This window comes from Pantoea sp. RCC30.1, assembly GCF_058148845.1.
Genome location: NZ_JBXUHX010000010.1, coordinates 135624 through 178543, shown reverse-complemented (window position 1 = coordinate 178543; position 42920 = coordinate 135624). Strand labels below are relative to the sequence as shown.

Sequence of the window (42920 nt, the reverse complement as noted above, 5' to 3'; positions counted from 1 at the left end):
TGGAGAGCTGGTATCGCGACAGCCAGACCGCACCCGATAATGTGATGGAGATTCAGTCCTATCACGCGATGCTGGCCTGCGTAGCGGGCGGCGCAGGCGTCGCGATGATCCCGGCATCGGTACTGAAGCAGATGGCGGATCGGTCGCGGGTGCAGGCGCATACCTTACCCGCAGCTTATCGCGACACCGCCACCTGGCTGATGTGGCGACGCGACGCCTTTACCCCGAATGTTGAAGCGCTGAAATACCTGATTATTGAACAGTTTGACGATCGTCCGCTCAATGATGAGCTGATCCACCCATTGCAGGCGGCGGAATAAGCGTTCCACGCTATGTTTAAATCACGACAAACTGGCGCTATTACGCGTCACAATCTGACTGGAAGAGGGATTGCATGAACATGATCAAAACCCGTGCCGCTGTTGCCTGGGCTGCTGGCGAACCACTGAAAATCGAAGAAGTGGATTTGATGCCACCGCAGAAAGGCGAAGTGCTGGTGCGTATTGTCGCAACCGGTGTCTGCCATACCGACGCCTATACTCTCTCCGGCACCGACCCGGAAGGCGTTTTCCCGGCGATTCTCGGCCATGAAGGCGGCGGCATCGTGGAAGCCGTGGGTGAAGGCGTGACCAGCGTGGAAGTGGGTGACCATGTCATTCCGCTATACACCCCGGAGTGTGGCAAATGTAAGTATTGTCTGTCGGGCAAAACTAACCTCTGCCAGGCCATTCGCGCCACCCAGGGTAAAGGCCTGATGCCGGATGGCACCACCCGCTTCTTCAAAGATGGCAAACCGATTTTCCATTACATGGGCACCTCGACCTTCTCTGAGTACACCGTCATCCCGGAGATCTCACTGGCGAAAATCAGTAAAGAAGCACCGCTGGAAGAGGTTTGTCTGCTGGGCTGTGGCGTCACTACCGGCATGGGCGCGGTAATGAACACCGCCAAAGTGAAAGAAGGCGACACCGTGGCGATCTTCGGTCTCGGCGGCATCGGTCTTTCTGCGGTTATTGGCGCGAAAATGGCGAAAGCAGGTCGCATCATCGCGATCGACCTCAACACCAGCAAATTCGATCTGGCTCGCAAACTGGGTGCCACCGATCTGATTAACCCGAAAGATTACGATAAGCCGATTCAGGATGTGATTGTCGAGCTGACCGACGGTGGCGTGGACTTCTCGTTTGAGTGTATCGGCAACGTCAACGTAATGCGTTCCGCACTGGAGTGCTGCCACAAAGGCTGGGGCGAGTCTGTGATTATCGGTGTTGCCGGTGCCGGTGAAGAGATCTCTACCCGTCCGTTCCAGCTGGTGACCGGTCGCGTCTGGCGCGGTTCCGCGTTTGGCGGTGTGAAAGGCCGTTCACAGCTGCCAGGCATTGTGCAGGATTACCTCGACGGTAAATTCGCTCTGAACGACTTCATCACCCACACCATGCCGCTGGAAGAGATCAACGACGCCTTTGATTTGATGCACGAAGGAAAATCGATTCGCTCGGTAGTGCACTTTAACAAGTAATCAGGAGGCGTTATGGCATCCACTCTGGAGCTACTGGAAGAACACCGTATTTTTGGCGGCTGGCAGCAGCGCTGGCGTCATCAGTCAGCAGTGCTGAACTGCCCGATGACCTTCAGCATCTATCTGCCGACCCCGCACGGTGATGCACCGCCGCCGGTGGTCTGGTTTCTGGCCGGGCTGACCTGCAACGATGAGAACTTCACTACCAAAGCGGGCGCACAGCGCGTTGCGGCGGAACTGGGTCTGGTGCTGATTATGCCGGACACCAGTCCACGCGGTGACGGCGTGGCGAACGATGAGGGATACGATCTGGGCCAGGGCGCGGGATTTTATCTCAATGCCACCCAGCAGCCCTGGGCCAGCCATTTCCGCATGTTCGATTATCTGAGCAGCGAGTTGCCGGCACTGATTGCGGATAACTTCAAGGTCAGTGAACGTCAGTCAATTATGGGTCACTCCATGGGCGGACATGGCGCGCTGATGCTGGCGCTGCGTCTGGGTAATCGCTTTGCCTCGGCTTCTGCCTTTGCGCCGATTGTGAACCCGATGCAGGTGCCATGGGGCCAGAAAGCGTTTCAGGCCTATCTGGGCGACGATCGTGCGGCGTGGCGGGAATATGACAGCTGCCAGCTGATGGCGGAAGTGTCGCATCGGCTGCCGATGCTGATCGATCAGGGAGACAGCGATCAGTTCCTGGCCGATCAGCTGCAACCGGAGCGGCTGGAAGAGATCGCTAAAGAGGTGGGCTTCCCGCTGACGCTGCGTATTCAGCCGGGTTATGACCATAGCTACTTCTTTATTGCCAGTTTTGTGGAAGACCACCTGCGCTTCCATGCGCAGCATCTGCTGGCATAAATAATCAGGGCCGCGATTGCGGCCCTGAACTTTTCTGCATGCTGAACTGCCGCAAACGCTGGCTCTAAGCCAGGCCTTGCCCGATTCTCAGACCAGTGCCGGACCGGTCAGACCGTCGATCATCACCTGCGGAATGCCGCGCGAGCAGTGTTCGATACGTCCATCCACGCCATACACTTTTGCCAGCGTAGCCGGCGTAATCACCTTATCCGGCTGCCCTTCCGCCACCAGTGCGCCCTGCTTCAGCATCAGCGCATGCTGCGCATGACGCAGCGCGATGTTGATGTCATGCACCACCACCACCGTCACGATGTTGCGCTGGGCTGTTTCGCGGCGTACCAGATCCATGACGTGGAACTGGTAGTTAAGATCCAGCGCGCTCAGCGGTTCATCCAGCAGCAGCAGCTTAGGACGACGGATCAGGGACTGCGCCAGCCCGACCAGCTGTTTCTGTCCACCAGAGAGCTGATCAAGGTAGCGCATCGCCAGATGGGCAATGCCAAGCTGCTCCAGCAGATGCATGATTTCCGCTTCGCTGCTGGCGCTGTGCAGTCCACCAGAGGCACGCTGCGCCACAATGATCGACTCCAGCACATGCAGATGCACGCCCGCAGGCAGTGACTGCGGCAGATAGACCACGTTCTTCGCACGACGGGCAAACGGCTGAGTCATGAGATCCTCACCGTTGAGCCACATCTCACCCTGACCTTTATTCAGCCCGGCCAGCGCACGCAGTAGCGTCGACTTACCACAGCCATTCGGTCCCAGCAGCACGGTGATCTCGCCGCACGGCAGCGGCGCGATATTGAGATTATCAATGACTTTGTTTTTTGGGTAACCGGCACTGAAGCCGCGTAACGTCAGCCCCTGTTCCATCATACCGTCCCCCGATGACGCAGAATAATACTCAGGAAGAACGGCACGCCAATCAGTGAGGTGACGATGCCGACCGGGATGATCACGCCGGGGATCAGATTTTTCGAGGCGACCGACGCCAGCGACAGCACCAGCGCGCCGACCAGCGCACTGGCTGGCAGGTAAAAGCGGTGATCTTCGCCAAACATCATACGTGCAATGTGGGGAGCGACCAGGCCGATGAAGCCGATGGGTCCGACAAACGCCACGGCCAGTGCCGAGAGAATACTGATGCGCAGCAGGGTGGTAAGCCGCAGACGCCGCACGTCAATGCCAAAGCTCACCGCACGGTCTTCACCCAGACGCAGCGCCGTCAGCTTCCAGCTGCTCAACATTGAAAACGGCACCAGGATGGCCAGCACCACGGTCAGCACGCCCAGCTTCTCCCAGGAGGCGCGGGCCAGGCTGCCCATGGTCCAGAACACCAGGCCCTGTAGCGTGTCTTCGCTGGCGATGAACTGCATCATTGAAACCAGCGCGTTAAAGGTGAAGACCAGCGCAATACCAAACAGCACCACGCCCGCTGAGGAGACCTGAGTCCAGCGGGTCACAGCATCCAGCATCAGCGCGGCAAACAGCGCAAAGACAAAGGCGTTGGCAGAGATTAACCACTGATCCGGAATGCCGGGAATACCGACACCGAGGATGATCGCCAGCGCGGCACCAAACGCCGCCGCCGATGAGACACCGAGTGTAAACGGGCTGGCCAGCGGGTTATTCAGGATGGTCTGCATCTCTGCACCTGCAAGGCCCAGCGACAACCCCACCACCAGCGCCATCAGCGCATAAGGCAGACGAATGTCCCAGACAATAACGCGGGTGCCGGCATCAACGCTGTCGGGGTTAAGCAGCGTATTCCACAGCGTTTCAAGTGAGAGTCCGGCCGGACCCAGCGTGAAGTCGAGGATCAGCGAGGCAACAATTGCCACCAGTAATACGCCAATCCAGATCAGGCGGCGGCGCAGCACCTGATGGTAGTTTTGCATGGTGTGGTGAAGCGTCTCTTCCCCCGCCAGCAGCGAAGTTTCGGTAGTCATGTTTGAACCCTGTGTGGCTATCACGTCAGAAAACGCAGCCACAATAGTGCAGGTGATAATAATTATCAATTCGAGAACATAAGCGAGACGTGAAAAAACATGAAAAAATGGTGTTACAGGCGGGAGAATAACTCAGGGAGCCTGCGCCTTTCGCAAAGACGCAAAACCCGCCATCCCTGGCGGGCACCGCGCGATGGTGTCTGCGCACAGAGTTAATCTTTGTGAACCGGGAACTCCATTTCGCTGTACTTAACGAAACGGCTGCCGCGCGTCAGCTTGTAGCCGAACCAGATAATCAGGAACAGCGGAAGACCGATGTAGGTTGCTGCTACGCTGTACCAGTCAATACTGTCGTTGAGGAATGCCTGATAGTTCTGACCCAGCGTAATGATCAGGCAAAGCACAAAGGCGAAAATCGGCCCCAGCGGGAAGAAGCCGGAACGGTAAGGCAAATCGTTCAGGTCATGTCCCTGGGCGACATAGCCGCGACGGAAGCGATAGTGACTGATGGCAATACCCAGCCAGGCGATAAAACCGGTCATGCCTGAGGTATTCAGCAGCCACAGATAAACTTCCTGATTACCAAACTTAGAGGTCAGGAAGCACAGCCCGGCCACGACGGTCGTCGCCCATAAGGCATTGCGCGGAACGCCGCCTTTAGAGAGCTTCGCGAAAATGCGCGGCGCTTTGCCTTCGCTCGCCAGGTTGTAAAGCATACGCGTTGAGGCGTACATACCGGAGTTACCCGCTGACAGCACCGCCGTCAGGATCACCGCATTCATCACCGCTGCCGCAGAGAGCAGACCGGCATTCTGGAACACCAGGGTGAACGGGCTGACGCTGATATCGTCAATGTCGTTATGCAGCAACTGCGGATCGGTGTAAGGCAGGATCAGACTGATAATCAGGATGGCGAACACATAGAACAGCAGGATACGCCAGAAAATCTGCCGCACCGCGCGCGGGATATTTTTCGCCGGATCTTCAGATTCGCCCGCCGCGATACCGATCAGTTCGGTGCCCTGGAAGGAGAATCCCACAATCATTGCCACGCCAATCATCGCGGCAAAGCCACCCGCAAACGGCGCATCGCCCACCTGCCAGTTCTGCCAGCCCGCATGCTCCGCACCGCGCATAATGCCGGTAATCATCAGTACGCCAACAATGATAAAGATAATCACGGTGGCCACTTTAATCAGCGAGAACCAGTATTCCGCCTCGCCAAAGCCTTTCACCGAGATGTAATTAAGCAGGAATATCAGACCCAGGAACAGCGCGCTCCAGATCCAGCCAGGCGTGTCGGGGAACCAGTAGGTCATCACCAGCTGGGACGCCACCAGGTCAACCGCGATGGTCACTGCCCAGTTGTACCAGTAGTTCCAGCCGAGCGCGAAGCCAAAGCCCTCTTCGACATATTTTGCGCCGTAGGTGGCGAAAGAACCCGATACGGGCATGAAGGCGGCCAGCTCACCGAGACTGGTCATCAGGAAGTAGACCATCAGGCCGATCAGAATGTAGGAGAGAAGTGCCCCGCCGGGGCCAGCCTGAGCGATGGTTGCGCCAGAGGCGACAAACAGGCCGGTACCGATGGAACCGCCGATGGCGATCATCGTCAGATGACGGGCTTTTAACGCACGTCGTAATGCAGGTTGTTGTGTTGTTTTTGAGTCATTATGCATGTGTTAACGCTACGCTGGGTAAAAATGAGGCGCGATTGTAGCAGCCAGACCGACTCTGTATAGCGATGCCATGCTGTTATAAGTTAAGTTCATGATCGCGCCGGAATTATTAGCAGTCACTCACGGCAATAGGACAAAAAGCGCGTCAGTGCTTTTGAAATATGCTTCTGCCGGTGATGAATGCGATAGAGAGTTCGGGTCAGACGCGGCAGCGGAATCGCCAGTTCTGTCAGCGTGCCCGCCTCCAGCAGATCGGCAATCACCCGGCGCGAAAGACAGCTGATGCCCATGCCGTGCCGCACCGCATGCTTGATCGCTTCGGAGTTGCCCAGTTCCATGCCCAGCTGAAAACTCGGCAGATGTGAAAGCAGCAGATAATCGACGATTTCACGGGTACCGGAGCCGCGTTCACGCAGGATCCAAGGCGCTTCCGCCAGGGTTTTCAGCGTCACTGGCTGTTGCAGAATTGCGGCATCAGGCGCAGCAAACACCACCAGCTCATCTTCCAGCCAGGGTTCGCTGACCAGTTCGGTCATGTGGCACGGCCCTTCAATCAGACCGACATCCACGCGGAAATCGGAAACTGCCTGAATCACATCCTGACTGTTGCCAACGCTCAGCTCCAGCGGCAGACCGGGAAAATCGCGACGATAGGCGGCCATCATCCCCGGCAGCAGGTAGTTACCAATGGTGCTGCTGGCGAAGATGCGGATCGCGCCGTTATCCTCTTTGAACAACTGCTCAATTTCACCTGCCTGCTCCAGCAGCCCGACCGCACGCGGATAGAGAAGCCGCCCATGCTCATTCAGCACCAGCCGTTTGCCGACCCGATCAAACAACTGTACGCCAAGCTGGCTCTCCAGATCGGCCAGCGCCGCGCTGACCGCCGACTGCGACAGCGCCAGCAGTTGTGAGGCCTGGGTAGTGGAACCGCTCTTAAGCACTTCGGTGAACACTTCGATTTGCCGCAGCGTTATGTGCATCGTCGCCTCTTAACGTAGTGAATGCCTGACAAGATAAATGATTAACGCCAGCCAGATCAGCCCAAACACCACCAGCCAGCCTGCCATTTTTTTGCCGCGGGAATGCTGAGCCTGCGCCCGCTCGCTGCTGCTAATGCGCACCTCTCGCGGCAGTAATCGTAACAGCACCATGACGCCCGTCGGAATGATCACCGCGTCATCCAGCAGACCGACAAAGGGGATGACATCCGGGATGAGGTCGACAGGACTGACACCGTAGGCGACCAGCCCCATCATCGCCAGCTTGTTCCACCAGGGCGTGCGCGGATCGCGAAAAGCGAACCACAGCACAAACACATCTCTTTTGATCAGCGTCGCCCAGCGGCGCAGACGCGAAACTATCATGATCACTGCCTTATCGTTTATTCTGGTCAATTATAAATATATTATCAATTTCACTTTTAAGCCAGTCGCCATCATGATCAGGACTCAACCACGAGGAGTGACCATCATGACCGAACTGAGCATCGCTAAAACGCATCATCCTGTTACGCTCTGGTTCCCCGGTCTGCTGCTGACTGCCTTGATTGCCGCGGCTGCCAGCTGGCTGGCGCAGCAACCGGCGATTGCAGCAGCAGGGCTGGGTTCACTGACCCTGGCGATTATGCTGGGCATTCTGGTCGGCAACAGCGTCTATACACCACTGGCATCGCGCTGCGACAGCGGCGTAGTGCTGGCTAAACAGAAGCTGCTACGACTGGGGATCATCCTGTTTGGCTTTCGCATCACCTTACAACAGATCGCCGACGTCGGTTTTAGCGGCATCCTGATTGATGCGCTGACGCTGAGCAGCACCTTCCTGGTGACCTGCCTGCTGGGCATCCGGCTGCTGAAGCTGGATCGCGATACCGTCTGGCTGATTGGTGCAGGCAGCAGTATCTGCGGGGCTGCGGCCGTACTGGCGACCGAGCCGGTGGTGAAAGCCGCGCCGTCGAAAGTCGCGGTGGCTATCGCGACCGTGGTGTTGTTCGGTACGCTGGCGATCTTTATCTATCCGCTGCTGTGGCCGCTGGCGCATCACCTGTTTCCGGGCCTGAGTGCCGCGCAGTTTGGAGTTTTCACCGGTTCTACCATCCATGAAGTCGCACAGGTAGTGGCCGCCGGACACAGCATCAGCCCGGAAGCCGAGAACAGCGCCGTGATTGCCAAAATGCTGCGGGTGATGATGCTGGCCCCGTTCCTGCTCTGTCTGAGTGCGGTGTTACGCGGTAATCGCAAAACGAGCAAAACGCGTCAGCCGGTGACGTTTCCCTGGTTTGCCCTGATGTTTATTGCGGTTGCGCTGTTTAACTCGCTGCAGCTGCTGCCTGCCACGGTGGTTGCCACGCTGAACGAGCTGGCGGGTCTGCTACTGGCGATGGCGATGGCGGCACTGGGATTAACCACCCGTTTCGGGGCATTGCGTGAGGCGGGCGTTAAACCGCTGCTGCTGGGCGCGCTGGTATTTGGCTGGTTAATCGCGGGCGGCGGCACTATCAATCTGCTGGTGCAACATTTCATGGGCTAGCGGCATCGGGTATCATGCCGTTTCATCCGTGCATAGCCCCAGGAGAAAGGCATGAAATATATTGGTGCACACGTGAGTGCGGCAGGTGGCGTGGATCAGGCCGTGATCCGCGCCCATGAAATAGAAGCCACCGCCTTCGCCCTCTTTACGAAAAATCAGCGTCAGTGGAAGGCGGCACCGCTCTCCACTGAGGTGATTGATGCTTTTCGCGCCGCCTGCGAGACGTACAAATACAGTCCGCAGCAAATCCTGCCGCACGACAGTTTTTTGATTAACCTCGGTCATCCGGTTGAAGAGGCGCTGGAGAAATCCCGCGCTGCCTTTATTGATGAACTGAAACGTTGTGACCAGCTCGGCCTGACGCTACTGAACTTCCATCCCGGCAGCCATCTGCATCAGATTGAAGAAGAGGCCTGTCTCAGGCGGATTGCAGAGTCGATCAATATCGCCCTCGACCAGAGTCAGAACGTCACCGCCGTGATTGAGAATACTGCCGGTCAGGGCAGTAACCTGGGTTTCCGCTTCGAGCATCTCGCCACCATTATTGAGCATGTCGAAGATAAGTCGCGCGTCGGCGTCTGCATCGATACCTGTCATGCGTTTGCTGGCGGTTATGATCTGCGCACCGCAGCGGATTGCGAAGCGACCTTTGCCGAGTTTGAGCGCATTGTAGGTTTTAACTATCTGCGCGGCATGCACCTTAACGATGCCAAAAGCGCCTTCGACAGCCATGTTGACCGCCATCACAGCCTGGGTGAAGGGAATATCGGCAAAACGGCGTTTAGCTGGCTGATGAAAGATCCGCGGTTTGATGGCATCCCGTTGATTCTGGAAACCATTAATCCTGATATCTGGAAAGATGAGATTGCCTGGCTGAAAGCCGAACAGCAGGGATAGCAAAAGGGAGCCAACTGGCTCCCTTTTATTTTTACTTCAGCAGATTATGCATTTCTGCAAATCAGGCTTTCGCCAGCTGCTCTTCCGGACGTTTCAGTACGGCATAGCTCAGACCTGCAATCGCAGTGCCGATGATAATCGCCATCAGATAGCCGATAACCGGAGTAATCGCGCCAGGGATCAGCAGTACAAACAGTCCACCGTGCGGTGCCATCAGTTTCGCGCCAATCGCCATGGAGATCGCGCCAGTCGTTGCACCGCCTACGATACAGCAAGGCAGAACGCGCATCGGGTCACGGGCCGCGAAGGGAATCGCACCTTCTGAGATAAAGCAGAGACCCAGAACCAGTGCCGCTTTACCGCCTTCCTGCTGACCTTTGTTGAATTTACGACGGGCAACCAGTGTAGCCAGACCCATCGCCAGCGGTGGCACCATACCGGCTGCCATGATGGCGGCCATCGGTGCATACGTCTGCGAACTCAGTAAGCCAACGCCAAATGCGTAAGCGACTTTGTTCACCGGCCCCCCCATATCGGTACACATCATACCGCCCAGAATCGCGCCCAGCAGGACCGCATTCGCCGTGCCCATGTTGGCCAGCCAGTGCGTCAGGCCACTCATGATGCCCGCAACCGGTTTGCCCACCACGTAGATCATCAGCAGGCCGGTGATCAGGCTCGCGAACAGCGGGATAATCAGTATCGGTTTCAGCGCTTCCATACTCTGCGGCAGTTTAACTTTGCCGCTGATCAGCTTCGCCGCATAACCGGCAATGAAGCCCGCGATGATACCCCCCAGGAAGCCTGCGTTGATGCTGGTGGCGATCATACCGCCAATCAGACCTGGCGTCAGACCCGGACGGTCAGCGATGGAGAAGGCGATAAAGCCCGCCAGCACCGGCACCATCAGGGCAAAGGCGCTGCCACCACCGATTTGCATCAGTGCAGCGGCCAGTGTGCCCTGCTCTTTAAAGGCTGTGATACCAAAAGCGAACGACAGAGCGATGCTCAGACCACCCGCAACCACCATCGGCAGCATGTAAGAAACACCGGTCAGCAGGTGACGATAAGCTCCTGCTCCGCCTTTCTTCTCTTCTTCACTCTCATTACTCTGTCCGCCAGCCGCCGCTTTGTATGGCTTCGCTTCTGCGACTGCTTTATCCAGTTCCTGCGCGGTTTTCTTCAGCGCCAGACCGGTTGAGGTGCGGTACATCGGCTTACCGGCAAATTTCGCCAGATCGACTTCGATATCTGCTGCGACGATCACCAGATCGGCGGCAGCGACTTCTTCCGGGGTGATCGCGTTACCGGCACCCACTGAACCGCGGGTTTCAACTTTCACCCACCAGCCGCGACGGGTCGCTTCAGCCTGAATAGCTTCGGCAGCCATAAAGGTATGCGCCACGCCGGTCGGACAGGCGGTGATGGCAACCACACGTTTCTGCGCGCCAGCCTGAGCCGGTGCCGCAGCAGGTGCGCCTGCAAGTGTTGCCACTGCAGCAGGAGCCTGCCAGGTTTTGGCTTCAGCTTTGGCGCGGTTCAGGAAGGTTTCTGGCTCGCGGACTGCCAGCTGGATATCACCCAGCCAGACCGCTTTGCCGTTCAGCGCCGCATCGTCCGGCACGTTTTTGCCCAGCACAATCGCCAGTTCAGCGTCGGCAGGATTATCAGTCAGAGTCAGGCCCGCAGCAGCTGCGGCAGCAGCCAGACGTTGTTGCGCCATGTATGCGGAAGCCAGTCCCAGTGTAGGGTCTTTAATCAGCAGCGTTTTCATTATCGCTCTCCTGCTGTCAGTTAACGGGTTGTAAGTCGACGCGCGCCATCATTGCGGCCAACTGAGTACGATCGGAAACGCCAACGTTGCTCTGGCTGACGGCCATCGCCGCCACGGCAGTCGCAAGACGCAGCGTGTGTTCGCTGGATTCGCGCATCAGCAGGCCATAAATCAGGCCGCCAACCATAGAATCACCTGCACCCACAGTGCTGACGACTTCACACACCGGCGGTTTAGCAATCCATTCGCCTGAAGCGTTGACCCACAGCGCGCCTTCAGCGCCCAGCGAAATCACCACATGGGCGATCCCCTGCTCGCGCAGTTCGTGCGCAGCGCCAATCACATCCTGCAGAGTAGGCAGTTTGCGACCGGCCCAGATTTCCAGCTCACGGCGGTTAGGTTTAACCAGCCACGGTGCGGCTTTCAGTCCTGCCACCAACGCCTCGCGGCTGCTGTCAAAGATGATGCATGGGCAGTGGGTACGCAGTTCGGTCATCCAGCGGGTAAAGGCATCGTGATCGACGCCTTCTGGCAGGCTGCCGCTGACGCAGACCATATCGAACTGGCCCAGCCACGTCAGAGAATCGGTCGTAAAACGATCCCAGTCCTGCGCGGTTACCTGAAAACCGGAGAAGTTCAGATCGGTGACATCGCCGGTCTGTTCAGTGAGTTTAACGTTGATACGGGTACGGCCAGGCACTACCTGGAAACGGTTGGCAATGCCCAGCTCGCTGAACAGCTGCTGGAAACCGTCCTGATTCTCTTTACCCAGGAAGCCACCCACAGTGACATCGATACCCAGATCCTTCAGCACCTTAGCAACGTTAATGCCCTTGCCCGCCGCGTGCAGCCCGGTGGTTTTCACCAGGTTGACTTCGCCGCGTTCAATTTCAGGAGTATATCCCACCAGGTCATACGCCGGATTCAGCGTGATGGTGGCGACGCGTCTGCTCATGATGCCCCCTCACCCAGACCGCTGGTGATCGCTTCTTCAATGGCGTTCAGCGCCTGCTGTGCATCGTCGCCGCTGGCGGTAAAGCGCAGGCGATGGCCTTTCTTCACGCCCAGCGCAACGACTTTCATCAGGCTGCGGCCATTGGCAGGTTTGCCGCTGCCGTCGAGATTGGTCACGGTGATGTCGCTGTTGAATTGCTTGATCACGCTGACCAGCGCGGTGCCCGGACGGGCATGCAGGCCATGTTCGTTGCGAATAGTGTATTCAGCGGTCAGCACGTCAGCCTGCTCATCAACTTCACTGGTCAGCAGTGCGTAGACGCCTGCCGCATCGGCTTTCAGCAGACGATCCGCTTTGCCCTGCTGCAGTAATGCGCTGAGGTAACCCAGCACTTCAAGCGGACGTTCATCGGTCGCTGAAACGCTGATTAACAGCGCCGCTGATTCGCCCTGATGGTCGAATGCATGTTCAGCGCGGCTGATGGCTACGCCGCTGCGCAGGTTGCCGAGGCTGCTGTCGCTGAGCCAGATGCCCTGCCCCAGATTCAGCGGAGCCGTTGAGACCACGTCTGCGACGTAGCTGGAATCCACCACGCCTGCAGACTGCAGCCGACCGGCGTTCATCGCCTGCAGGGTGATCAGATCGCTGGCTGCGACGTTGAGCGTAATTAATGAGGTATCGAAGCTGAACTCGGCGGCTTGTTTCTCGCCCATCAGCAACGCACGAAGGTCTTCAGCAGAGGCGGTTTTAAGCTGTTCGGCAATGGTGTCATCGCTCAGAACATGCGTCAGCTGACGCAGCAACGCCAGATGTTCATCCGACTTAGCGGCAATCCCGATAGCGACGTAGGCGGTCTGATCGTCACCCCAGGCAATGCCCTGCGGAAACTGAAACACCTGAACACCGGTTTTCAGCACCATATCGCGGGTATCGGTGGTGCCATGAGGGATTGCGATGCCGTTGCCGAGGAAGGTTGAGGTCTGCTGTTCGCGTGCCAGCATGCCGTTGACATAGCCTTCCGTCACGTTGCCCGCAGCGGTTAACGCGGCAGCAACCTGACGAATGGCCTCTTCTTTGTTCTGGGCGCTGGCTCCGGTATGGATGGCCTGCAATTCGAGCTGGAACATAATTCTCCTCGCTTGCTGAGATTGAATCGTTTCAGCCAGTGGGGATTTTTTTACGCCATGCTGTTGAAAACAGGTGGCGCAGTCACCGCTGAAACGTTTCAGGGATTGTGGTACAGCCACTTTGCGGAGGCAAGAAAATGCGCAAACGGCGTAACAGATTTTTGACGTTACGCACATTTCGGGGTGTTTAAAGGGAATAAAAAGTGAACAGGCTGACGCGGTTGCTGTAAACCAGAGATGAGTGGACCAGAAACTTCAGCAGCGTCAGCGCCTCAGGGCGCGGTATCCGCTTCAAGCTGCAATAGATATGTCATCGCCTCATGGCGCGAATCGCCACACATGCTATGTGCTGGTTGCAGGCCTGCACAGACGGCAGGACGTAGCGGTGAGCCAAACAATTTGCATCGCAATGTGTCATCAAGCTGGACGCAGGGCGTGTTGGCGGGTTTACCGTCAGGCATGCCAGGAATGGGTGAAGAAATAGAGGGCGCCGTGCAACAGGCACCACATTGGCTTCGGCATTGCATGCTGTGCTCCGGCAGAGAAAGTCGCGGCGACAATAGCAGTCCACCGCACTGATTACCATGAAAGCCGCGGCCTGACACAAAATTTCGTATCCGCCATATTGCCAGTTTTCACCGGCGCGAGTAACGTTGCGCGCACTTCACTCTCAAGATAGCGAGAACAGCAATGCCAAAAGCCAATGAAATCAAAAAAGGGATGGCCGTCACACACAACGGTAAACTGCTGCTGGTTAAAGACATTGATGTCCAGAGCCCCAGCGCACGCGGTGCCGCCACCCTGTATAAAATGCGCTTTACCGATGTGCGCACCGGTTTAAAAGTCGAAGAACGTTTTAAAGGCGACGAGATTATTGATGCGATTTCGCTCAGTCGTCGCAGCGTCACCTTCTCTTATATAGATGGTGACGAATATATCTTCATGGATGATGAGGATTACACCCCCTACTCCTTTAAACAGGAGCAGATTGAAGAAGAGCTGCTGTTTATCCCTGAAGGCGGCATCCCAGGCATTCACGTGCTGACGATGGAAGGTCAGGTGCTGGCGCTGGAACTGCCACAAACCGTGGATATGGAGATCGTAGATACCTCACCAGGCATTAAAGGTGCTTCCGCCAGCGCGCGCACCAAACCAGCCGGAATGAGCACAGGCCTCTCTATCCAGGTTCCGGAATACCTCAGCAACGGCGACCGCATCCGCATCCATATTGCAGAACGCCGTTACATGGGCCGGGCAGACTAACCCCTGACCTGCTGCTCATCGTGATAGTGTTATAATATTACATTACACGCTATCGCCAGGCAGGAGTCGATACCATGACACGTGTTAATCTGATTACCGGTTTTCTGGGCAGCGGCAAAACCACGCTGCTCTGCCATCTGCTGGCAGCCCGGCCCGCCGGGGAAAAGTGGGCAGTGCTGGTTAATGAATTTGGCGAGATCGGGATCGACGGCGCCCTGCTGGCCGATCGCGGTGCCACACTCAAAGAGATCCCCGGCGGCTGCCTCTGCTGCGTGAATGGCCTGCCAATGCAGGTCGGGCTGAATATGCTGCTGAAGAGCAAACCCGATCGGCTGCTGATCGAGCCCACCGGCCTGGGCCATCCTCGTCAGGTGTTAGATATGTTAAGTGCGCCGGTTTATCAGGCGTGGCTGCAACTGAAGGCCACCCTGACGCTGCTGGATGCTCGCCAGCTCGCTGACCCCCGTATCGTTGCCAATGAAAACTTCCGCGATCAGCTGGCTGCCGCCGATATTATTATCGCTAATAAGCGCGACTGCTGGGATGAAGAAGATCGTCAGCGCCTGGCTGGCTGGCAGCAGCAGATGCAGCCTCCCCGTCCGTTAATAGAAACAGAATTTGGTCAGATCCCGCTTTCAGTGCTGGATACGCATTTTCAGCCCCGTGAACTTCCCGTGCCACATCACCATCATCCAGCCAATCCCACCAGCGGTCTGGCAGCGTTAAGACTGGATGGCGAGGCGCGCTGGCGTCGGGCGCTGAACCATGGCCAGGACTATAGCGCCTGCGGCTGGTTGTTTGATGCTGATACGCTTTTTGATAGTAACGCGTTGCTGGAATGGGTCCGGCAGGCACAGGTAGATCGCATCAAAGGCGTAATGCGCACAGCAGAAGGCACAATGCGTATTAACTGCCAGGCAAAAGATCTGCAAAGTGAGACGCTCACCTCGCCGCCACCCGATAGCCGCATTGAACTCATCCATTCCCAGCAGACTGACTGGAATCGGCTACAATCGGCGTTGTTGAAGTGCCGTTTACGCTAAGACAGGTATTCTCGGCGGTTATTTTTTTAAATGAGTTTTTGATTATGCGCGCAACCCGCCTCATTACTATCCTGCTGCTTAATGCATTGGGCGTAGTGCTATTTCTTTCGTGGTATCTGCCGCCTGAACATGGTTTCTGGTTTGGCATCGATAAAACTGTTTTCTTTGGCTTCAATAATCAGATGGTGGCCCATCCGCTGTTCGCGCTGATCGTCGCTATCACCAATTTCCGTGGTTTTGATGCGGTGTCACTGCTGGCGATGGGCCTGCTTTATTTGTCGATATGGCGGCGCGAAACGCCACAGGCGCAGCGCCGGATGCTGGGTATCGGCATCACCATGTTGCTTACCGCTGTCGTGCTCAATCAGCTGGGTCATTTGCTGCCGGTGAAACACTCCAGTCCGACCCTGTTCTTCGAGAACGTGCATCGCGTCAGTGAACTGACCGGTATCCCCGCGAAAGATGCCTCGAAAGATAGCTTCCCTGGCGACCACGGTATGATGCTGATTATTTTCGCCTGCTTTATGTGGCGTTATTTTGGCTTCAGCCGTTTTTTAATTGCCGCCGCTATTGTGATTGTATTTTCACTGCCGCGCGTCATGGCGGGTGCGCACTGGTTTACCGATATTGCCGTCGGTTCGCTGTCGGTAATATTAGTTGGGCTGAGCTGGTGGCTATTAACGCCAGCCAGTGATGTGCTGGTTAACTGGTTTTATCGCAAATTACCGGGTAAATATAAGCCCGTGATGTAAATGTTAAGCGCGGTCGGTTAAATCGCCCTGGTCTTAACCCCCCGCGCTTATAAAAAACAGCTCACCACTATTAGCCTGCTAATTAAAAACACGAAAAGAAAAGGTTATGACTCTGCTGGCAGGCTAAATAGTCACCAACTTCCTCTGTCAATAAAGAAAAATCTAAAAACAGGGTCTATGCCCTGAATTAGCGCCCCTTTCACCGCCTGTTCTCTTCATCATTTGACCACAATTGTAGCTAAAGTAGTCAGTGTGTTACGGTTTGATTCTCATCAAAAAAACCTATATGAAATTGATTAAAAGCACTCGCCACGGCGTCTGTAATCAGTTAACCTCAGTCGCAGTGAGGCTACAGCGGCAGAAAATTCGGATTTTTTACCGTTAAAGTGTGTCCATTAACACATTTTAGTAATTAAGGATTTGTCTTAGTCTGTTGCGCTTATTAATCTTCCTGTTTTGTCATCTGGCTGGCGACAATTTTGTCGTAAGGAAATCGAAGGAAAACCCGAATAATGGTCAAGTCTCAACCAATACTGAGATATATCTTGCGGATCGTGCCCGCCCTGGCGCTGGCAACACTCCTCTCAGCTTGTAGCAGTACCCATAGCAGTCAAAACGCGAATAACGAGAATCATGAAGTTAACAACCACAATGGTTTTTTACTTCAGGCGTCTCAGGATGAGTTTGAAGAAATGGTGCGTAATGTCGACGTTAAGTCGCGCATCATGGAACAATACGCCGTCTGGAAAGGTGTGCGCTATCGCCTCGGTGGCGATACCAAACGCGGGATCGATTGTTCCGCCTTTGTACAACGCACCTTCCGCGATCAGTTTGGCTTAGAATTACCCCGTTCTACCTCTGAGCAGCAGGACACCGGCAAAGAGATTACCCGCGGTAAACTGCGTCCTGGCGATCTGGTGATGTTCCGTGCCGGTTCAACGGGCCGTCACGTAGGTATCTATCTGGGTAACGATAACTTCGTTCATGCGTCCACCAGTAGTGGCGTCATGATCTCCAGTCTCAATGATGACTACTGGAAAAAACGTTATCGTGAAGGACGCCGTGTATTAAGTCGTAACCCGACCTGATTATCACCTTCGATCTTCTCTCAGCCAGAGAACATGAAACGCTGCTTATGCAGCGTTTTTTTTCGTTCCTTATCTTTACTGGCAGCAGATAGATAAGATAAATGCATTGTCATTCAGATTAACAACGAGACTTTTCAGATACTCTCGTTATATTCTCGGTCGCTTAAACCGAAGCAGTCGTGCGCAATAACATAATAATAATTTGATCAGGGGAAGTTCCTCATGCCACTGTCGGGGGCGCTACGGCGCCATGCAACCTATCCTCGCCGCATCGCATGGAGTAGCGCGATGACTGGCGGCTTATTCTTTCTTTTATTTACCGCACTGTCGCTTCACCAGACCTGGCAGAAGCGCGAACGACAACATCAGCAATTGCTGGAGAACAGCCGCACAGCCTTACAGCAAACGCTCTCCAGCCTGCTCAACAGCACCCTCAGCCCCCTGCTTCCCTTTACCCACACTGCATGTCATACCATTAATCGTGAACTCACCTCACGCGCCGCCTTTGCCGGTAACCTTCGCGCCATCCTGCTGGTTAAGGACGGGAACGCCTTTTGCTCCTCGGCCACCGGCAGTTTTAGTCTGCCGATTAATGTCATTGCGCCTCATAGCGATATTTCGCACGATTTCGATTTGCAACTGATGCCAGGCACGCCATTACAGCCGAATAAACCGGCGCTGGCATTGTGGATTAAAAATCCCGGCAATCTGCAGTCAGGCGTGTTCGCGACGCTGAATATCACCCTGGCGCCGTATCAACTGCTGGCGTCAAGGCATCCGGAAATTACCGGTATGGCACTGATGGCCCAGCGCAGCGCCTTAACCAGCTGGCAGTCTGGCATCATTGAAAACACAAATCTGCCGCAGCCACTGGTCCGGCAGGCGCTGACAGGTTATCCACTGCAATTTGTGTTGTACGGCTCCACGCTGGCATTCAGCGACTACCAGAATATCCTGCTGTGTGGCCTTCTGCTGTCGCTGCTGGTTGCTGGCGGCTGCTGGTTGTTGCTGTCGGTTTATCAGCGTCCGGGTAAAGAGCTGATTCGGGGCATGAAGCGCGGCGAGTTTCACGTTGAATATCAGCCGCTGGTTACCTCTCATGATGGTCATCCTTATGGCATGGAAGCCTTATTACGCTGGACACACCCAACCAAAGGCCCGATCCCGCCCGATGTGTTTATTCCGTACGCCGAGTCGCAAAACCTGATTATTCCGCTGACGCGGCATCTGTTTCAGCTGGTTTCCCGTGATGCGCACCTGCTGTGCCATACCATTCCCCAACATGCTTGCCTGAGCCTCAATATTTCGCCTCTGCATCTCACTGACAACGGCTTTCGTCAGGATGTGCTGCACTGGCTTGATACCATGCCTGCGGACCACTTTAATTATGTGTTTGAGATTACCGAGCGCGCTATGGTGCGCGGCGAAAACGTTGGAGAACTGTTCGACTGGCTGCATCAGCAGCAGATCCATATCGCCATTGATGATTTTGGCACCGGTCACAGCGCGCTGATCTATCTGGAACGCTATGACTTTGATTACCTGAAAATCGATCGCGGTTTTGTTCAGAGCATCGGTATCGGTACCCAGACCTCGCCGGTACTGGACACCGTGCTGCAACTGGCAAAGAAGCTGAACCTTAAAAGTGTGGCCGAAGGCGTAGAGACTGGCGAGCAGGCGGCCTGGCTGATTAATCGCGGTGTAACTCATCTGCAGGGTTACATTTTTAGCCGTCCGCTGCGGCCGGAAACGCTGATAGACTATTTCCGGCGTCATAAAGCCTGACATGGCCTGCCCGGTAGAAGCCGGACATTTAACAGGAGAGAGCATGTTGTTTCGTTCCGGACTTCTGCTGCTGTGCAGCCTGCTCAGCGCCCCGCTGCTGGCTGCTACGGTCCTGCAAAGCTTCGCCTTCACTCAGGCCGGTGAAGCAAAATATCCGCCGGGCTTCAGTCATTACGACTACGCCAATCCAGACGCGCCCAAGGGCGGCAGCATTACTCAGGCGGTGGTCGGCACTTACGACAACTTCAACCGCTACGCCTCACGCGGCAATCCAGGCATTAACACCGCCACGCTTTATGACGGGCTTTACACCAGCTCAGATGATGAACCGGGTAGTTATTATCCGCTGATTGCCGAATCAGCACGCTACGCCAGCGATTTTTCGTGGATTGAAATCCATCTGAATCCCCGCGCTCGTTTCCAGGATGGCACACCGATCACCGCCCGTGACGTGGCGTTTACCTTTCAGAAGTTCATGACTGAGGGCGTGCCCCAGTTCCGCGTTGCCTATCGCGGCGTTACCGTAAAAGCGCTGAACAATCTCACGGTTCGCATCGAGGCACAGAAGCCGGATAAAGATCTGCTGCTTGGGTTACTGACGATGCCGGTGATCGCCGGAAAGTTCTGGCACGATAAGAAATTTAACGAACCGTTAAGTGCACCGCCGTTGTCGAGCGGACCCTACCGCATTACCCGCTGGAAGCTGGGCCAGTTTATTGAGTTCAGCCGGGTAAAAGATTACTGGGCCGCCGATCTGCCGGTGAATCGCGGACGTTTTAATTTTGATCGCATGCGCTATGACTATTATCTGGATGACAATGTAGCGTTCGAAGCCTTTAAAGCGGGCGCGTACGACTGGCGTGAAGAGACCTCGGCAAAGAAATGGGCCACCCAGTATCGCGGCCGCAATTTCGACGATGGCAGCATCGTCAAAGAGACTACGCCCAATGAGGCCGCTATCGATACCCGCTGGCTGGCATTCAACAATGAAAAACCCCTGTTCCAGGATCGACGCGTGCGCCAGGCCTTCTCTCTGATGTTCGATTTCGAGTGGATGAACAAAGCGCTCTATTACGGTGCCTGGCACCGCGCCAGCAGCTATTTTCAGAACACGGATTATGCTGCCAGCGGCGTGCCGGATGCACAGCAACGGGCGCTGCTTGAACCCTGGCGCGCGCAACTGCAGCCTGAGCTGTTCAGACAGCCTTATCAGCCACCTAAAACCGATGGCAGCGGTTACGACCGCGCCAGTCTGTTAACCGCTTTTGAACTTCTGAAACAGGCGGGCTGGCAGATTAAAAATCACCGCCTGGTCAATGATAAAACCGGTCAGCCGTTCACCGTCGAGCTGTTATTGCGCAGCGGTTCTAACATCGACTGGGCACTCCCGCTGCAGCACAACCTTTCGCGGCTCGGCATTACGCTGAACCTGCGGCAGATCGACAGCTCGCAGTATCTGCGCCGACTGCGTGAAGGCGACTATGACATGATTGCCAACGTCTATGGGGCGATGCCCATCCCGACTTCCAGTCTGCAGTTCTTGTGGCAGTCCGACTATATCGCTTCGTCGTGGAACACCGCGCGGGTCAAAGATCCGCTGGTCGATCACTTCGTGAAACAGATTGTGGCGCATCAGGGTGATCCCGCTGCCCTGCGGCCGCTGGCACAGGCGCTGGATCGGGTGCTGCTGTGGAATGCGTATATGATCCCGATGTGGTACAACGCAGAGCAACGGCTGGCGTACTGGGATAAGTTTTCTCACCCTGCCCGCAAGCCAGCCTACAGCGTCGGACTGGAAAACTGGTGGTACGACACAAACAAAGCCGGACGCCTGCCGGCCAGCAAACGCTAAGGAGATCACCGTTGGCCGCTTACTTTCTGCGCAGATTGCTGCTGATCATCCCGACTTTATGGGCGATCATCACGCTTAATTTTTTTATCGTGCAAATCGCGCCCGGCGGACCGGTCGATCAGGCGCTGGCTAACATTCAGTTTGGTCAGACAACCGGTCTGCCCGGCAGCGGCGCGGACACCGCCGGTTCACGCGCCAGCGTCAGTCATCTCAATCCTGCCGATAATCAGTACCGTGGCGCACGCGGGCTGGATCCTGAAGTGATTGCTGAGATCAAAAAACGTTACGGCTTCGATAAATCTCTCTGGCAGCGCTACGGCGAGATGCTGTGGAATTACCTTCGTCTGGATTTTGGCGACAGCCTGTTTCGCAGCGCCTCGGTGATCGGGCTAATCAAAGAGAGCCTGCCGGTCTCGATCAGCCTGGGACTATGGAGCACGCTGATTATCTATCTGGTGTCGATTCCACTGGGGATCCGCAAAGCGGTGCGCAATGGCAGCGCCTTTGATGTCTGGAGCAGCGCCTTTATTATCATCGGCTACTCCATTCCGGCTTTTCTGTTCGGCATCATGCTGATCGTGCTGTTTGCCGGTGGCAGCTACCTGGACTGGTTCCCGCTGCGCGGGCTCACCTCTGCGCAGCACGATACGTTGCCCTGGTATGGCAAAGTGCTGGACTACTTCTGGCATATCGCCCTGCCGGTACTGGCGACGGTGATCGGCGGCTTCGCCACGCTGACTATGCTGACGAAAAATGCCTTTCTGGATGAGATCCGCAAGCTCTATGTGGTGACCGCGCGCGCCAAAGGGGTGCCGGAGCGCCGTATTCTCTATCAACATGTGTTTCGCAATGCGATGCTACTGGTGATTGCCAGCTTCCCCGCCACGTTTATCAGCATGTTCTTTACCAGTTCGGTGCTGATCGAGGTGATGTTCTCACTCAACGGGCTTGGACTGCTCGGCTATGACGCGACGCTGCAACGTGACTATCCGGTGATGTTCGGCACGCTCTATATTTTCACGCTGATCGGTTTACTGATGAATATCCTCAGCGATCTGACCTATACGCTGGTCGATCCCCGCATCGATTTCGGGAGACGCTCATGACGATCTCTCCACTGAATCAACAGCGCTGGCAGCGCTTTCGTCATAACCGGCGCGGCTACTGGTCGCTGTGGATCTTTCTGATCATTTTTCTGCTGTCACTTTGTGCCGAGCTGATTGCCAATGACAAGCCGCTGCTGGTGCACTACCAGCAGCGCTGGACGGTGCCGCTGCTGTTTGACTATAGCGAAACCGACTATGGCGGCGTACTGGCGACAGCGGCAGATTATCAGGATCCCTGGCTGCGGCAGCGCATTGAGCAGAACGGCTGGGCTCTCTGGGCACCGATTCGCTTCAGCGACAGCACCATCAACTTTGCTACTCAGGTGCCCTTTCCCTCTCAGCCCTCTGCGCATAACTGGCTCGGCACGGATGCCAACGGCGGCGACGTACTGGCTCGGTTGCTCTATGGCACACGCATCTCCCTGCTGTTCGGCGTGCTGCTGACGCTCCTCTCCAGCGTCATCGGGATTGTGGTCGGCGCGGTCCAGGGTTACTTCGGCGGCAGAATTGACCTGATTGGGCAGCGGATGATTGAAGTCTGGTCCGGTATGCCGTCGTTGTTTCTGCTGATCCTCCTCTCCAGTGTGATCCAGCCAGGCTTCTGGTGGCTGCTGCTGGTTACCGTGGCTTTCGGCTGGATGAGCCTGGTAAGCGTGGTCCGGGCCGAGTTTCTGCGCACCCGAAACTTTGATTACATCCGTGCGGCGCAGGCGCTGGGCGTCAGCGACGGACGGATTATGCTGCGCCACATGCTGCCTAACGCGATGGTGGCTACCCTGACTTTTCTGCCGTTTATTTTGTGCGGATCGATCACCACACTGACCTCACTCGATTTTCTCGGCTTCGGTCTGCCGCTGGGTTCGCCCTCGCTGGGCGAATTACTGCTGCAGGGCAAAAATAACCTGCAGGCTCCCTGGTTAGGTCTGGCGGGATTTTTCACTCTGGCGATCCTGCTTTCGCTGCTGATTTTTATCGGCGAAGCGGTGCGCGACGCCTTTGATCCGGGCAAAGGAGCCTGAATGACGACGCCATTGCTTGCCATCAATCATCTCTCAGTCGCCTTTCGTCAGGGCGAACAGCTTCGCCAGGTCGTGAATGACGTGTCACTGTGCATCGACGCAGGTGAAACGCGGGCGCTGGTGGGCGAATCGGGTTCCGGAAAGAGCGTCACGGCGCTGTCGGTGATGCGACTGCTGCATGAGGCTTCGGTGGTTTATCCCAGCGGCGAGATTCTGTTTAACGGTGAAGATCTGCTGCGCGCCCGCGAGCAGCGTCTGCGGGGAATTCGCGGCAACCAGATCGCGATGATTTTTCAGGAGCCGATGGTCTCGCTGAATCCGCTGCACACCGTGGAGAAGCAGCTGTATGAAGTGCTGTCGCTGCATCGCGGAATGCGTCGTCCGGCCGCACGCGGTGAGATTCTCAGCGTGCTCGATCGGGTCGGTATCCGTCAGCCCGCCGCCCGGATCAATGATTTCCCCCACCAGCTTTCAGGCGGGGAACGCCAGCGGGTGATGATCGCCATGGCGCTGCTGACCGAGCCGCAGCTGCTGATTGCCGATGAGCCGACAACGGCGCTGGATGTGACAGTACAGGCACAGATCCTGACGCTGCTGCGCGAACTGCAGCGGGAGCTGAACATGGGCATGCTGTTTATCACGCATAACCTGAATATCGTGCGTCAACTGGCGGATAACGTCAGCGTGATGCGCAATGGTCATATCATCGAGCAGAACCGCTGCCAGACCTTGATGAACCAGCCGCAACATCCTTACAGCCAGCAGTTGCTGGCCGCTGAGCCGGAGGGAAAAGCGCTGCTGCTGCCCACGGACGCCCCGGTCATTCTCAGAGTCGATCAGCTTCAGGTCAGTTTTCCGCTGCGGCGCGGGCTGTTCCGGCGGCAGACCCGTGAAAAACAGGTGCTCTCCGGGCTGAGTTTCAGCCTGAGGCGCGGCGAAAGTCTGGGGCTGGTAGGTGAGTCCGGATCGGGTAAAAGTACCACCGGACTGGCGCTGCTGCGGCTGATTGCCTCGCGCGGCGAGGTCTGGTTTGACGGCCAGCCGCTGCATCAGCTGTCGCGCGGCCAACTGCTGCCGCTGCGTCAGCGTATTCAGGTGGTGTTCCAGGACCCAAACTCTTCACTCAATCCGCGCATGACAGTACAGCAGATTATCGCTGAAGGTCTGGCGGTGCATCAGCCTGAACTGAACAGTGCGCAGCAGGAGCAGCGGGTCATCGCGGTGATGGCGGAAGTGGGGCTTGAAGCGGAAAGTCGCCATCGTTATCCGGCCGAATTTTCTGGCGGTCAGCGACAGCGTATCGCTATTGCGCGGGCACTGATTCTGGAACCGGAATTGCTGGTGCTCGATGAGCCGACTTCATCGCTGGATCGCACGGTGCAAAAGCAGATTCTGACGCTGTTACGCCGTTTACAGCAGCAGCGGCAGCTCAGTTATCTGTTCATCAGTCACGATCTGGATGTGGTTCGCGCGCTGTGTCACCAGCTTATCGTGCTGCGTCAGGGAGAAGTGGTGGAACAGGGAGAGTGTGAAAGGTTGTTTGCTTCACCCGTGGCAGAATATACCCGCGAGTTACTGCAGTCGGCGCAACTCAACCTGCGATAAAGGTTTCGGCAATCGCCACGCCCTGATTTTTCAGGCAGCAGTTGGTGGCGCTCTCGTCACGACGCCGAATGAACAGGCAGGGCTGCCCTTCGCACTCGGCCACTTTGCAGTCAACCTGAATATCGGCCAGCACCTCTTTTAACTGCTGAAGAATCTCCCACGCCGGAATACCGTCATGGCTGATCAGTCGCAGCGCAACGAAATCCTGCTCATCCAGCGTCGTGTCATCGGATTCGATGGCGCTGTGGTGATCGCTGGCCCAGCGAAAATGCTGTGGCAGACGATGCACAATTGAAAGTTGCAGCATAGTTTACTTTCCCCGGATGAGTTTATGTCGCAACACAGCAGCCCGGCTGAAAACGGATTGCTCACCGCTGAAACCGGACAGGCATTAATGGCCCGTCCGTGCGGCGGTCAGAAGCGCATTTTTTGCGACTTACATCGCACTTCAGCCTATATGTACCGCGTTCACACGCCGTTAACAATCATTTTAGACGCATTGTGATTACTTTTTTAACTAAATATTTTCACAATAACGAAACAAAACCGGCGAGATGTGCATCATTACGGGCAATCGGGGAGAAACCACTGCGCCCGGTTAACGGGTCGCAGTGCGGGGACGTGAAGCGTAGAAGAAGAGCAGCAGAGAGATTGTCGCGCACAGTGCAATCGTGCCGACCATCGGCCAGGCGCTGTTGAAACTCACCAGCGACAGCAGTGCACCGACAAAAGCGCCGACGCCAAAACGCAGCGTGCCTGCCAGAGAGGATGCCGTTCCGGCCATGTGCGGAAACTCATCCAGAATCACCGCCATCGCATTCGATGAGACCATCGACACGCAACCGATAAACATTGCAATCCCCATCACCAGCGGCAGGAAGCCAAGGCTGAAGGCGCTGACAATCAGCAACCAGATCCCCATGCAGAACTGTATCAGCAGGCCCAGCCGGAACATCGCCACCGGACCAAAGCGGCGCACGGCGCGGCTGTTAATCAGCGTCAGCAGAAACAGAAACACCACGTTGAGGCCAAAGTAGTAGCCAAAATTTTGCGGTGAGACGTGATTCAGCTCAATGTAGACAAAGGGACCCGCATTGAGAAAGGTAAAGAGTCCGGCAAAGGAGAAGCCGCTCGACAGCATGTAACTGAACGCCCGTTTGTGGCGGAACAGCGTCACGAAATTGCCGATCGTAGTACGCAGATGAAAGCGTTGTCGCTGCTCCGGCTTCAGGGTTTCGCGGATCTGCGTGGTCACCAGCACGGTGGTCACCAGTGCCGCTCCCGCGAGCGCCCAGAAGATCGCATGCCAGCTCCAGAGCACCAGCAGCCAGCCACCGATGATCGGTGCCAGCAGTGGCGCAATGGTGGTAATCAGCATCACAAAGGACATCATGCGCGAGAAGTCCTCTTTCGAGTAACTGTCACGCATTAGCGCATTGATCACCACACTGGCAGCGGCTGCCGACAGTCCATGCAGGAAGCGCATCAGAATCAGCTGATCGATGGTCTGTGACAGTGCACAGGCAGCAGCGGCGCAGGCAAAGATCAGGGTGCCGAGCGCAATCACCGGCTTACGCCCATAGCTGTCCGCCAGCGGACCATAGATAAGCTGGCCAATCGCGAAGCCAAGGATGTAGAGGTTAAGCGACATCTGCACGCTACCGGCTGACACGCCGAACTCGCGTGCAATCTGCGGCATGGCGGGCAGATACATATCGATCGACAACGGCATCAGCATGGCTAACAGACCGAGGATAACCACCAGTCCTGTTGGCGAGTTCTTTTCCTTACGCACACCTTCTCCTGCACGAATGAGTCTGGTATGGGCCGCCCGGCCCGCCCGATTATTTGGTCTGCAGCTCTTTGGGCACACCGATGCTGGCGATCTCTTCTTCTGTCAGCGCGCGGTATTCGCCCGGTTCCAGATCCTCGTCCAGCACGATGTCACCGATGCGTTCGCGATGCAGCTCAATGACCCGATTGCCGACGGCGGCAAACATCCGTTTCACCTGGTGATAACGGCCTTCGCTCAGTGTCAGCCGCACGTCTGTGGGGGTAATCACCTCCAGCTGTGCCGGTTTCGTCAGGCTCTTTTCGTTATGCAGCTGCACGCCCGCTGTAAACTGCGTGGCCGTATCGTCACTGATTGGCGATTCCAGAGTAACGCGGTAGGTTTTCTCGCAGTGATGGCGTGGCGAGGTGATGCGGTGTGACCACTGGCCATCATCTGTCAGCAGCACCAGTCCGGTGGTGTCGATATCCAGACGTCCTGCCGCGTGCAGTTTGAATGACATCGGCTCTTCGATGAAATAGATGATGGTCGGATGATCGGGATCGTCGGTTGAGCAGACGTAACCCTGCGGTTTGTTCAGCATAAAGTAGCGTGGACCGGTCTGCATCTGCAGTACGTTGCCGTCATAGACGACTTCGTGATCGGGCAGCAGTTTGAACGCGGTATCGCGAACAATTTCCCCGTTGACGGTGACACGCTGGCCACGGATCTCGCGATGAGCGATGGCGCGGCTGATTTCCAGTTGCTGAGAGATGAATTTGTCGAGTCGCATGAATTCGTTTTGCCTGTTACTGCGGAGGGAATCTGAAACGGCCTGGTTAACCGTTGAAAATGTGCGGGAAGTATAACGTGATCCGCGCCAGCCTGACAGCGCGTTTACCGCACTTTCATGGCATAATTGGCATCAGTTATACAAAAGTGAGCAACATGTCTTTTACCTTACGCCCCTATCAACAGGATGCGGTGAATGCCACCGTCGCCCATTTCCGTCGCCATCAGGAACCTGCCGTCATTGTGCTGCCGACCGGTGCCGGAAAGAGTCTGGTGATTGCCGAGTTGGCACGGCTGGCCCGTGGCCGGGTACTGGTGCTGGCGCACGTTAAAGAGCTGGTGGCGCAGAACCACAGTAAATATCAGGCCTACGGGCTGGAAGCGGATATCTTTGCCGCCGGACTGCAGCGCAAAGAGAGTCAGCGCAAAGTGGTGTTTGGCAGCGTGCAGTCGGTGGCGCGTAATCTCGACCTGTTCGACAGCGCCTTCTCTCTGGTGATTGTCGATGAGTGTCACCGCATCGGCGATGATAAAGAGAGCCAGTATCAGCAGATCTTTAATCATCTGCGTCAGCACAATCCTCAGCTGCGTTTACTGGGCCTGACCGCCACGCCGTTCCGGCTGGGTAAAGGCTGGATTTATCAGTTCCACTATCACGGCATGGTGCGTGGCGATGAAAAATCGCTGTTCCGCGACTGTATCTATGAACTGCCGCTGCGCTACATGATCAAGCATCAGTTCCTGGTGCCGCCGGAGCGGCTTGATATGCCGGTGGTGCAGTATGATTTCAGCCGACTGACGGCACAAAGCAACGGCCTTTTCAGCGAAGCTGATCTTAATCGTGAACTGAAACAGCAGCAGCGCGTCACGCCCCATATCATCCGGCAGATTGTGGAGTTCGCCGAAGATCGGCTGGGGGTGATGATTTTCGCCTCGACGGTGGAGCATGCACGGGAAATTCTGCGGCTGCTGCCCGAAAACAGCGCACTGGTCTCCGCCGAAACGCCAGCCAGAGAGCGCGATGCCCTGATTCTGGCGTTTAAAGCGCAGCAGCTTAAATACCTGGTGAACGTGGCGGTGCTGACCACCGGGTTTGATGCCCCGCACGTTGATCTGATTGCGATTCTGCGCCCGACCGAGTCGGTCAGCCTCTATCAGCAAATCGTCGGACGCGGCCTGCGGCTCTCGCCCGGTAAAACCAGCTGCCTCATTCTCGATTATGCCGGTAATCCGCACGATCTCTTTACGCCCGAAGTTGGCGCGCCCAAAGGGGCCAGCGACAATCAGCCGGTACAGGTTTTTTGTCCCGCCTGCGGTTTCGCCAACACCTTCTGGGGCAAGGCGACCGAAGATGGGATGGTTATCGAGCATTTTGGCCGACGCTGTCAGGGCGTGCTGGAAGATAATGAGGGTGAGCGCGAACAGTGTGACTTCCGCTTCCGGTTTAAAAGCTGCCCCGACTGCGGCGCAGAGAATGATATTGCCGCCCGGCGTTGTCACCAGTGTGACAAAATTCTGGTCGATCCGGACGATATGCTGAAAGCGGCGCTGAAACTGAAAGATGCGCTGGTGCTGCGCTGTGGTGGCATGACACTGGAACAGGGCCATGACGCCAAAGGCGAATGGCTGAAGGCGACCTACTACGATGAGGAAGGCACCAGCGTCAGCGAACGTTTTCGTCTGCAGACGCCGGCTCAGCGTAAGGCGTTTGAACAGCTCTTTATGCGTCCGCATCAGCGCGCACCCGGCGTGCCGCTGGGCTGGCAGACCGCCGCTGACGTCCTGGCACTGCAGCCCCTGCTGCGTCATCCCGACTTTGTCGTCGCGCGTGCTAAAGGGCAGTTCTGGCAGATCCGCGAGAAAATGTTCGATTATCAGGGTCGCTATCGCCGCGCCAATGAGCTGCGGTAATCCCGGCTGGCGGGTATATCGTTTGCTACCACCCGGCATAACGGCTATACTGCCGCCCGCTTTTGCATGTGCATCAGCGGTATTGAATAACCTGCCTGTTACTGGGTCGCCTGTAGCAGGATTTAAATAAAGAGATATATTAATGCTCACTATCAATGCAGTAGAACGTAAAGAGCAGGGTAAGGGTGCGAGCCGCCGCCTGCGTTTAGCAAACCGTTTCCCGGCCATCATCTACGGTGGTTCTGAAGCGGCTGTTGCCATCGACCTGGATCACGACTCGGTAATGAACCTGCAGACTAAGCCAGGTTTCTACAACGAAGTTCTGACCCTGTCAGTTGACGGTAAAGAAACTAAAGTGAAAGTTCAGGCTGTTCAGCGTCACCCGTTCAAGCCAAAACTGTTCCATATCGACTTCGTTCGCGCTTAATCGCGAACTTCGTTGAAAGCAGAAGGGCCGGTTGCGAAACCGGCCCTTTTCTTTTGTCGCTGCCAGGTGAAAATTATCGCCGTGGGCAGAGAATGAAAGCCGGGTTAAGCCCGGCTTTTTTATTTGCTGCTGGTACGGCGCTGAAGCTGATCGCGCAGATTGGGTGGTGTGCCCTTAATTGTCAGGGTATCCGTGGCCGGATCCCAGAAAATGCGTTCGCCCAGCAACATCGCATCGAAATTCAGGGTCAGTCCCCCGCCGCTTCCGGCAAACTTCGTCAGCTGGCGCAGCGTACTGCGATCTGCCGGGAAGCTCTCTTCCAGCTCGTAGCCCTGCTCCTGAGTAAAAGCCTGGAAGGTTTTTTCGCCCAGCGGTGGCAGTTCGCTCGACAGATCTTCCAGCGCAATCTCCTCGCCCGCCTGCAACTGCTCGTTGCAGTAGCTATAGACCTGCTGGCGGTAGTTCTGCCGCTCCTGCTTATCCAGTTCCGATTCGTTGCAGTAATCATCTACTGCCTGCAACAGACCGCGGTTCTGCGCCTTGGTGTCTAATCCCACTTCAGCACCGAGGAAGTCCATGAAGAAGTCAGCCACTTTACGGCCAACGCGGCCGCGCAGGAAGGTCAGGTAACGGGTCGATTCCGGGTTAGTTTCCCACTCGGTCAAATCGATACGCGCCACGATGTCCGCATGATTGATGTCGAGATAGTGAGTGCTGCTGATATCCATTTGCTCGTTGACACGCATGCTGGACTGGCTGTTCAGCACCGCAATCAGCAGATATTCCACCGCCAGATAGCGGTAGTGAATAAACAGCACCACGCCGCCTTCAGCAAACGGATATTTTGCCAGCTCGTCGCGCAGACGACCGGTCGCGGCACGGCTAAAAGCGAGAAAATCATCGTTGCCCTTACGACAATTACGCAGCGCTTCTGCCAGTTCACTCTCTGGATTGAACAGGCCATAAGCTTTGCTTTTTGCGCTGTAAACCCGGTGTAATTCCTCCACCATCGCGTTGACCGTGTTGGTGGCAGGCAGCAGCGAATCGCGCAGCGCCAGTTCAAGCTGGTTTTCATCGCGTTTGATTAACTGATGCAGGGCAATCTGGTCGATATCCAGACTCATGGTAGACTCTCCTTTTAGCACAGGCGCGTATTCAAACACCGCCAGCATCGGCTTTCAACTCTATGCATGAAGCGAACGTGCTGCTTTCGATAAAATTGCGGTAAAAAGTGTGCTGTTCCGGTAATATATCGCCTTTTGAAATGAGCTTAGACGACGATATGGCACAATCATCCCGTTACAGTGACGAACGCGTGGAACAACTCCTCGCGGAAATGGCCCAAATCCTGCACAAGGACAAAGCCCCCACCGATCTCTCCCTGATGGTTCTGGGAAATATGGTGACAAACTTAATTAACAGCGATGTCGCCCCGGCGCAACGTCGTTCTCTGGCACGTTCTTTCGCCGATGCCCTTCAGGCGTCAGTGCGTGACGATAATGCCCATTAATTGGCTGATTTGACTCAATAATATGGTAACCAACCGGCAGCGCTACCGCGAAAAAGTCTCCCAGATGATCAGTTGGGGGCACTGGTTTGCTCTGTTTAACATCTTATTCGCGCTGATTTTAGGCAGTCGCTACCTGTTGGTCGCCGACTGGCCTTCTTCGCTGGCGGGGCGCATTTACGCCTATACCAGCTGGGTTGGCCATTTCAGTTTTGTCGTTTTCGCCGCCTATCTGCTGATTATCTTCCCGCTGACCTTTGTGGTGATGTCGCAACGGCTGATGCGGGTGTTATCCGCCGTTATTGCGACCTCCGGGCTGACGCTGGTGATGGTCGACAGTGCGGTGTTCAGCCGCTTCCACCTGCATCTTAATCCGGTGGTGTGGGAGCTGGTCATCAACCCCGACCAGAGCGAGATGGCGCGCGACTGGCAGCTAATGTTTATCAGCGTGCCGCTGATTTTCCTGGTCGAGATGCTATTTGCGACCTGGAGCTGGCAGAAGCTACGCAGCCTGAATCGCCGCTCGTTTGGTAAGCCCGTTGCCGCCCTCTTTATCAGCGCCTTTTTTGCAAGCCACCTGATGTATATCTGGGCCGATGCCAACTTTTATCGCCCGATTACCATGCAGCGCGCCAACCTGCCGCTCTCCTACCCGATGACCGCCCGCCGCTTCCTTGAGCGTCACGGTCTGCTGGATGCGCAGGAGTATCAGCGTCGGCTGATTCAGCAGGGCGATCCGGAAGCGGTGGCCGTTGAGTATCCGCTGAGCGACATTACGTTCCGTGATGCCGGCACGCGTAACAACCTGCTGGTGCTGACAGTGGATGGTCTGAACAACGCCACGCTCGCCAAAGCGCTGCCGGAACTGAACCAGTTCGCCAGCGAGAACGTGCGTTTCACCCAGCACTACAGCGCGGGTGATACGCCAGAGAAAGGGTTGTTTGGCCTGTTCTATGGTATCTCCTCCAGCTACATGAACGGTATTCTGGCCTCCCGAACGCCGTCGGCGCTGCTGGGCGCGCTTAGCACCCAGGGCTATCAGTTTGGCCTGTTCTCCTCGGAAGGCTTTAATCCGCCGCTCTACCGCCAGGCGTTGCTGACTGATTATTCGCTGCCTGCGACAAACAGTCAGCCCAACGCCAGCACCGTAGCGCAATGGCAGAACTGGCTGGAGAAACAGAAGGATTCACAGGCACCCTGGTTCTCATGGATTGCCCTGAACGGTCCTGATGTCACCGGCGACAGTGCCAAAGCCCGTCAGCGCAGCTATCTGCGCCAGGCTCCCGCCGTTGATGAGCAGATTCATGCGGTGCTCAATAGCCTGCAGGCGCGTGATTTACTGAAGAACACCGTGGTGGTGATTACCGCGCAGCGTGGACTGGCACTGGATGGCGATCCTGACAGCGCCGGAAACCGCCAGACGCTGCAGGTGCCGTTAGTGATTCACTGGCCTGATACCCCGGCGCAGACTGTTGATCGTCTCTCTGATCATCAGGATGTAATGACAACGCTGATGCAGCGACTGCTGCATGTGCGAACCAATCCGGCGAACTACTCGCAGGGTGAAGATTTGTTTGCTGCGCGTCGTCGCCATGACTGGGTCGCGAGCAGTGAAGAGAACAAGCTAGTGATTACCACGCCGCAGGTGACGCTGGTGCTCAACAACAACGGCAGCTATCGCGCTTATGATGCGCAGGGCAACGCGCTGAAGGATCACAAGCCAGAGCTGGCGCTGCTGTTGCAGGTTCTCACTGAAGAGAAGCGGTTTATCGCTAACTGATTAATTATCAGGCAAATAACCGGCTGGTATCTTGCATTAATAACGATAACCAGTAGACTAATCCTCCAGTGTTCGGCACGTAGCGCAGCCTGGTAGCGCACGGTCATGGGGTGTCCGGGGTCGGAGGTTCAAATCCTCTCGTGCCGACCAAATTCTCCCAACGTTTTGTCTGGTGAAGTCCAGAGAGAACCATAAAAGACAGTTTAAACAGTAGGTTGTTGAAACCTGCTGTTTTTCTGTTGTCTAGTGAAATTCTGATTGATACAGTGGAATCCACCTGATTTAGGCATACTCATGGGCATACGTTTCTAAGACTGCCTTTAGATATGCCTAAGCCTTCCGAGGAACAGAATGGAGACTGCTTATGGCAAGACAGACCAAGCCCTTAAACAATACCGAAGTGAAGAACGCTAAAGCTGCTGAACGAGCATTGGTTCTTTATGACGGGGATGGTCTGGAACTGCAGGTAACTCCCGGAGGCTCAAAACTCTGGCGGTTTCGTTATTACAAACCTTTCACTCGTAAACGGGCCATGATCAGCTTTGGTTCATACCCTTCCGTTTCGCTTTCCGAAGCCCGCCAAAATCGTGAATCAGCCCGCGCTCTTCTCAGCAAAGACGTTGACCCTCAAGAGCACAAAAAGGCAGAGCAACTTTTTCAGAAGAGTGTGAGTGAAAGTACGTTTGAAAAAGTTGCAGCTGAGTGGTTTAAGACCAAAGAGGCAGCAGGATTAACTACTCACACTCTTAACGATATCTGGCGTTCAATGAGTAAATATGTGTTCCCACATATTGGCTCTATGCCTATTTCCAGCATTACAGCCCAACAGTTCATTGGATCTCTTAGCCCAACTCATGCGGCAGGCAGACTCGAAACTGTTAAAAGGTTGAGTCAGCGTATTAATGAGGTTATGGATTACGCTTTGAACTCTGGCTTAGTCACTTCAAACCCAGCGGCAAAAATCGGTAAGACATTCCATAAGCCAAAAGTAAAACACCGCCCTGCCCTCTTACCTGAACAGCTACCTCTGCTTATGAAGAATCTCGCATTTGCGAGTATTGGCAGACAGACGCGCTGTCTTATCGAATGGCAGCTCCTTACAATGACACGACCGGCAGAAGCGGCGATGACACGCTGGGATGAGATCAACTTCGAGACAAAGGAATGGCGCATTCCTGCTGGTCGCATGAAAATGAAACGTGTGCATATTGTACCGCTGTCTGAGCAGGCACTTGCTGTGCTAGAAGTTATGAAGCCAATTAGCCAGCACAGACCACACGTTTTTCCCGGATACCGCAATCCGCAGGAACCAATGAACAGTCAGACGGCAAACATGGCGCTGAAACGTATGGGCTTCAAAGATATCCTTGTTGCGCATGGTATGAGATCGATTGCCTCAACTGTTCTCAATGAGAAAGGGTTTCAGCCTGACGTGATTGAAGCAGCACTGGCACACATTGATACTAATGAGGTCAGGAGAGCTTACAACCGTTCTCAATATCTGGAGCAACGAAGAGATATGATGGCGTGGTGGGGTAAGCATGTTGAACTGTCAGCAAGTGGCAACTACAGCTTTTCATCAGGATTGGAAAATGATTCAGTAAATGATTACTATGATTTAAAAGTCTGAAAACTATTTGCACCTACTATCATACTCAACCACAAAAATCGCAACTCTACTTTATGATCTAAAGATCCTAACTAAGCCTAATAATTTTAAAAGGAAATAGCCTAATGATTTATCAGTGTTACTCATGCAGCAAGACATCTTTCGAAATTATTTGTCCATGGTGTTCTGGCGGAGTACCAACTGCAACGAATTCATGGGGCACAAAAACGCCTCTCCCTGTAACCTCAGAACAAATGATTCCTCTTAATCCCTCTTTTTATCCAGAGTTTCAATATCAGTCAAAAGGAATCATAAAAGACTTATTCGGAAAAAAGAAAGAGCAATCCCAACTCAATAGTCTCCTGCAAAATGTCTTGGATAAATATGCAACATTTAAGGATCCTTACTTCACTAATTTCATCTACACCACAAAATTTTCACATGATAAGCGGTCAGAAAGTGATTTATCGGAAGACAAAAGCACTTATTCTGATTTTGTATTATTCCGTGAGGTTCTTGTTCGAAAGGGATTTAATGAATTAGAAGAGCTGCCAATGCTTTTGGACAAGCTTTTGCTTACTACATCTTTCAACGCTGTATATAACGGGTTTGCGAAAGAGATCAAAAGACATATCAAACCTACATTAACAGAATCTTTGAAATCATGGATTGAAGAGGCAGGAACAACATTTAGAGCTGATCTATCATTGTTTCTATACTTTGTCTGGAGCAATAAAATAGCTTTCTCTGCATTAGAATTCAATGAGAACGCACAAAACACTCCTGGCACACCATTGATCTTAATAGATAATATTAGAAAGTATATATCAATCTGTGAAACTATATATTTTGACATACTGGTTGAAAGATTGGCTATACGCCTTGAACATTTCAATCCCGATAAATATGTTAATATGTACTCAGTTGATTCAATGAATGGTTTTGAATTTGAAGACTTCTTAGTCAAGATATTCCAAACTCTTGGGTATGATGTTAAAGAAACCAAAAGAACCCAAGATCAAGGTGCAGATCTTTTTGTCACTCGCTTCGATAAAAACATTGTTATCCAAGCAAAAAACTATTCTGGCTCAGTTGGTAATTCAGCAGTACAACAAGCTATCTCCGCTAAAGCATTTTACTCATGTGACGAAGCAATGGTTATTACAAATTCATATTTCACTAATTCGGCTAAAGAACTTGCTGAATCAGCAAAAGTACGTTTGATTGACAGAAATGAATTACAAAAATATTTAGAAGACTATAATCAAAAAATAATAGAAGAATTTAAATAATTCTAAATATTAAAATTTTAAAAAATCGCCCCTGTTAATTATGTATTGTGTTCTGATTTAAATCACTGAAGATAGATTGCCTAGATCAAAAATATTTAAATTTAGACGTGCGAGAACAAAATGAATAGAGTTAATCAGATAGTTAGCATTCTTAGTAAAATGGAACCACATACTCCATTTGCCTTGATAAAATCCAAGAAAAAAACCTCAGTAAAAATACAAAACTACTCTTTGCTTGGATGCCTTCTATGTCTTCTGCTGTTGGGGGCACTAATTATTCTATGCTTAAATTTTAATATTGATAAAAAGAGCGTAGAAATTTACGCTTTATTGCTACTTATAATGAATCATATCTTTGGAATTATATGCTTTTCAACACCTATAGTCGCTGATATGAAATTCTTCCTTAATATGCGAAAGGAAGTAGTGAACGACTTTCAAATGGAAATCAATCACGATGAGAAGAATGTTGAACAACTCGATCATTATTCTTTTACTGAATTAGAATATGCAACATATTGGTTAAACCTTAAAACTGAACGTTTTAAAGCACGTATATCAGATTTCTTCGGTACAAAAACTGCTATTTTATCAATTTTAGGATTATCTTACTCCGCCGTACAATCTCTGGGAGGACTTGAAAAAATAGGCCATATTTTAGCCAATGGATTATTCAAATCCAGCATTGCTAATATAGTTTCAACATTAGGTTTATGTTTAATTCTTGGAGTTTCCCTTGGAGCCATTGTAATGAAAAATATTATCAATCATTTTGAATACCTAAAAAATATTCTAGAAATGGCTAAGCGGCGAAAAAAAGAGTTCTCCTAAAAAAACATCGGTCAGAATAATGAACTATGATCCTACCCGCGAATAGTGGACACGGGACTAAGTGAGTAAATTCTCAACCAGAGGTGACTCATGACTAAACCAGTATCAACCAGCAAAAAGCCCCGTAAGCAACATACACCTGAATTTCGCAACGAAGCCCTGAAGCTTGCTGAGCGTATCGGTGTGGCCGCCGCAGCCCGCGAACTCTGTCTTTACGAATCACAGCTTTATGCCTGGCGCAGCAAGCTAAAGAATGCCTGTTCCTCTTCCGAACGTGAGCAGGAAATGTCTGTTGAAATTGCCCGCCTTAAGCGGCAACTTGCGGAGCAGACAGAGGAGCTGGCCATTCTCCAAAAAGGCCGCGACATACTTCGCGAAGCGCCTGAAATGAAGTATGTCTTTATCGAAAACATCGGGCTGAGTTCAGCATCAAAGCCATGTGTCGGGTGCTTCGGGTTGCCCGCAGCGGCTGGTATGTCTGGTGCCGGCGTCGCCATCAGCCTGGTCCACGCCAGCAGTTCCGTCTCATCTGCGATGAGGCTGTTGGTAAGGCATTCACTGAGGCAAAGCAGCGTTATGGTGCGCCTCGTCTTGCTGACGAACTGCCGGAATATAACATCAAAACCATTGCTGCCAGCCTGCGCCGTCAGGGACTGCGGGCGAAAGCGACCCGTAAGTTCAGTCCGGTCAGTTACCGTGAGCACGGCTTGCCTGTGTCAGAGAATCTTCTGAAACAGGATTTTTACGCCAGTGGCCCAAATGAGAAGTGGGCAGGTGATATCACCTACTTGCGTACAGATGAAGGCTGGCTGTATCTGGCGGTGGTGATTGACCTGTGGTCCCGTGCAGTTATTGGCTGGTCGATGTCGCCGCGTATGACGGCACAACTTGCCTGCGATGCACTGCAAATGGCGCTCTGGCGGCGTAAACGTCCGAAAAATGTCATTGTTCACACGGATCGTGGTGGGCAGTACTGCTCATCGGACTATCAGACCTTGCTGAAGCGTCATAATCTGCGCGGGAGCATGAGCGCAAAAGGCTGCTGTTATGACAATGCCTGCGTGGAAAGCTTCTTTCACTCACTGAAAGTGGAATGTATCCACGGAGAACGCTTTACCAGCTGGGAAATAATGCGGGCGACGGTGTTTAATTATATCGAGAGTGACTACAACCGCTGGCGTCGCCACAGTGCGTGCGGCGGTCTCAGCCCGGAACAATTTGAAAACCAGAACCTCGCTTAGGGCTGTGTCCACATTACGTGGGTAGGATCACAGCTACCTCTGCTGATTGTCTTTTCAGGTCAACGTATTTCTTCACACAAAGAACTGACTTCAGCCTCATACCCTGAGAACAGTGTGTAAAAAATGCATCGTAGCCCTGATTTTCTTCACACTGTTTTTTATGTGACCCTGCATTTGCACTCCACAGACACTATTGCCACCTGCTCAGCGTTACCGCTCAGATAGCTGACTGAGCATTGCTGACAAGCGTCACTGATTTAAGAAATTCCGTCCGGAATGCACGCTGCTGGTTAACGAAAATAACGCAGCCAGTCAGTTCATCTCCTCCTTTCCGGTTCAATATTCCCCTGTTTATATGCCACGCTCGATTTCCTCAGCAGTCCGGCAACCGCTGGCATTTTCAAGCGACAGTGCCGAGGGGGGCATGCAGCCCCATGCAGGCGCCCCCTGAACCTCAGTGCATCACATAATCGAATGCTACCAGATTGAATTCTCCTGTATGAGAAGCGATAACTCTTATAAAACACACCTATAAAAGACTGATGAATGATCAAGTCACCATGAGACAAATTACAAGGTTAAACTTCTAAGGGCGCACACAAATTAACATAAAAAGGAATATTCTTATTTACTTAAAGAAAAAAGTAGAAGCAAGGACAAATATATTACATTTGTAACTAAAGTTGTGGGTTAAGGAAACCAATTGTTTCCATGATTTCGTTTTATTTTATAATACAGGAATTTATAAACATGAATTAAAATCATGTTTTACATATCATCACTGAAAATGTGAAAACTAAAATTCATACACTTAACACTTCATGCTTAATGATTATCTGTGAGAAAGCAGTTCCTTCGATGTAAAACAACAAAAGTGAAATATTTCATATTACTGAATTAAATAGGAAAATAACAATATTGACAATTCTTTACATCATATTTAACAATTTGAAATATCAAATTGATTGAAGTGAATCTTCACAAGTAGTTATAAGTAATTCTTACGAAACAAGAGAAAGACATGAGGGTGGAAACAACAGAAAATAAAAAACTTTCGCAGATGCGTCTTAATGATGCAAAACACAAATTAATAACTAATTATAGCCTTGAAAGAAATTTCTAATTTGGATTTCTTTGCACTTTTTTACGCACCTCGGAAAGTAAACTATTTAGACAGGCACTCCCTATAAGTGTCTTAATACCTTACCTTCACGTAAAAAAGGTGTTGCCATGATCAAAAAACTCCTTGCAGAAAAAGGCACTCTGATTTTTATTGAGGCCCATAATCCTCTATCAGCATTAATTGCTTCTAAAGCTGAACAAACCAACTCCCAAGGACAAACGGTTAAATTCGACGGTATATGGTCGAGTTCACTAACTGATTCTGCATCTCGCGGCATTCCCGACAATGAAACACTGGCACTGAGTAGTAGGCTTGAAAACATATCTGACATACGAAATGTTACTGATATGCCGATCATAATGGACGCTGATACTGGAGGACAGCCTGAACATTTTAATTATTACGTAAAACGAATGATTAAAATCGGTGTTAATGGAGTCATCATTGAGGATAAAACTGGTTTAAAGAAGAATTCGCTGTTCGGAACCGAAGTGGAACAAACACTCGCTGATACTAAAGAGTTTTCAGAAAAAATAAAAAAAGGTAAAGAAGCTGTAAGCATTGAAGATTTTATGATTATTGCCAGACTTGAAAGTCTTATAGCTGGTTATGATGTTAATCATGCACTCATAAGAGCCGACGCTTACGTTCAAGCGGGAGCAGATGGAATCATGATCCACAGTTGTAAAAAGACACCAGATGAAGTTTTCTTATTTAGTAAAGAATTCAGGAAAAAACACCCATCAGTACCCTTAATTTGTGTTCCTACCACCTATTCTGCAACAAGTAATAAGGAGCTCAGCGAAGCTGGATTTAATATTGTTATTTATGCAAATCACATGCTCAGGGCTGCTTACAAAGCAATGGAAAATGTTTCAAAAGAAATATTAAAACATGGTAGAACCGAGGAAGTCGAAAATTCATGCATGAGCGTGAAAGATATTATTTCACTAATTCCCTGAGGGAGATACACCGATGAAAAAAAAGGAAATAATATTAGGTGCATATATATCATATGGAACGGGTCATCATCCCGCTTCGTGGCGTCATAGTAGCGTCGATGCTGGAGCAGCGCTTAATATTGATGCATACGCTAATATTGCAAAAATATGTGAGAATGGATTCGCAGATTTACTCTTTCTGGCAGATACACCTTCTGTATTCCAGGACAATATGGATGGTTATGGAAGTAGAGTATCAGTTCTGGAGCCATTAACATTGTTATCGTATTTGGCTTCTAAGACACAGAATATAGGACTAATTGCTACAGCATCAACAACATATAAGCACCCTTATAATATTGCGCGGGAATTTGCTTCGCTGGATTATATTAGCAGAGGGCGGGCCGGATGGAATCTGGTGACATCCTCAAAATCGGATGCGGCTCAGAATTTTGGTCTTGCAGTGCATCCGGAACATTCAAAGCGCTATGATATGGCCTCTGAAGCATGGCAAATTATAAGCGGTTTATGGGACAGTTGGGATGATGATGCATTGGTAAGGGATAAAAAAAGTGGGCAATTCTTCTTTAAGGACAAATACAGGGAAATTAATTTCAACGGTGAATTTTTTAATGTAAAAGGGCCATTAAACATAGCTCGTCCGCCCCAGGGTTATCCAGTGGTCGTACAGGCTGGTTCTTCGGAAGAAGGAAAGGAATTAGCTGCTAAAACAGCTGACATTGTTTTTACCGCACAAAATAACATTGAAGATGCTAAAAAGTTCTATAACGATCTCAAAGGAAGAATGGCAAAATATGGAAGAGATAAAAATGAACTTCTTGTACTTCCTGGATTAAGTTATTATATTTCAAAAAATGAATGTCTAGCTGAAAAATTACTACAAGATCTTAATGCACTAATACCACAACCATTTGGACTGAGTATGCTTTCAGATTTACTTGGGGGAGTGGAATTAAAAAATTATGATCCTGATGGACCATTGCCAGAACTACCAAAATCTAATGGTAACCAGAGCAGGCAACAGATAATAATCGATCTTGCAAGAAAGGACAATTTATCAATCAGACAGCTCTATGAAAAAATAATTATTTCAAGGGGACATTATACATTTACAGGTTCATATCAGGATTTAGCTGATGAAATGATTAAATGGGTCGACAACGATGCATGTGATGGTTTCAATATTATGCCTCCACTCATGCCTGAGTCTCTCATTGATCTTTTTGATAATGTAATACCAATTATCCAAAATAAAGGGAGGTTTAAGAAATCCTATTCTACCGGAACATTAAGAGAAAAACTGGGTTTGAAAAGACCTAATAATAAATACGCCAATAAATAATACAATGCGAGGAAATTTAAAATGCTAAAGAAGAACCTTATTCTTGAAGATACAACCTTACGCGATGGTGAACAAGCTCCCGGAGTTGCATTCACGCCAGAACAAAAAGTTGAAATTTTTCACCTGCTTGCTGACATGGGCGTTAAATGGATCGAGGCAGGTATACCGGCAATGAAAGGCGATGAAGTAAAGGCTTTATCTGAAATGTTAGAGAGGAAAAATGAAACTAATATCATTGCATGGAATCGTGGTGTGCTTGAAGACATCGAATATAGTATATCGCTTGGATTCAAAGCAGTTCATATCGGGCTACCCACTTCCACTATTCACTTAGAAAAAAGCGTTAAGAAAGATAAATCCTGGTTGGTAAAAACGGCTTCAGACCTCGTTAAGTTTTCAAAAGATAAAGGTATGTTCGTTTCAATCAGTGCCGAAGATATAGGCCGCACTGACATTGGTTTTTTAGAGGAATACGCCCATGTTGTTGCTGAGGCTGGTGCCGATCGTTTACGCCTCTCGGACACTATTGGTATTCTTTCTCCATCACAGTACAAAGAAAAAGTCTCACTCCTAAATAAGAATGTCAAAATTGATTTGCAGTGCCACTGTCACAATGATTTTGGTTTTGCAGTTGCTAATACGCTCGCCGGTATTGAAGCAGGTGCAAAATATTTTCATGTTTGTGTAAATGGCATTGGTGAAAGAGCGGGCATGCCAGACTTCGCACAAGTCGTTATGGCATTACATTTTTTTCACGGTATCGATTTGGGACTCGATTTAACGAAATTAATCGCGCTGAGTCAGACAGTCGCTAAGTACAGTCATCAGAAAATCACGCCATGGCAGCCGATCGTTGGCAGCAATGTTTTTGCACATGAGTCGGGTATTCATGCAAATGGCATGCTCAAAGACAGCAGTACTTTTGAACCTTTCGACCCGGCTACGGTTGGAGGAGAACGACGTCTGGTTGTGGGTAAACATTCCGGCCGTGCAATTATAAAACATTTCCTCGAAGAATCAGGCGTGACAGCTTCTGATAATAAGGCTCTGGATCGCTGTTTAGAAAGGGTCAGAAGTCATGCTGTGAGTCATCCTGGTGGGATTCCGCCACACGTGTTAGTTGATCTGTATACCGCGGGGTAACAGATATGAAAAGTAATCAGCCGATTGTTAACCAGATTATTGCCTCCCACAGTGGCAAAAGTCGGGTTTCAGCAGGTGAACTGATCACGGTGGATGTGGACTACGTTTATGTCCAGGATGGAAATTCACCTACCGTGGCCAAATTGTTCAAAGACTATCAGCTGGCTGAGGTAAAGGAACCCGATAAAATCGGGTTCTTCTTCGACCATTCAGTTCTGGTACCTGATAAAACCATGGCTAAACGCGTTAACGAAGCCATGGCGTTTGCAAAAAAACTGGGGATAAATATATATCAAAGAGGTGAGGGAATCAGTCACGTTATTGCACTTGAGAATCAAATATTTAAGCCAGGAAATATTGTACTCGGAGCAGATTCTCACACTTGTACA

At 52.6% G+C, this 42920-nt stretch carries 39 protein-coding genes and 1 tRNA gene; 27 read left to right on the top strand and 13 right to left on the bottom strand.

Annotation, left to right across the window (positions count from 1 at the left end):
• From AC2LB6_RS11455 to fghA, 3 genes are all read left to right on the top strand, one after another.
• Nucleotides 1–320: LysR substrate-binding domain-containing protein (locus AC2LB6_RS11455; protein WP_490093588.1), on the top strand; the 320-nt coding region annotated here is incomplete at its 5' end.
• Between the two features lie 74 nt (nucleotides 321–394).
• Complete coding sequence (locus tag AC2LB6_RS11450) at nucleotides 395–1519, top strand: S-(hydroxymethyl)glutathione dehydrogenase/class III alcohol dehydrogenase (protein WP_003854127.1); 1125 nt, start codon at nucleotides 395–397, stop codon at nucleotides 1517–1519.
• Between the two features lie 12 nt (nucleotides 1520–1531).
• Entirely contained in the window at nucleotides 1532–2374 is an 843-nt protein-coding gene (gene fghA / locus AC2LB6_RS11445; protein WP_490093587.1) for an S-formylglutathione hydrolase, read from the top strand.
• 87 nt (nucleotides 2375–2461) lie between these two features.
• Here fghA and AC2LB6_RS11440 read toward each other — a convergent pair whose 3' ends face one another.
• From AC2LB6_RS11440 to AC2LB6_RS11420, 5 genes are all read right to left on the bottom strand, one after another.
• Nucleotides 2462–3250 (bottom strand): ABC transporter ATP-binding protein, encoded by a 789-nt coding sequence (locus AC2LB6_RS11440; protein ID WP_490093591.1) that lies wholly within the window; start codon nucleotides 3248–3250, stop codon nucleotides 2462–2464.
• Nucleotides 3250–4326, bottom strand: a complete 1077-nt coding sequence (locus AC2LB6_RS11435; RefSeq protein WP_490093586.1) for a FecCD family ABC transporter permease — start codon at nucleotides 4324–4326, stop codon at nucleotides 3250–3252. Before AC2LB6_RS11435 ends, AC2LB6_RS11440 begins: the two co-directional genes overlap by 1 nt.
• A 212-nt stretch (nucleotides 4327–4538) precedes the next feature.
• Nucleotides 4539–6005 (bottom strand): amino acid permease, encoded by a 1467-nt coding sequence (locus tag AC2LB6_RS11430; RefSeq protein ID WP_490093585.1) that lies wholly within the window; start codon nucleotides 6003–6005, stop codon nucleotides 4539–4541.
• A gap of 116 nt (nucleotides 6006–6121) precedes the next feature.
• Nucleotides 6122–6988: a DNA-binding transcriptional regulator YeiE gene (gene yieE, locus AC2LB6_RS11425; protein WP_490093584.1), complete on the bottom strand. Its 867-nt coding sequence runs from the start codon at nucleotides 6986–6988 to the stop codon at nucleotides 6122–6124.
• 9 nt (nucleotides 6989–6997) lie between these two features.
• Nucleotides 6998–7372: a YkvA family protein gene (locus AC2LB6_RS11420; protein ID WP_490093583.1), complete on the bottom strand. Its 375-nt coding sequence runs from the start codon at nucleotides 7370–7372 to the stop codon at nucleotides 6998–7000.
• Nucleotides 7373–7478: 106 nt separating this feature from the next.
• Here AC2LB6_RS11420 and AC2LB6_RS11415 point away from each other — a divergent pair, with 106 nt between their 5' ends.
• Nucleotides 7479–8534, top strand: a complete 1056-nt coding sequence (locus AC2LB6_RS11415) for a YeiH family putative sulfate export transporter (protein WP_490093582.1) — start codon at nucleotides 7479–7481, stop codon at nucleotides 8532–8534.
• Between the two features lie 51 nt (nucleotides 8535–8585).
• Nucleotides 8586–9431 (top strand): deoxyribonuclease IV, encoded by an 846-nt coding sequence (gene nfo / locus AC2LB6_RS11410; RefSeq protein WP_490093581.1) that lies wholly within the window; start codon nucleotides 8586–8588, stop codon nucleotides 9429–9431.
• Nucleotides 9432–9492: 61 nt separating this feature from the next.
• On the opposite strand, the gene fruA is transcribed toward nfo, so the two are convergent.
• The 4 genes from fruA to AC2LB6_RS11390 form a co-directional block, all read right to left on the bottom strand.
• Complete coding sequence (gene fruA, locus AC2LB6_RS11405) at nucleotides 9493–11205, bottom strand: PTS fructose transporter subunit IIBC (protein WP_490093580.1); 1713 nt, start codon at nucleotides 11203–11205, stop codon at nucleotides 9493–9495.
• 16 nt (nucleotides 11206–11221) lie between these two features.
• Nucleotides 11222–12160: a 1-phosphofructokinase gene (fruK, locus tag AC2LB6_RS11400; RefSeq protein WP_090959394.1), complete on the bottom strand. Its 939-nt coding sequence runs from the start codon at nucleotides 12158–12160 to the stop codon at nucleotides 11222–11224.
• Complete coding sequence (gene fruB / locus AC2LB6_RS11395) at nucleotides 12157–13287, bottom strand: fused PTS fructose transporter subunit IIA/HPr protein (protein WP_490093579.1); 1131 nt, start codon at nucleotides 13285–13287, stop codon at nucleotides 12157–12159. The genes fruK and fruB overlap by 4 nt, the downstream gene beginning before the upstream one ends.
• A 272-nt stretch (nucleotides 13288–13559) precedes the next feature.
• Nucleotides 13560–13814, bottom strand: coding sequence for a YkgJ family cysteine cluster protein (locus AC2LB6_RS11390; protein ID WP_490093578.1), 255 nt, complete (start codon nucleotides 13812–13814; stop codon nucleotides 13560–13562).
• 163 nt (nucleotides 13815–13977) lie between these two features.
• Here AC2LB6_RS11390 and yeiP point away from each other — a divergent pair, with 163 nt between their 5' ends.
• From yeiP to yejF, 9 genes are all read left to right on the top strand, one after another.
• Nucleotides 13978–14550: an elongation factor P-like protein YeiP gene (gene yeiP, locus AC2LB6_RS11385; protein ID WP_003854146.1), complete on the top strand. Its 573-nt coding sequence runs from the start codon at nucleotides 13978–13980 to the stop codon at nucleotides 14548–14550.
• A 74-nt stretch (nucleotides 14551–14624) separates the two neighbouring features.
• Nucleotides 14625–15593 (top strand): CobW family GTP-binding protein, encoded by a 969-nt coding sequence (locus tag AC2LB6_RS11380; RefSeq protein WP_490093577.1) that lies wholly within the window; start codon nucleotides 14625–14627, stop codon nucleotides 15591–15593.
• Nucleotides 15594–15637: 44 nt separating this feature from the next.
• Nucleotides 15638–16345: a phosphatase PAP2 family protein gene (locus AC2LB6_RS11375; protein WP_490093576.1), complete on the top strand. Its 708-nt coding sequence runs from the start codon at nucleotides 15638–15640 to the stop codon at nucleotides 16343–16345.
• Nucleotides 16346–16857: 512 nt separating this feature from the next.
• Nucleotides 16858–17433 (top strand): bifunctional murein DD-endopeptidase/murein LD-carboxypeptidase, encoded by a 576-nt coding sequence (gene mepS, locus AC2LB6_RS11370; RefSeq protein ID WP_090959377.1) that lies wholly within the window; start codon nucleotides 16858–16860, stop codon nucleotides 17431–17433.
• 222 nt (nucleotides 17434–17655) lie between these two features.
• Nucleotides 17656–19218, top strand: coding sequence for a cyclic di-GMP phosphodiesterase (locus AC2LB6_RS11365; protein WP_490093575.1), 1563 nt, complete (start codon nucleotides 17656–17658; stop codon nucleotides 19216–19218).
• Nucleotides 19219–19261: 43 nt separating this feature from the next.
• A complete protein-coding gene (locus AC2LB6_RS11360; protein WP_490093574.1) occupies nucleotides 19262–21070 on the top strand; it encodes an extracellular solute-binding protein in 1809 nt (602 codons plus the stop codon).
• Nucleotides 21071–21081: 11 nt separating this feature from the next.
• On the top strand, nucleotides 21082–22176 hold the full coding sequence (locus tag AC2LB6_RS11355; RefSeq protein ID WP_490093573.1) for a microcin C ABC transporter permease YejB: 1095 nt from the start codon (nucleotides 21082–21084) through the stop codon (nucleotides 22174–22176).
• Nucleotides 22173–23195 (top strand): ABC transporter permease, encoded by a 1023-nt coding sequence (locus AC2LB6_RS11350; protein ID WP_490093572.1) that lies wholly within the window; start codon nucleotides 22173–22175, stop codon nucleotides 23193–23195. Before AC2LB6_RS11355 ends, AC2LB6_RS11350 begins: the two co-directional genes overlap by 4 nt.
• A complete protein-coding gene (gene yejF, locus AC2LB6_RS11345; RefSeq protein WP_490093571.1) occupies nucleotides 23196–24800 on the top strand; it encodes a microcin C ABC transporter ATP-binding protein YejF in 1605 nt (534 codons plus the stop codon).
• On the opposite strand, the gene AC2LB6_RS11340 is transcribed toward yejF, so the two are convergent.
• The 3 genes from AC2LB6_RS11340 to rsuA form a co-directional block, all read right to left on the bottom strand.
• Nucleotides 24787–25107: a YejG family protein gene (locus tag AC2LB6_RS11340; RefSeq protein WP_090959362.1), complete on the bottom strand. Its 321-nt coding sequence runs from the start codon at nucleotides 25105–25107 to the stop codon at nucleotides 24787–24789. The two genes, yejF and AC2LB6_RS11340, sit on opposite strands and share 14 nt — an antisense overlap.
• Nucleotides 25108–25398: 291 nt before the next feature.
• A complete protein-coding gene (locus AC2LB6_RS11335; RefSeq protein ID WP_490093570.1) occupies nucleotides 25399–26595 on the bottom strand; it encodes a Bcr/CflA family multidrug efflux MFS transporter in 1197 nt (398 codons plus the stop codon).
• Nucleotides 26596–26644: 49 nt separating this feature from the next.
• A complete protein-coding gene (gene rsuA, locus AC2LB6_RS11330) occupies nucleotides 26645–27364 on the bottom strand; it encodes a 16S rRNA pseudouridine(516) synthase RsuA (protein ID WP_490093569.1) in 720 nt (239 codons plus the stop codon).
• A 155-nt stretch (nucleotides 27365–27519) separates the two neighbouring features.
• Here rsuA and radD point away from each other — a divergent pair, with 155 nt between their 5' ends.
• Both radD and rplY read left to right on the top strand, forming a co-directional pair.
• On the top strand, nucleotides 27520–29274 hold the full coding sequence (gene radD, locus AC2LB6_RS11325; RefSeq protein ID WP_490093568.1) for a DNA repair helicase RadD: 1755 nt from the start codon (nucleotides 27520–27522) through the stop codon (nucleotides 29272–29274).
• 142 nt (nucleotides 29275–29416) lie between these two features.
• The gene (gene rplY, locus AC2LB6_RS11320) at nucleotides 29417–29701 is read left to right on the top strand and encodes a 50S ribosomal protein L25 (RefSeq protein ID WP_490093567.1); all 285 of its coding nucleotides are present in this window, start codon (nucleotides 29417–29419) and stop codon (nucleotides 29699–29701) included.
• A gap of 119 nt (nucleotides 29702–29820) precedes the next feature.
• On the opposite strand, the gene yejK is transcribed toward rplY, so the two are convergent.
• Nucleotides 29821–30825 carry a nucleoid-associated protein YejK gene (yejK, locus tag AC2LB6_RS11315; RefSeq protein WP_490093566.1) on the bottom strand — a complete coding sequence of 335 codons (1005 nt, stop codon included), beginning with the start codon at nucleotides 30823–30825 and terminating at the stop codon, nucleotides 29821–29823.
• Nucleotides 30826–30983: 158 nt separating this feature from the next.
• Here yejK and AC2LB6_RS11310 point away from each other — a divergent pair, with 158 nt between their 5' ends.
• From AC2LB6_RS11310 to AC2LB6_RS11260, 11 genes are all read left to right on the top strand, one after another.
• On the top strand, nucleotides 30984–31211 hold the full coding sequence (locus AC2LB6_RS11310; RefSeq protein ID WP_010248348.1) for a YejL family protein: 228 nt from the start codon (nucleotides 30984–30986) through the stop codon (nucleotides 31209–31211).
• A 22-nt stretch (nucleotides 31212–31233) separates the two neighbouring features.
• On the top strand, nucleotides 31234–32988 hold the full coding sequence (gene yejM / locus AC2LB6_RS11305) for an LPS biosynthesis-modulating metalloenzyme YejM (RefSeq protein ID WP_490093565.1): 1755 nt from the start codon (nucleotides 31234–31236) through the stop codon (nucleotides 32986–32988).
• Between the two features lie 73 nt (nucleotides 32989–33061).
• Nucleotides 33062–33138 (top strand) — tRNA-Pro (locus tag AC2LB6_RS11300).
• 214 nt (nucleotides 33139–33352) lie between these two features.
• Nucleotides 33353–34618: an integrase domain-containing protein gene (locus AC2LB6_RS11295; RefSeq protein ID WP_490093564.1), complete on the top strand. Its 1266-nt coding sequence runs from the start codon at nucleotides 33353–33355 to the stop codon at nucleotides 34616–34618.
• Between the two features lie 104 nt (nucleotides 34619–34722).
• Nucleotides 34723–35889 (top strand): restriction endonuclease, encoded by a 1167-nt coding sequence (locus AC2LB6_RS11290; RefSeq protein WP_490093563.1) that lies wholly within the window; start codon nucleotides 34723–34725, stop codon nucleotides 35887–35889.
• Nucleotides 35890–36009: 120 nt separating this feature from the next.
• A complete protein-coding gene (locus tag AC2LB6_RS11285; protein ID WP_490093562.1) occupies nucleotides 36010–36720 on the top strand; it encodes a hypothetical protein in 711 nt (236 codons plus the stop codon).
• A 90-nt stretch (nucleotides 36721–36810) separates the two neighbouring features.
• A protein-coding gene (locus AC2LB6_RS11280; protein ID WP_490093561.1) for an IS3 family transposase occupies nucleotides 36811–37961 on the top strand; the annotation gives its coding sequence in 2 pieces (ribosomal slippage) (nucleotides 36811–37126 and nucleotides 37126–37961; 1152 coding nt in all).
• Nucleotides 37962–39191: 1230 nt separating this feature from the next.
• A complete protein-coding gene (gene aepX / locus AC2LB6_RS11275) occupies nucleotides 39192–40046 on the top strand; it encodes a phosphoenolpyruvate mutase (protein WP_490093560.1) in 855 nt (284 codons plus the stop codon).
• 13 nt (nucleotides 40047–40059) lie between these two features.
• A complete protein-coding gene (locus tag AC2LB6_RS11270) occupies nucleotides 40060–41388 on the top strand; it encodes an LLM class flavin-dependent oxidoreductase (RefSeq protein ID WP_490093559.1) in 1329 nt (442 codons plus the stop codon).
• Between the two features lie 21 nt (nucleotides 41389–41409).
• The gene (locus AC2LB6_RS11265) at nucleotides 41410–42531 is read left to right on the top strand and encodes a homocitrate synthase/isopropylmalate synthase family protein (protein WP_490093558.1); all 1122 of its coding nucleotides are present in this window, start codon (nucleotides 41410–41412) and stop codon (nucleotides 42529–42531) included.
• 5 nt (nucleotides 42532–42536) lie between these two features.
• Nucleotides 42537–42920: aconitase family protein (locus tag AC2LB6_RS11260; protein WP_490093557.1), on the top strand; the 384-nt coding region annotated here is incomplete at its 3' end.

Excerpts from the sequence above, each read along its gene's own strand:
- AC2LB6_RS11450 (WP_003854127.1), top strand. The coding sequence starts at position 395 with ATGAACATGATCAAAACCCGTGCCGCTGTTGCCTGGGCTGCTGGCGAA.
- fghA (WP_490093587.1), top strand. The coding sequence starts at position 1,532 with ATGGCATCCACTCTGGAGCTACTGGAAGAACACCGTATTTTTGGCGGC.
- AC2LB6_RS11440 (WP_490093591.1), bottom strand. The coding sequence starts at position 3,250 with ATGGAACAGGGGCTGACGTTACGCGGCTTCAGTGCCGGTTACCCAAAA.
- AC2LB6_RS11435 (WP_490093586.1), bottom strand. The coding sequence starts at position 4,326 with ATGACTACCGAAACTTCGCTGCTGGCGGGGGAAGAGACGCTTCACCAC.
- AC2LB6_RS11430 (WP_490093585.1), bottom strand. The coding sequence starts at position 6,005 with ATGCATAATGACTCAAAAACAACACAACAACCTGCATTACGACGTGCG.
- yieE (WP_490093584.1), bottom strand. The coding sequence starts at position 6,988 with ATGCACATAACGCTGCGGCAAATCGAAGTGTTCACCGAAGTGCTTAAG.
- AC2LB6_RS11420 (WP_490093583.1), bottom strand. The coding sequence starts at position 7,372 with ATGATAGTTTCGCGTCTGCGCCGCTGGGCGACGCTGATCAAAAGAGAT.
- AC2LB6_RS11415 (WP_490093582.1), top strand. The coding sequence starts at position 7,479 with ATGACCGAACTGAGCATCGCTAAAACGCATCATCCTGTTACGCTCTGG.
- nfo (WP_490093581.1), top strand. The coding sequence starts at position 8,586 with ATGAAATATATTGGTGCACACGTGAGTGCGGCAGGTGGCGTGGATCAG.
- fruA (WP_490093580.1), bottom strand. The coding sequence starts at position 11,205 with ATGAAAACGCTGCTGATTAAAGACCCTACACTGGGACTGGCTTCCGCA.
- fruK (WP_090959394.1), bottom strand. The coding sequence starts at position 12,160 with ATGAGCAGACGCGTCGCCACCATCACGCTGAATCCGGCGTATGACCTG.
- fruB (WP_490093579.1), bottom strand. The coding sequence starts at position 13,287 with ATGTTCCAGCTCGAATTGCAGGCCATCCATACCGGAGCCAGCGCCCAG.
- AC2LB6_RS11390 (WP_490093578.1), bottom strand. The coding sequence starts at position 13,814 with ATGCAATGCCGAAGCCAATGTGGTGCCTGTTGCACGGCGCCCTCTATT.
- yeiP (WP_003854146.1), top strand. The coding sequence starts at position 13,978 with ATGCCAAAAGCCAATGAAATCAAAAAAGGGATGGCCGTCACACACAAC.
- AC2LB6_RS11380 (WP_490093577.1), top strand. The coding sequence starts at position 14,625 with ATGACACGTGTTAATCTGATTACCGGTTTTCTGGGCAGCGGCAAAACC.
- AC2LB6_RS11375 (WP_490093576.1), top strand. The coding sequence starts at position 15,638 with ATGCGCGCAACCCGCCTCATTACTATCCTGCTGCTTAATGCATTGGGC.
- mepS (WP_090959377.1), top strand. The coding sequence starts at position 16,858 with ATGGTCAAGTCTCAACCAATACTGAGATATATCTTGCGGATCGTGCCC.
- AC2LB6_RS11365 (WP_490093575.1), top strand. The coding sequence starts at position 17,656 with ATGCCACTGTCGGGGGCGCTACGGCGCCATGCAACCTATCCTCGCCGC.
- AC2LB6_RS11360 (WP_490093574.1), top strand. The coding sequence starts at position 19,262 with ATGTTGTTTCGTTCCGGACTTCTGCTGCTGTGCAGCCTGCTCAGCGCC.
- AC2LB6_RS11350 (WP_490093572.1), top strand. The coding sequence starts at position 22,173 with ATGACGATCTCTCCACTGAATCAACAGCGCTGGCAGCGCTTTCGTCAT.
- yejF (WP_490093571.1), top strand. The coding sequence starts at position 23,196 with ATGACGACGCCATTGCTTGCCATCAATCATCTCTCAGTCGCCTTTCGT.
- AC2LB6_RS11340 (WP_090959362.1), bottom strand. The coding sequence starts at position 25,107 with ATGCTGCAACTTTCAATTGTGCATCGTCTGCCACAGCATTTTCGCTGG.
- rsuA (WP_490093569.1), bottom strand. The coding sequence starts at position 27,364 with ATGCGACTCGACAAATTCATCTCTCAGCAACTGGAAATCAGCCGCGCC.
- radD (WP_490093568.1), top strand. The coding sequence starts at position 27,520 with ATGTCTTTTACCTTACGCCCCTATCAACAGGATGCGGTGAATGCCACC.
- rplY (WP_490093567.1), top strand. The coding sequence starts at position 29,417 with ATGCTCACTATCAATGCAGTAGAACGTAAAGAGCAGGGTAAGGGTGCG.
- yejK (WP_490093566.1), bottom strand. The coding sequence starts at position 30,825 with ATGAGTCTGGATATCGACCAGATTGCCCTGCATCAGTTAATCAAACGC.
- AC2LB6_RS11310 (WP_010248348.1), top strand. The coding sequence starts at position 30,984 with ATGGCACAATCATCCCGTTACAGTGACGAACGCGTGGAACAACTCCTC.
- yejM (WP_490093565.1), top strand. The coding sequence starts at position 31,234 with ATGGTAACCAACCGGCAGCGCTACCGCGAAAAAGTCTCCCAGATGATC.
- AC2LB6_RS11295 (WP_490093564.1), top strand. The coding sequence starts at position 33,353 with ATGGCAAGACAGACCAAGCCCTTAAACAATACCGAAGTGAAGAACGCT.
- AC2LB6_RS11290 (WP_490093563.1), top strand. The coding sequence starts at position 34,723 with ATGATTTATCAGTGTTACTCATGCAGCAAGACATCTTTCGAAATTATT.
- AC2LB6_RS11285 (WP_490093562.1), top strand. The coding sequence starts at position 36,010 with ATGAATAGAGTTAATCAGATAGTTAGCATTCTTAGTAAAATGGAACCA.
- aepX (WP_490093560.1), top strand. The coding sequence starts at position 39,192 with ATGATCAAAAAACTCCTTGCAGAAAAAGGCACTCTGATTTTTATTGAG.
- AC2LB6_RS11270 (WP_490093559.1), top strand. The coding sequence starts at position 40,060 with ATGAAAAAAAAGGAAATAATATTAGGTGCATATATATCATATGGAACG.
- AC2LB6_RS11265 (WP_490093558.1), top strand. The coding sequence starts at position 41,410 with ATGCTAAAGAAGAACCTTATTCTTGAAGATACAACCTTACGCGATGGT.